Here is a 57,671-nt window from a genome sequence, read left to right as displayed (position 1 = left end):
CATGTGTTCCGGCGGCGGTTCGGGGACACCGGGCAGATGCGTGGGCTGTTCGACCACGTGCTGGAGCTGAGCGCTCCGCGCAACGTGACGCTTCAGATCGTGCCGTTGGAGGCGGGGTTGCATGCTTGTCTTGACGGTCCTCTTCAGCTGCTGGTGACTCCCAAGGGGCAGAGGCTCGCCTACTCCGAAGGGCAGAAGAACGGTCGCCTGATCACCGACTCGAAAGAGGTCGGTGCGCTCCAACAGCGCTATGACACACTGCGCTCGCAGGCCCTCAACGCCAAGGATTCTCGGGGTCTGTTGGAGCGACTCAGAGGAGAGCTATGAGCACGTCGGAACTGGCCTGGTTCAAGTCCAGCTACAGCGGCAGTGAAGGCGACAGCTGTGTCGAGGTCGCCGTCGACGGGCAAGCAGTGCACGTACGGGATTCCAAGGATGTCGCACGCCCCGACTTCGCGGTCGGTCGTGAGGTGTGGTCGCGGTTCGTAGGGGAGCTATGAGCGCGTCGGATCTGGCTTGGTTCAAGTCCAGCTACAGCGGCAGCCAGGGCGACGACTGCGTCGAGGTCGCCGTCGACGGGCGAGCCGTGCATGTACGCGACTCCAAGGACGTCATACGCCCCGACTTCGCGGTCGGCCGTGAGGTGTGGTCGCGGTTCGTGGGGTTCGTCGGGGTGGTCTGAGGGGCGTTCGAATCTGCGATCAGATCGGGCCGTTCTCTCACCCACGGTCCCGGTCGGGTGCAGCGGGGTCGGTGCGGTCTCGGCGGTGCGGTTGTGCCGTCGTGGGCCGCCCCGGGTCCTCGATTCCCTTACGGACGGTAAGGGGTGGGCGTTGGCTGAATTGGGGCGAACACCTTGTGTCGGTCTGCGCTGAACGGGTGATCGGTCTCTTCTCCTCGCAGCTCACTGGGCATCCTCGCGGCAGATGTCCGTAAACACGGCGCGTGACCTTCGTCGTGTGGTGAGGGGGAGTCATGGCGACCGCTGCTTCCGGTGATCCGATCCAGGCGGCTCAGACGGAGGTCGCGCCACCGTCACCCGCGACCCCGACTGGATGGACGTGTTCGCGGTCGGCAGGGACGGCGTGCCCCGGGTCGCCTGGTGGCACGGCGAGTGGAACGACTGGCAGCCGCTCGGCACGTACGCCTTCGCGCCCCGCACGCCCATCACCGCGCTCAGCCGTGACTCCGACTGGATGGACATCTTCGCCGTCGGCACGGACGGTGTCGTACGGGTGGCCTGGTGGCACGGGAACTGGAACGACTGGCAGCCGATCTACTCGCAGAAGTTCCAGCCGGGCACGGTCGTCGCCGCGCAGAGCCGCAACGACGACCAGATGGACCTGTTCGCCGTCGGGGCGGACGGCCGGGTGTACAGCAACTGGTGGCACGGTGAGTGGCACGAGTGGTTCCCCGTCGGCACCCACGTCTTCTGACGTCCCCCGTTATGTTTTCCGCGGTGACCAGCTTGTGGACGGGTGAGGCCCTTTCGCGCGGCGCAGGGTATACAGGATGTGTATGCAGGTCACACCCTTGCGGTGAAGTTAGGTAACCCTTACCGTACCTACTTGCATCATTCAGGGATCCGGCCGTCACCCCGGCCGGCCCGCGGCGAGCGCTTCACCGACGCAGCCTGGCCGTCCTACCCCAGTGCCTTCAGGGCCTGGAAGGTACCCGCAGCCGGAACCCGCTCATAGGACCCGCACTTGAATCAGCCCGCCTTCGGTCTGTACGACCCTGCCCGCGACCACAGTGACTGCGGCGTCGGCTTCATCACCCGGCTCGACGGGACGCCGAGCCACGACGTCATCCGTAAGGGTGATGAAGCGCTCCGTGCGATCCCGCACCGTGGCGGCGCGTCCGCCGAGGGCGTCGGCGACGGCGCGGGCGTGAGCGTCGACCTGTCGGCGGAGTTCTTCGGCGCGATCACCGGCGAGACCCTGCGCGCCGGGCACTTCGGCGTCGCCAACTGCTTCGTGCCGACCGACCAGGCCCGGCGCGACGCCGCCGTCGACCTCGTCGGCTGGTGCATCGCCGAGCAGGGCTTCGAGGTCGTGCTGGTCCGGGACGTTCCCGTCGATCACAGCGTCGCCAGGCCCGCCGCCGAGCAGTACCAACTCCCCGTCGTGCAGTGGGTGTTCCGGGCCCCGGACGAGTGGCAGCGCGCCGACGTCGACACCGCCGCCAACCGCGCCCTGCTCGCCGTCGAAGCCGTCGCCTACGCCGACGACCAGGACCGGTACGCCGGGCTGTACGCGCTGTCGCTCAGCGCGCGCACGCAGGTGCTCAAGGGGCGGCTCAACTCCGGCGAGGTCATCCCCTACTTCTGCGACCTCCTCGACCCTCGGCACTCCGTACGGTCGCTGTACTTCCACACCCGGTTCTCCACGAACACCGAGCCGCACCCGACCATGGCCCAGCCGTTCCGGCTCATGGCGCACAACGGCGAGCTGAACACGGACAGGAAGAACCGGCTCTCCGACGAGGCCCTCGCGCGGGCCCGGACGCGGAGCATCGTGCGCCCGCCGGGCCAGTCCGACTCCAGCCGGCTCGACCAGACCCTCCAGAGCCGGGTCTTCGACGACGGGCTCGATCTCGTCGAGGCCGTCGTGTCGCTCATGCCGCCCGCCTGGGAGAACGACCGCACCCTGCCCGACGGTGTGCGGGACATGCTGGAGTACTTCTCCCTGTACGAGGAGAAGAACGACGGTCCCGCCGCCCTCATCTTCAGCGACGGCGACGTCGTCGGTGCGCGACTGGACCGGCTCGGGCTCCGTCCCCTCCGTACCGTCGAGACCGCCGAGTACCTGATGGTGGCCTCGGAGGCCGGCCAGGTCGCGTTCCCCGACGACGAGGTCGTGCACCGGGGCCGTATCGAGGCCGGCGGCATGCTCGTCGTCGATCACCGGACCGGGCGCCGGATGCGTACCCGCGACGTGCTCGACTCGCTCGCCGCGCGCCGCCCGTACAGCGAGCTGCTCGACGCGGCCCGGGTGAACCTCGACGACCTGCCCGCCCCCGACTACTACCGGGGCACGACGACCCTCGGCTACGACGGCGACCTGAGCCTCGCGGGCCGGTACGTGGCGTACGCGCTGAACCAGGAGAGCTTCCGGTTCATGCTCGACCCGATGCTCAACACCGGGTCCGAGCGGATCTCCGCGATGGGCTACGGCAACGCGATCAACGCGCTCAGCGACACCGAGGGCGGCATGGCGAAGTACTTCTCGCAGCGCTTCGCCCAGGTCACGAATCCGCCGCTGGACAGCATCCGCGAGGCCGACGGCATGAGCATGCGGGTCGCGCTCGGCCCCAAGCCCGACGGCACCGGCAACACCAGCGAGCGTCAGCTCGTCGTCTCCTCGCCCGTGCTCGGGCACCTCGACATGGTCCGACTGCGCGACCAGCGGATCGTGCCGCTGGAGCGGTTCGCCATGCTCTACGAGCCGGTGACCGGGGACGAGACCGCCAACGCCGACGCCCTCCGGGACGCGCTCCAGCAGCTCTGCGACGACGTCGAGCGGTTCGCCTCGGAAGGCGGCGGCATCGCCGTCCTCACCGACCGGGCCGTCTCCTCCACGCGGGCGCCCCTGCCGGTGATCCTCGCCGTCGCGGCCGTCAACCAGCGGCTCATCGAGACCGGGCTGCGGCTGCGCGTCTCGATGGTGGCGGAGAGCGGCCAGCTGGCCTCCTCCCATCACGTCGCGACCGCGCTCGGCTTCGGCGCCTCCGCCGTGTACAGCCTCAGCGCACGGCTGCGCGCCGAGGAGAAGTTCCCCAGCGCGCCCGCCCCCGCCGGTGAGATCACCGAGACCGACCGGGCGCTCGCCAAGTTCCGCAAGGCCGCCGAGAAGTCCCTCGCCAAGACCATGGGCCGGGTCGGACTGTGCACCGCCGAGAGCTACATCGGCGGCGAGTTCTTCGAGCCGAACTACCTCGACACCCGCGACGACGTGTTCGCACGGACCTTCCCGCACATGGACGCCCCGGTCGGCGGCGTCGGCTTCGCCCGGATCGCCCAGGCCGCGACGGACTGGCACGAGCGGGCCCGTACGGTCGAGACCGAGGGACAGGTTCCGCTGCTCGGCCTGTTCAAGGAGCGGTCGGACGGCGCCGGGCACTCCTTCGGCGTCACGGCCGTGCGCGGCTTCGGCGACATGGTCGAGGAGCGCCCGGAGTTCGGCCGCGAGGGCGACCCCGAGGCCCTGCGCCTTCTCACACTCGGCCAGCTCGACGACGCGTTCGGCATCACCGACGCCGCGTACCGCAACACCGGGTACGACGCCCTCAGCGACGCCGAGATCGACGCGTTCCGGATCACGCCCGGGTACCGCGCCTTCCTGCGGACCACGCACGAGGAGCGGTCCCGCCGTCCGGCCGCGCTGCGTGACGTACTCGCGCTGCCCGCCGACCTCACCGGACTCCGTACGCCCGAGGACTTCGCGCGCGAGCTGGGCCGCTTCTCGGCGACCGGCAACGCGAGCGTCACGGTCCGAGGCGTGGTCGCGTCCATGACACCCCGGTCGACCATTCACCTGCGCCTCACCTCCCCGGGTCCCGAGGCCGCCGAGCGCCACGCCGCCCTCGCCGAAGGGCTCGGACACCTGGGCGAGGTCACCACCCTCGCCGTGGGCGCCGACGGCATCGAGGTCGCCGCCACCGGTACCGCAGCCCACCTGCTCACCCTTCTCGACGGCGCCCCCGACAGCGTCCCGCTCGACGAGGTCCAGCCCGCCCACGAGATCACCCGCTTCCTCGCCTCCGGCGCGATGAGCCACGGCGCGCTCGTGGCGACCGCGCACGAGGCCGTCGCACACGGCACCAACATGGTCGGCGCGATGTCGAACAGCGGCGAGGGCGGCGAGCACCACACCCGGTACGGCACCATCCGGGGCTCCCGGATCAAGCAGTTCGCGTCCGGCCGGTTCGGCATTTGGGCGGGCTATCTCGCCGACCCGATGCTCCAGGAGCTGGAGATCAAGATCGGGCAGGGCGCCAAGCCGGGCGAGGGCGGTCAGCTGCCCGCGCCGAAGGTCACCGTCGACATCGCGGCGGCCCGTGGCGGCACCCCGGGCATCGAGCTGATCTCACCGCCCCCGCACCACGACACGTACTCCATCGAGGACCTCGCCCAGCTCATCCACGACTGCAAGGCCGCCCGCGTCCGCGTCATCGTCAAGCTGGTGTCCTCCGAGGGCATCGGCACCATCGCGGTCGGTGTCGCCAAGGCCGGCGCGGACGTCATCAACGTCGCCGGGAACACCGGCGGCACGGGCGCGGCAGCCGTCACGAGCCTCAAGTACGCCGGGCGTTCGGCGGAGATCGGAGTCGCCGAGGTCCACCAGGCGCTTGTCGCGAACGGGCTCCGGCAGAAGGTCGTGCTGCGCTGCTCCGGCGCGCACCAGACCGGCGGAGACGTCGTCACCTCTGCGCTTCTCGGCGGTGACAGCTTCGAGTTCGGTACGACCGCGCTGATGATGCTCGGCTGTGTCATGGCGAAGAACTGCAACGTGAAGTGCCCGGCCGGGCTCACCACCAACTCCGAGGCGTTCGAGGGCGACCCGCGCGCACTCGCCCAGTACCTCCTCAACATCGCCCACGACGTCCGCCAGATCCTCGCCCGGCTGGGCCTGCGGTCACTGCGCGAGGCGCGCGGGCGTACGGATCTGCTGCAGCTCCTCGACCACCCGGCGAGCGTCGGCCGCCTCGACGTCCGCCGCCTTCTCGCGCGCGTGCCCGAGAAGGTCGTGGCCGATCCGGAGTACCTGGAGAAGGACTTCACCACCGACACCGCCCTGATCGAGCAGGTCCGGGCCGCGCTGCTCGACCGGCGCGAGCCGTCCCTGCTCGTCGAGGGCATCCACCTCGGCAACAGCGACAAGTCCGTCGGCGGACAGCTCTCCATCGACGTCGAGCGACTCCTCAATCACGAGAACGCCCCTGATGCACCCGCCGTGACCACCGACGACCGAGGCCGTCGCCGCCTCGTCGACGGCGCCGTCCGCATCCGTACCACCGGGTCGGCCGGACAGTCGTACGGCGTCTTCCTCAACGACGGCATCACTCTCGAACACACCGGTACCGCCAACGACGGTGTCGGCAAGAGCCAGAGCGGCGGTCGGATCGTCGTGCGCGCTCCGGGCGGCGGCAGCGCCGAGCCCGGTGGCAATGTGCTGATCGGGAACTTCGCGCTGTTCGGCGCGACCGGCGGCCGTACGTTCGTGCAGGGCGAGGCCGGTGACCGGTTCGCCGTGCGCAACTCCGGTGCGACGGCGGTCGTCGAGGGCGTCGGCGACTTCGGCTGCGAGTACATGACCGGCGGTACGGTCCTCAACCTCGGCGGCTTCGGCAAGGGCCTCGGCAACGGTATGAGCGGCGGGTTCCTCTACCAGTACGACCCCTCCGGCGACCTCCGCGACCGGGTGAGCGCCGACTCCCTCCTCGTGTTCCCGGTGACCGACACCGCGCGCGGCGCCTTCCACGAGGAGGCCGTACGGCTGCTGCTGGCCTGGCATGTCGAGGCCACCGGCTCCGAGCTGGCCGCCCGCCTGCTGCACGACTGGGACACCGAACGGCAGCACATGTACTGCGGGATGCCCCGCGCGCTGCTCCTCTACCAGGACTCCACCGAGATCCTCGCCGCCGTGACGCGTAACGAACTCCTGGACGAGCTGGCGAACTCCATCGCGACGGACAAGCTCCGCGCGTTCAAGGTCGACTACCGCGACCGCCGTACCGTCCTCGGCGGCCGGGCCCCGGCCTTCGGCGACCAGGGCAGCGACGACATGTTCTCGCTGCTGTCCTCGTACACCGTGCTCGGCGTCGCCCAGGACCTCGCGCTCCAGCGGGTGCCCGGCGCGAGCGGCCCGGACGACCCGAAGGTCACCGAGGCCGTCCGGAATCTCGTCCTCACCGAGGACTTCTTCGTCAAGCAGCGGGTCGTGAAGTACCTGCGCGGCACGCTGGACCGCTTCGACGACGGCGAACTCGCCACCCTCATCGCGATCAAGCGCCTCGACGACTACAAGCGCGCCCTCAAGCAGCGCAACAACCTCAGCGTGGACGCCCCCGGCACCTACGGCTGGATCGTCCACCAGACCACCAAGAACGCAGGCCGCGTCCGCGCCGCCCGGTTCGACGAGCTGCTGGCCACGGCCGCGCTCGACGACATCGCGAGCCGCCGTATCCCGCAGGCCCCGACCGAGACGGTGACCGCGTGACCCTCATGCCCCCGACCGGGTCCCTCATCCCGGTGGACGCACCGTTCTCCGCCGCCCAGGAGTCCTGGCTCGCCGGGTTCATCGCCGGCATAGCGGCGGCCGGACGCCGGGCCAGTGCGGCGGGTGACGGGCCCGCCGCGACGATCGACGTCCTGTTCGGCACCCAGACCGGCAACGCCGAGTTCGTGGCCGACGAACTCGCCGCCGGAACCCGGGCCCGTGGCCTGGGCGCGCGGACCGCCGCGCTCGACGCCGTCACGCCCGAGCAACTCGCCACGATGTCCCACGTACTTGTCGTCGTCTCCACGTACGGCGAGGGCGAACTCCCCGACAACGCCGGGCTGTTCTGGGAGGCGCTCCAGTCCGACACGGCACCGCGCCTCGAAGGCACGCGGTACGCGGTCCTCGGTCTCGGCGACCGTGGCTACGACGACTTCTGCCAGGCCGCGAAGCTCATCGACACCCGCCTGGAGCAGCTCGGCGCCGGCCGGCTGCACGAACGCGTGGACTGCGACGTCGACTTCGAGGAGCCGGCGGCGGCCTGGACGGGCGCGGTCCTCGACCGCCTGGTCGCGGAGACCGGCGCGAGCGGGACGAGCGGTACGACCGGCGCGAGTACGCCCGCGGCGACACCGGCCCGCGTCCGTTCCCCCTGGAACAAGCGCACCCCGTACCCGTCCCGGCTCACGGTGAACAGGCTGCTGTCCTCCCCGCGCAGCGCGAAGGAGATCCGCCACTACGAGTTCGACCTCGGCGACAGCGGCATCACGTACGAGGCGGGCGACGCGCTGGCCGTCGTACCGCTGAACGACGACGCCCTCGTGGGCACGCTGCTCGATCACCTCGGCGCGAGCGGAGACGCGGAGACCGCCCAACTCCTGCGTACCGAACGGGAGATCCGTACCCCGTCGAAGGAGCTGATCGCCGACCTCGTCGAGCGTGCGCCGTCGAGCGAGCTGGCCGCGGTCGTCGCGCACGGCGACCGGTCCGACCTCGACTCCTGGCTCTGGGGGAGGGATGTGCTCGACCTGCTCCAGGACGCCGGTTCCGCCGCCCCGGACCTCGCCGAACTCCTGCCGCTGCTACGGCCGTTGCAGGCCCGCCAGTACTCGATCGCGTCGAGCCCGCTCGCCCATGGGGACCGGATCCACCTCACGATCGCGTCCGTCCGGTACGGCACCGGGCAGCGGACGTACGAGGGCGTGGCATCGACGTACCTGGCGGACCGCATAGGCGAGGACACGTCCGTCGGCATCTACGTCCAGCCGAACGCCTCCTTCGGTGTCCCGGCCGACGACGACGCCCCGATGATCATGATCGGTCCTGGCACGGGCATCGCGCCGTTCCGCGGTTTCCTGCACGAGCGGGCCGCGCGGGGTGCCGCCGGGCGCAACTGGCTGTTCTTCGGCGACCAGCACCGCGACACCGACTTCGTGTACGAGGACGAGCTGACGGATCTGCGGCAGCGCGGCGTGCTCACCGAGCTGGATCTCGCGTTCTCGCGCGACCAGGCCGAGAAGATCTACGTACAGACACGGATGCGGGAGCGCTCGCGCGAGCTGTACGGCTGGCTGGAGGAGGGTGCGCACGTCTACGTCTGCGGCGACGCCTCCCGCATGGCGAAGGACGTCGAGACGGCCCTGCTGGGTGTCATCGGCGAGCAGCGCGGACGTGGTGACGACGACGCGGCGGAGTATCTCGCCGACCTGCGGCGGGCGAAGCGCTACGTCCGGGACGTGTACTGAACATGACCGACCAGCATGGCGGCCGGCTTTGCGCGTTCGAGGGGTGCTGCCCCCGGCGGAACAGCAGTGTGCGACTCATCGACGCGCGGATGCCGGAGCTGGCCCGGTGCCTGACCCTCTTCCAGTACGTCCAGGCGGTCACCGGAGGGCCGGTCGCGCGGATCGACCAGGCCGGGAGCTATGCCGTACCGAGTCTGCGCGGTGACGCGTTCGCCGTCCGGCCGGGGGCGATCGCGCTGCGTCTCGACGGTGACGGGGTCGCCTCGGCCGTGGTCGAACGGGACGAGAGCAGCGGGTCGGTGGCCGTCCATCTGATCGACGGGGCCGGGCGGACCGTGCATCAGGGGCGGCTGTTGTCGGAGGGGGACCGGCTGTTGGTCGGACTTGCCCCTACGGTCGAGGCCGGGGCGTCTGCGGTCGGGGCGTCCGCCGTTCCCGAGGTGCCGGCGTGGGAGAGCGGTGACCAGCTCGCGCAGTTCGACGCGGTTCTCGCGGACGGTGGGGTTGCCCGGCGTGCGGCGTTCGACCGGTATCGCGGTGAGCACCGGGCGATCGACGTCGGCGTCGTGCCGTCGGTGCTCGACCATGTGTGCTCGGTCGGGCTGCCGATCGGGGTCGCCGTGTTCGCCCCGGCGGTCATGCAGGCGTGCGCGGGGCGGGTTCATGTGACTGACCGGACCGTGGGTGGGCGGGTGTTCGCGGCGGTTGCGGAGAGTTCGGTGGAGATCGACCTCGCGGGTGTGCGGGAGTGTCACCTTGTGCGGGCCTCGGGGGCGCACGGCCCGACCTCGGCGTTGGAGTTGGACGACGAGGACGGGCGGTGCGTTGCTGTTGTTACGCAGTTCGGAGTGGTTGGGGTGGATGTGTACGGGGTGTGGGAGCAGCTTGCCGCGTCGTTGCCCGACGCGTAGTGCTGCGCTGGTTGGGCGGGTTGTCGGCTGCGGGCCCGGTGGGGGCTTGTCGCGCAGTTCCCCGCGCCCCTGTCGGGGGCGCTGGCGCGCCACCCGACCATCCCTACTTCAGTGACCCGTTACTTCCCTCGGCTCGTCATCTCACGTACCTCCAGGGAGAGTTGGCCGCGACCAGCCTCCTCCACTCCCTTGAGGGCTCAAGCACCAGGGTGGGCCTGCCTGGTGAACGTCTGCCGTCAGACGGCGGACCAGCCGTTGTCGACGGCCAGGATCACGCCGTTGATGTTGCTGGCCGCGTCCGAGGCGAGGAACACGATCGCGGCGGCCTGCTCCTCGGGCTCGGCCACCCGGCCGATGTTGCCCATGTACGGGAAGAGCACCGACGGTCCGTGCGCCTCCTGGTCGACCGCCGGGACCATGCCGGTCCGTGTGCCGCCCGGGGCGATGGCGTTGGCGCGGATGCCCTGGTTCCGGTACATCACGGCGAGGGACTTCGTGAGGCCCACGATGCCGTGCTTGGAGGCGGTGTACGCGGTTCCCGCGGCGCTGCCGCGCAGGCCCGCCTCGGAGGCGGTGCTCACGATGGCACCCTTGCCCGCCTCGAGCATGTGCGGCAGGACGGCCCGGGTGAGCAGGAACGGAGCGGTCAGGTTGATGCGGATGACGCGCTCCCACTCGGCGTCGCTGACGTCCGCCGCCGCCGACATGCTGTCCATGATCCCCGCGTTGTTCACCAGCGCGTCCACCCCGCCGAAGCGCTCCACCGTCGTGGCGACCACCTCGTCGACGACGGTCTGCTCGCTCAGGTCGCCGATCACGGCCACCGCCGTGCCGCCGGCCTCCTCGATCTCCTTGACGGTCGTGGCGGCGCCGTCGGCGTTGAGATCGGCGACCACGACGCGGGCGCCCTCCGCCGCGAAGGCCAGTGCGGTGGCCCGGCCGATGCCCGATCCTGCGCCGGTGACGATGACGCTGCGGCCGTTGAGTCCAGTGGTCATGACGTGCTCCAGAGGTGGTGCGTGAGGGTGCAACGGGGTGTTGCGGTGCCACCGTACGACTTAATGTCTCTGAAAGACATAAAGTCGAGGTGTCTTCTTGGGATCACTACAATGGGCCGGTCCTCAATGACGGGGCGGAAGTACGGGGCGGAAGTACGGGGTGGAAGCGAGGAGTCGCTGGTGCCGGACGGCAGGCAGGGCGAGGCTTCCGGTCGTGGGCGCGGGCGGACGGGTCGGCCTCGGCTGACCGAGCAGCGCAAGTCCGAGATCCGGCTGGAGATCGCCCTGGCCGCGGTGGAGCTGTTCGTCGCCCAGGGGGTGACCGCCACGACGGGGGAGCAGATCGGGCAGGCGGTGGGGGTCTCGTCGCGGACCGTGTGGCGTTACTTCCCGAGTAAGGAGAGCTGCGTCACTCCGTTGTTCGCGGCCGGTATCGACAGGATCGCCGGGTGTCTGCGGGAGTGGGGGCCTGGGCGGCCACTGGAGGAGGCGTTGGCGCCGGTGTTGGACATCGACACCTGGACGGGGCGGCCCGGGGTCGCGGAGTTGCGCAAGCTGCTACGGCTGACCCGTACCGAGCCGGGGCTGCGTGCCGTCTGGCTTCAGTCGCACGACGAGGCTGAGCCGGCCTTTGCCCGTGCGCTTGCTGCGCGTGCGGGTTTGCCTGCCGATGATGTGCGGCCGGTGATTCAGGCCGCGATGCTCAACTCTGCGTTGCGTGCGGCGGCTGAGCGGGATGCGTGGCGCACGGCTGACGCCGGGGCGGAGTCCGGGGCGGGGGAGGCGGGGGCTGAACTGGCGGCCGGCTTCCGCTTGGCGCTTGCTGTTGCGCAGGAGGGGTTGTCCTAGCTGCGCTCGACGGGCGGGGGCGTCGGCCGTCGGGGGTGGTTGGTTGTTTGGTGCGGGTTCGGTGGGGGCTGGTCGCGCCCACGCGGCGGAGCCGCATATGAACACAGCCTCGCGCCCCTTACGGGGCGCTGTGGCGCGCCCTGTGTACGAGATCAGCTGCCGCCTTCGGCCACTCCGTGTGGTCAAAGGTGAAGCCCGTGTCCAGTAGGCGGCCCGGAATCACCCGGCGGCTCTTCAGTAGGAGTTCTGTGTCCGAGCGGAGTGCGAACGCGCCCAGTTCTGCCATCCAGCGGGTGGCGGGCAGGCCTACTGGGACTCCCCAGGCCGCGCGCAGCGCCTTCATGAACTCGCGCTGTGGGACGGGATCGGGAGCGGCGAGGTTCACCGGGCCGGTCAGGTCTTCCCGGGTGGTCAGGAAGGTGATCGCGCGTACGAAGTCCTGGTCGTGGATCCAGGACACGTACTGCGCCCCGCCCGCGACCGGGCCGCCGAGGCCGAGCCGGGCCAGGCGGAGGAGGACGTCGAAGACGCCGCCGCGGTCCGGGCTCATCACCATGGCGGTTCGCAGGGCGACCTTGCGCGTGGTGGGCGTCGGTGCCTGCTCCTGGGCCCGCTCCCAGGCCTTGGCGATCTCGACGCTGTAGGCCCAGTAGTCCGGTACGCCGGGTTCGGCGCCGCCGATGACGCCGGTCGCCTCGTCGTTGGGGGCGTCGAAGCGGTGGGCGTAGATGGTCGCGGTGCTCATCTGGAGCCAGAGGCGGGGCGGCCGTGCGGCTCCCGCGATCGCTTCGCCCACGACCCTGGCCGAGTGCACCCGCGAGTCCATCATGGCCCGCAGATTGGCGGGGGTGTAGCGGCAGCTGACGCTGCGGCCCGCCAGGTTGATCACGATGTCGCTGCCGTCGACAGCCTTGGCCCAGTCGCCCAGGGTCTCGCCGTCCCAGGCGATCTCGCCCTCGCGCGTCGGCCGTCTGGTCAGGACGGTCACGTCGTGACCGGCGGCGGTGAGGGCGCGGTTCAGGACCTTACCCACCTGGCCGGTTCCTCCGGGAATGACGATCCTCATGGCTCCCCCTGGGACGTGAACGTGTGCGCTGAACGGCTGTGCTACGAGCCTGGCGTAGATATTTGAACACGTTCAAAAGCGGGCGTCCAGTCGGACCGGCTACTACTTCACCCACTACTTCACCCACCGCGCGATCCTCGTCGCGTCCCCCATGACGCGCTCCAACGGCCCGCGCCTGAAGAAGCGCGACCAGGCGACGGCGAAGACGGTCACGGCCACGACGAAGCCGAACAGCACGTGCAGCGGGGAGCCGGGGAGTTCGTCGATGCCGAGGGCCCAGATGCCGGCCACGTGGAGGACGTACGCCGTCAGGGACATCGTGCCGACCGCGACGACCGGTCCCGCGAGGCGCCGGAAGCGGGGGAGGGTGTCGACGGCGGCCACGCAGCCGACGAGTACGGCGATGGCGACCCCGGTGTTGCCCACGACGGACAGCGTCGTCTCGCTGTGCGGGGAGGCCACCCACAACCAGGCCGCCGAGTCCCCGGTCGGATAGCCGGCCGTGTCCGACCACCAGGCCGACATGACCGAACCGGAGCCGTCCTCGCCGCCGCCCGCCGCGAGGGCGGAGGAGACACCGGGTACGAAGTGCAGGGCCAGCCACGAGCCGCCGTAACCGAGCACGGCGAGCGCGACGCCGGTGGCGGCGAGGCGGATACGTACGGCCGTGGCGGCGAGGTCGAGACGGGCCACCGCCATGCCCGCGAAGAGGAACGGGACCCAGGTCAGGGCCGGGTAGCTCCCGGTGAACATCAGCTCGACGAAGCCGTCGGTGCCGCTGACCCGGGCCAGCGGATCGTTGTGCGTGAACGTCTCCGCCCAGGAGCCGTCGTCGATGGACCGCCGGACGACGTACAGGAGTTGGGGCAGGACGAGTGCCGTACCGGCGGCGATGGCGGCCAGGGCGCCGGCGCGCAGTCGGTGGAAGGGCAGGACCAGGACGAAGCAGAGGCCGTAGAAGGCGAGGATGACCTCGACGGGGGTGCCGGTGGAGGTCAGCCAGGTGCCGAGGGCGACCAGCAGCACCGCCCTGATCAGCACCTTGGCGACGGCCTGGCGTCCCTCGCGGCCGGTCTTCGGCACCCGGCGGCCCGTCATCAGGATGATCGAGAAGCCCGCCAGGAAGGCGAAGAGCGCGGAGGCGCGGCCGTGGAACAGCTCCATGACATGGCCGGTCACCCCGCCCGAGGAGGGGTCGGGGCCGACATGGGCGGCGTACATCCCGAAGACGGCGAGGCCGCGCGCGAGGTCCACGCCGACCAGTCGGCCTAGCTGTGCGGGACGTATACCGGCGGGGCTGACAGGAGCTGTGGGTTCGATCTGAGTACCGGCGGCGAAATTCGGCAAAGAGGCGTTTTGCGTCATGGTTCCAGGGTGGAAACCCGCTGGTCGGACCAGGTATCCGCCGAACGTCCGGCGAACCCCCGCCGAACGGCCGGGGGTACCCCGCCGAACGGTTGATCAGTAATTTACGTACCCACCACTGACGAACGAGTGCCGGATGGGAGGATGAGCGCCGTCATGACTGCCGGATGGGGTGCACGCACGCTGCGGGCCGCGGTGTTCGCGGCCGTCTGCGTGCTGCTCGCCGCCCTCGGCCACGTGCTGATGTCCGGCTCCTCCGTCTCCTGGCGGACGCTCGTCGCCGGGACCGTGGTCATGGGCGGCGCGGGCTGGTGCCTCGCCGGCCGCGAACGCGGACTCCCGCTGGTCGTGGGTGTGGTGGTCGTCGCCCAGGGCGCGCTCCACTCGGCGTTCTCGTTCACGCGGAGCACCGCCGGCACGTCGACGGACTCCATGGACATGACCCACATCGGCATGGATGCCGACATGGGCATGGACATGGACATGGACACGGGGATGGTCATGGGCCTGGGGCACATGGCCCACGGCGGCCACGGCACGGACGCCCTGTCGTCCTCGTACGGCATGCTCGCCGCCCACACGCTCGCCGCGCTGCTCTGCGGTCTGTGGCTGGCGTACGGCGAACGGGCCGCGTTCCGCATCCTGCGCGCGGTGGCCGGCCGCCTGGCCGCTCCGCTGCGACTGGCGCTCGCGCGCCCGGCGACTCCGGACCGCCCCCGCCTCCGCCCGCGCCGCGGCAGCTCGGACCGGACACCACGGCTCCTCCTGCTCGTCCACGCGATCACTTCTCGGGGCCCGCCGACGGGGCTCGCTGTCATCTGAGACAGCGAGGGTCTGCTGATCGGATCACGCCTGGCCGCCGGGTGTGGCACACGTTCCTTTGCCTTGTGGCCGCACGCATCACACATGGTGCCGCAGCCTGAAGCCGGCGTGATCCGAACGGCAGGCCCTGGTTTCCCGGGGCCGTTCCAGGAAGCTCCGACGCACTCGACGTCGGCCTCCGTGGGCGCCCGGGCCCCCGGTCGTACCCGCCCAGCGCGTACGACCGTCCTCCCTCACCCGGTAGCGGCGTGCCCGCACGTCTCGCGCCTCGCAGCGCCTTCGCGTGCGTCGCGTTTCGTGGGCTGTCGCCGGGCCGGATTCCGGATGATCCGAGAAGGACCCCAGGTGATCACTCCTGTACTGCCCGCCTCGACCCGCCCGACCTCCACGACTCGTCCGTTGGACGAGTCGATAACCGCCTGGGCGCTCGCCGCCCGTGGTGGCGACCCGGCCGCCGTCGAACGGTTCGTCGGCGCCCTGCACCGCGATGTGGTGCGGTACGTCGCCCATCTCTCCGCCGATCCGCAGGCCGCCGACGATCTCGCCCAGGACACGTTCCTGCGGGCGCTCGGCAGTCTGCACCGGTTCGAGGGGCGGTCCTCGGCCCGTGCCTGGCTGATGGCCATCGCGCGGCGCGCGGTGATCGACAGCTTCCGGCACGCAGCCGCCCGGCCCCGGCTGTGCGACACCGACGACTGGCGGCTGACCGCCGAACTGGCCCAGCCGCGCGGCCTGCCCGGCTTCGACGACGGGGTCGCGCTCCTCGACCTGCTGGCCGTGCTGCCCGACGAGCGGCGCGAGGCGTTCATCCTCACGCAGCTGATGGGGCTGCCCTACGCGGAGGCGGCCGAGGTCAGCGACTGCCCTGTGGGGACGGTGCGTTCGCGCGTGGCCCGCGCCCGCGCGACCCTCGTCGACCTGCTCACCGAGGCCGAGACGGAGGCCGAGACGGAGGCCGTGACGAAGACGGTGGCCGCGACGGAGTCAGGACTGGAGTCAGGATCGGAGTCGCGGCCGGAGCCGGCGGTCCTGGCGGCCTGACGACCGACCGGGCGGGCGGGCGGGCGGGACAGGGGAGTTCACGCCTTCTCCCCGCCCGCCACCTCCGGCAGCAGCCCGTACATCGCCTCGCGCTCCTCGGCGCCGATACGCGCCAGCCCCGAGTTGACCGTGTCGGCCAGGGTCGGCGAGGCCTCCGTGAACAGGCGGCGGCCCTTCTCGGTGAGGGCGACCTCGACGCCCCGCTTGTCGCTGCGGACCGAGCGCCGGGTGACGAGCCCCGCGTGCTGGAGGCAGGCGATCTGGTAGGTGAGCCGGGTCTTGGGTCGGCCGAGCAGCTCCGCGATCCGGGTCATCCGCAGCCCGCCGTCGGCCCGGCCCGCCAGCAGGCACAGCACCAGGAACTCGTCGTGGGAGACCCCGAGCGTGTCCTTGAGGACGGGGCCGAGCCGCTGCTCGATCGACCCGGTCGTGGCCAGCAGGATCATCCAGGCCCGTAGCTCGGCCGGGAGCAGGGCGCTCTCGCCCGCGGAGGGGCATGCGGGCAGGTCGGGGGCGCTGTCGGCAGGGTCGGCCATGGGTTCGATCCTACCGGTTGTCCAATTTTGCACGAAGGAGTCGCGGAGGGTTGTTCAGATTTGGATTACGGGCTAGCGTGAGCATCATCCAAATTTGGATGACCGGCGATGATCGGCGATGACCGGGGTCTTCGCCATCCCTTCGTCGTCCTCTTTTCGTCTCGTCGTCCTCTTTTTCGTCCCCCTTGCGTATGTGGAGACCCTCATGACCGTTGCCGTAGAAACCGGCCTGTGGCAGCTCGACCGGACCGCGACCACCGTCGCCGTCAGTCACAAGACGATGTGGGGCATGGTCACGGTGAAGGGCGCCTTCGCCGTCGTCGGCGGCCAGGGCGAGGTCCTGTCCGACGGCTCCGCCACCGGCACCGTGACCCTGGACGCCACCTCCCTGGACACCAAGCACACCAAGCGCGACAAGCACCTGCGCTCCGCCGACTTCTTCGACGTCGACAACCACCCCGAGATCACCTTCGGGGTGCGCGGCGCCGAACTCCGCGGCGGCGACACCGTCCACGTCGACGGTCAGCTGACCGTGCGCGGCATCAGCCGCCCGGTGACCCTCACGGCCCGCCTCACCAAGGCGAACGCCGACGCGGTCGCCCTGGACGCGGAGTTCACCGTGGACCGGAACGAGTTCGGCATGGGCTGGAACCAGATGGGCATGATCAAGGGCCTCACGACGGTCAACGCCACGCTCGCCTTCGTCCGTACGAAGACGGCCTGACCCGTCACGTTGACCCCCGTTGGCTACCGCTCGCCCGGCAGCCGGACGTCCATGCTCGACAAGGTGTCCGGCGACGCCGTGAAGACACGCAGCCGGATCCGCGTCCCCGGCCGCCGGGGCACGTGGAACACCGTCCCGGGCGGCCGGAGTCGGTAGACGGCGCTCGCGTGGGCGGGCAGCGTGGCAGGCCCCCGGGCCACCTTCCACCAGTGGCTCATGCCCTGACCGGTGGTCAGCGTGAAGTGGGGCGTGAGGGCGCTGTCGTCCGTGTTCGTGACCCGGACGTCCAGTTCCGACACGGCGGCCGGTCCGGCCGTACGCGTCCCCGTCACCCGCATCCGCAGCGGCGGCGACCCCGTCGCCGCCACGGCCGCACTCGCCAGCGCCGGTACGAGGAGCAGCGCCGCCGCCGCGACCAGCGCCGGACGCCTGCGCGGGCCCGACAGGATGCGCGGCCGGGGCTGCCACGCGCCGGCGAAGGACGCGGCGGGCGTGGTGATCGCGGCCGCCAGCCACAGCGGAGTCATCAGCAGGTAGTAGCCGTCCTGCGAACGCGTCGCCAGGAAGAAGGCACACCAGGGCAGCACCGTCGTCGCCGGACCCAACCGCCGCACGAACAGGACGAGCAGTGCCAGCAGCGCCCCCGTCAGCAGCACGCTCGCGTGCGAGTACCAGGCCAGCCGGTCGCTGCCGTCGGTGTAGTAGAGCGCGAGGCCCACCAGCCCCTGCCCGTGGATAGTCGCGTCCTGCGTCAGCGGCAGCGCGACCCCGGCCGCCCAGGCGCCCGGCTCGCTCACGACGAAGTACGTGTTGATCAGCAGCCATACGGTGACTGCCATGCCCGCGACCCGCAGCACCACCCCGGCGGCGGCCCTGCCACCCAGTTCGCCCCGGCGCACGGCGTAGATCCCGGCCAGCAGGAACGGCACGAGGAACCACGGCAGTTGCTGCGCCGCGCAGGCCGCGCCCAGACAGGCGGCCCGCGCGATCCCGCCCCACCCGAGCCGCCCGCCCGCCCCGATCCGCGGCCAGTGCACCACCACCGGGATCAGCAGCGCGAGCCCGATGATCGCCGGGTAACCGAGCCGCGCGTAACTCGGCAGGAAGCCGAGGCCCAGACACGCCATGGTCGCCGCCGACCGCCACGGCACCGGCAGCAGCCGCCACAGGGTGACCGCGCCGACGAGCAGCGCCCCGGTCGTCACCGCGGTCGCGGCCAGCGCGCCGTGCCCGAGCCACAGAAGGGGCGCCGTCAGCAGCAGGGCGAGGGGCGGGTAACCGTACGTGAGGTCGTAGCCGCCGTTCATCGTCGGGGTCAGGGCGACGTCGGGGTTGTGCTGGAAGAGCCACGGCCAGGGCTGCCCGTACACCGGATGCCCGGCGACCAGTTCCCGGGCGGCCTGCGCGGTGAGGACGCCCTCGTCGCCGCCGGCGTGGTTCAGGGCGAACGTGCACAGGGTCAGCGTGATGGCGGTGACCAGGACGCAGAGATCGAGCCGGGCGAGCGAACGGGTCCGGCGTACGGTCAGCGCCAGCACCCCGCTGACCAGGATCGACAGATAGCAGAGCGAGATGACGGCGGCGACGACCAGCCGGTGACTGGCGGCCTGCGTCCACACCGCGCGCGTACCGATGAACAGGCTGACGGTCGCGAGCAGGGTCAGAACGCGATGCCACTGCGCGGGGGCATCGGCCTCCGGGACGGCCACCCAGGTCGGGCGGGGGATGGTCTTCGCCCTGGTGTCAGGCGCTGTTTCTGCCAAGTGCACGACAGTGGAACGTAATCGTGCCTGGTGTGCCGCGTGCGGGTGGAGGTGAAGGGTCCAGTGTGAGGCCGGTAAGAATGTCCGCTAGTGGCCGTTTATGGGCATTCGCTAGTAGCTGTATATGGGCATTCAGTAGACATCCCGTACGTAACGCTTCGCCGCCGCGAGCTGCTTCACGTACACGCCCGCCTCTTCCTCGCTCAGTCCGCCGTGTGCCACCGCGATGTCCCGCAGCGCCCGGTCCACGTCCTTGGCCATGCGGGAGGCGTCGCCGCAGACGTAGAAGTGGGCGCCCTCCTGGAGCCAGTGCCACAGCTCGGGCCCGTGCTCGCGCATCCGGTCCTGGACGTACACCTTGTTGCGCTGGTCGCGGGAGAACGCGGTGTCCAGGCGGCTGAGGGTGCCCTCGGCCACCAGTTCGGCCAGCTCGTCCTCGTAGTAGAAGTCGGTGGCGCGGTGCTGCTCGCCGAAGAACAGCCAGTTCTGCGCCGTGTGCCCGAGCGCCCTCCGCTCCTCCAGGAACCCCACGAACGGCGCGACCCCGGTCCCCGGCCCGACCATCACCATCGGCGTCGAGGCGTCCGCCGGGGGCCGGAAGTGCGGCGAGCGCTGCACGAAGACGGGCACCGCCGTGTCCGGCCCGGCGTCGGCCAGGAAGGGCGAGCAGACTCCGCCGCGCGGCACGCCACGCAGGTTCTCGTACCGCACCACGGACACCGTCAGCGAGACTCGCGCCGGGTCGACGAGCGGGCTCGACGAGATGGAGTACAGCCGGGGCTGAAGCCTCCGCAGCACCCCCACCCACTCCTGCGCGGACGCCCGCACCCCGTACTCGGCGACCACGTCGACGGCCTGCCGACCCCAGGACCAGCGGGCCAGCCCGTCCTTGTTGTCGGACCGCATCAGCTTCTTCAACTCCCGGTTGTCCCGGGCCCGTTCAGAGATGAAGCGGAGCAGGTCGGACGTGATCCGGGTGATGTCGAGCTGCCCGTGCAGCGCCTCGGAGAGCGAGAACTCACCAACTCCGTTCACGATCACGCCGGTTGACGCGTCCAGTCCGGTCACGGCCAGCCATTCCGCCACCAGGGAGGCGGAGTTGACGGGCCGAACGCCGAGCGCGTCGCCCGCCTCGTACGCCAGTCCCGTACCGCTCGTGTCGAAGGTGAACCGGCGCACCTCCTTGGTTGCGCCGGGAAGGCTGAGCAGCCGGTTGCCGACGAGCCGGGCGGGGGAGGGGGCGGGCTTGGCGGACCGGACGACGGGAGCGGGAGCGGGAGCGGGAGCAGCAGGAGCAGCGGGAGCAGCGGGAGCGGAAACCGTCTTTTCGCTGTCCGTCTCCAGCCCGTCGAGCACCTGGTCGAGCCACGCGTCCGCCGACGGCTCGAAGTCGGGCTCGCAGTCGGTGCGCGGCGCGATCCGTACCGCCCCCAACTCGTCGAGTCGCGCGTCCAGTCGGCGCCCGTGCCCGCAGAAGTCGTCGTACGAGGAGTCGCCCAGCGCGAGGACGGCGTACCGCACGCCGTCCAGCCGTGGCGCCTGCTCCCCGGAGAGCGTGTCCCAGAGGCCGGAGCCGTTGTCGGGGGCGTCGCCGTCGCCGAACGTGCTGGTGATGAAGAGGAGATCGGCACCGCGCGCGAGGGCGGCCACATCGGCCTCGTCCATGCCGACGAGCCTCGCCCGGTGCCCGCCGGCGTTCAGCCGTTCAGCAGCCGCGCCCGCCAGCTCCTCGGCGTTGCCGGTCTGGGAGGCCCACAGCACGACGACCTCCCGCCCGGCCAACTCGACCTCGACACCGACCTGTTGCTGCGGCGGTGCGTCCAGGGCCCGGGAGTACATGCCGGCGAGCATCCCGTTCACCCAGTCGGCGTGCTCGGCGCTGAAGGGAGCGGAGGCGGGCAGCACCGGAGTCCCCGCGGCGCCGGTGGGCAACCCGGCGAGGAAGCCCGAGAGGTACTGGCGTTCCTGGGAGCTGAGGACGGGCGGGGGAGCGGGCGTGAACGCCAACTCCGGTACCGGCACCGGGATTTGTGTGCGCACGGGCTCGGGGACCTCGGGGTGCTGCACCTCGGCCTCGGGCTTGTGCACCTTGACCAGGGACACCGCGCAGACCTTGAACTCCGGCTGCAGGGACAGCGGATCGACCGCGTCGCTCGTCACCGCGTTGATGCTGAGGTACTCACCGAAGAGGTCGTTCCAGTGGAAGGGCGCGAAGACGCACCCCGGACGCACCCGGTCCGTGACGACCGCCGGCAGCACGGCCCGCCCGCGCCGCGAGGCGACCTCGACCGGGTCGCCGTCCACGACGCCCAACTCCCGGGCGTCCTCCGGGTGTACCTCCACGAACGGCCCGGAGTTCAGCTTGTTGAGCTTGGCGACCTTGCCCGTCTTCGTGAGGGTGTGCCACTGGTGCTGCACGCGCCCGGTGTTGAGGACGAACGGGAAGTCGTCGTCGGGCAGTTCGGCGGCGGGCAGATGCGGCCGGGCGAAGAAGACGCCACGCCCACTGGCCGTGGGGAACCGCAGTCCCTCGTCCCCCTGGTAGCGAATGGGGTTGCGCGCGGGCCCGTCCACGGAGGCGGCCGGCCACTGCACGGGAGTCTCCCGCAGCCGCTCGTACGTCACGCCCCGAAGGTCCCACCCGGTCTTCGGGTTCCAGGCCCGCTTCAGCTCCTCGAAGACGTCCGCCGCGCTCTCGTACGCGAACCCCTCGAACCCCATCGCACGGGCGACGGCCGCGATGATCCGCCAGTCGGCCATGGCGTCGCCGGGCGGGTCCACGGCGGCCTGGGCGAGGGTGAGGCTGCGCTCACTGTTGACGAGGACGCCCTCCGCCTCGGTCCACATCGCACCGGGCAGGACGACATCGGCGTACGCGTTGGTCTCGGTCTCGGCGAAGACGTCCTGGGTGACGACGAACTCGGCGGCCTCCAGGCCCTCGATGACCGTACGGCGATTGGCGACCGAGGCGACCGGGTTGGTGCAGATGATCCAGCAGGCCTTGATGTGGCCCTCGGCCATCCGCCGGAACATCTCGACCGTGCCGTGCCCGGCGCCGTCCTTGCGGAGTGTGCCGGCCGGCAGCTCCCACAGGTCCTCGACGAACGCCCGCTCCTCGTCCACCAGCACCGACCGCTGCCCGGGCAGCCCCGGCCCCATGTACCCCATCTCCCGGCCGCCCATGGCGTTCGGCTGCCCGGTGAGGGAGAAGGGCCCGCTGCCGGGCCGGCAGATCGCACCCGTCGCGAGATGCAGATTGACCAGGGCGTTCGTGTTCCAGGTGCCGTGCGTGGACTGGTTGAGCCCCATGGTCCAGCAGCTCATCCAGTCATCGGCCGCCCCGATGATCCGCGCGGCTTCCCGGATGTCGTCCTCGGGAATCCCGGTGATCGCGGAGACGGCGTCCGGCGGATAGTCGTCGAGGAAGCCGGGCATCTCCTCCCAGCCCTCGGTGTGGGCGGCGATGAACTCCGGGTCGGTGTGCCCGTCGGCGTGCAGGAGATGAAGCAGACCGTTGAGAAAGGCGAGATCAGTCCCAGGCTTGATCTGCAGGAAGAGATCGGCCTTGGCGGCGGTGGCGGTACGCCGCGGATCGACCACGATCAGCTTGGCCCCCGCCTTGACCCGCTCCATCATCCGCAGATACAGGATCGGATGGCAGTCGGCCATGTTCGACCCGATGACGAGGAAGGCGTCGGCGTGGTCGAAGTCGTCGTACGAGCCGGGCGGCCCGTCGGCGCCCAGCGACAGCTTGTATCCGGTACCGGCACTCGCCATGCACAGCCGCGAGTTGGACTCGATCTGATTGGTCCCGACGAACCCCTTGGCCAGCTTGTTCGCCAGATACTGGGCCTCAAGGCCCATCTGCCCGGAGACATAGAAGGCGACGGCGTCCGGCCCGTGCTCGTCGACGATCGCGCGCAGCCGCCGCGCGGTCTCCGCGATCGCGTCCGCGACGGGCGCGGGCACCAGCTCCTCGCCCCGGTCGTCCGAGCCGTCCCGGACCAGCGCGGTGGTCAGCCGGCCCGGCGCGCTCAGCATGTCGGCGGTGGTCGCGCCCTTCGTGCACAGCCGCCCGGCGTTCGCGGGGTGCGCCTTGTCCCCGGACGCCTTGAAGACCGTACGCCGTCCGTCGGGCCCGAGCCCGACGTCCAGCACGATTCCGCAGCCCACACCGCAGTACGAGCACACGGTCCGCACCTGCGTGGTCGTGGGGGTAGTGGTCACGTGCTGCCTTTCTCTGCCCTGCCCTGCCCTGCTCCGTACCGGGCCTGCTGCCGACGAGCGTACGAATTGCCCGTTACGTCGATGTCACATGACCTGATCATGAGCGGTTACACCCGCTGCACAGCCAGAGTGTCAGTGCTGTGAGGTACGTATAGGTGTTCGGATATATCTCACATAGGGGGTCGCTGAGCGTGTCGTATTGGGCCGATCGGGTGACCATGCGTAAGAATTGGCTGATGCAGACAGCCAGTGCGAGCCAGGGCGGAGTGGGTCGATGAACAGCCACGATGTCACCGACGAACAGTGGGAGGGGCTCGCCCAGGTCGTACCGCTGAGAGGCCGGGACGCCTGGCCGTCCGCGGTGGGCCACCGGTCGATACCCGAGGCGGAGACCGAGGCCAGGCGGCGTTTCGTCGTCCTGCGCGTCAATGTCTTCGCGGACGCGCGGGACGTCGCGGAAACCCTGATGGCGGGCATTCCGGTGCTCCTCGACCTGACCGGCGCCGAGACGGACACCGCCAAGCGCGTCCTCGATTTCAGCACGGGCGTCGTCTTCGGTCTGGCGAGCGGGATGCACCGGGTCGACCGGAACGTGTTCCTTCTCACCCCGCCAGGTACGGAGGTCGGGGGCCTCATGGGCGGAGCGGGGGTCCCCGGACACTGAGAGCGACCCGGCCGCAAAAACCGGTGATCCCCCGTTCGTAGGAAGGTGCGGCGGACGGAACGGTTCGCCGCGCGGGCGGAGCCCTACGGTCCGGTTATGACCCTGTCAATGGATCTACCGCCCGCCGCAGCGCAGAAGCAGACAGCGCCGCGTCCCGAGCGGCCGAGCGTCACCGAACTGCGGCTCTCCGCGTACGCGGGGCACCGCCGGGTGAGCCTGCCGCTCGGGCGGCTCACCCTTCTCGCCGGGCCGAGCGGCAGTGGCAAGACGACAGCCCTCAGGGCGTACGAGTCACTGGCCCGCCTCGGCTCCGGCGCCGCCGTCGGCGAGGCCTTCCCGAACCCGGCCGCCTGCGTACCGGAACGCGCCCGCCCCGACGCCCAGCGCAGGCGCGGCTTCCGCATCGGCTGTACGGCGGACGGTCCCGAGGGTCCGGTACAACTCGACGTCGCCGTGCAGGCCGAGCCCGAACTGCGCATCGTGGGCGAGCGGTTGAGCGCGGGTGGAGTGGTCCTGCTGGAGACGGCACTGCGCGATCCCGGCCGCCGCTTCGTCCAGGCCGCCTGGCACACCGCCGGTTCGGAATCGGTCACGCGCGTCTCGATGCCGGACGACCGGCTCGGTACGGCCCTGTTGCCGTTGAAGGTGGCCGGCCGGACCGACGGAGAGCGCAGGGTCATCGCCGCCGCCGAGCAGATGGTGGTCGCACTGCGGTCGGTCTTCGCCTGCGACCCACGCCCAGACCGGATGCGCGCGGCGGTCCCGGTGAGCAGCGGACGCCTGCTGCCGGGTTGCGACAACCTGGCCGAGGTCCTCTGGCGCACCGGTACCGAATGCGCCATCCGCCATGGGCTGTTGACCGCCGCCGTCCGCGAGGGCTGCGCGGGCCCGGTCACGGACGTACGCGCCGACCGGGTCGCCGACGGCCGCGTCAGAGCCGTACTCGACCGGGGCGACGGCGTGCTCACCCACTTCGGCAGGCTGGGCGACGGCGAGTTGAGATACGCGGGCCTGGCACTGGTCCTGCTGACCGGCCCCGGCGTCCTGACGGTCGACCGCCCCGGCGAGGTGCCCGACGCCCTCCAGACACTCACGGTCCTGGCCGACGGTTTCGACCGCGCCCTGGACGTACGTCAGCGCGAGCAACTCCTGGGCCTGGCGGTACGGATGTGCGACCGCGGGCACATCCGCCTGCTCGGGGCGGTGAGCGACGCGTCGTGGGCGCGGGGAGTGGCAGGGGCGACGGTGGTACACCTGAAGCCGTGACTGATCAGGAACACCCCGAACAGCGGCAGGATCTGGACGTGGCGCAACTCCAGCGCAGGCTGGCCGAGTTCGCGGCGGCACGGAACTGGCAGCCGTTCCACACCCCCAAGAACCTCGCCGCCGCGCTCAGTGTGGAGGCGTCCGAACTGGTCGAGATCTTCCAGTGGTTGACGCCCGAGGAGTCGGCGCGGGTGATGGACGACGCGGACACCGCCCACCGCGTGACGGACGAGGTCGCGGACGTACTCGCCTATCTGCTCCAGCTGTGCGAGGTGCTCGGGATCGACGCGCTCGCGGCCCTCGACGCGAAGATCGACCGCAACGAACGGAGGTTCCCGCCGAAATAGTTACTCTCCGGAGTCAAAATGCGGTTCGTTCCCCATTTGTTGTCCGCAGATTTCCGTCTTCCTCTGGCTTTTCGTCCCACAGCACTTCACTCTGGGTAGTGGACGGTGGAATTTGGGCGGACGTGCGAGAGCGCGTCGGGACAGACGGGGGCAGCGCATGGACGCGGTGCGGCTCATCCTGACGAGCAGACGTGCCCTCGCGGGCAGCGACGGTGTGCCGGAGACCCTGAGGGAGGTGTGGCAGGCACAGGCCCTCGCGCAGGCGATAGGCAGCCGCCTCGCAGTCACCGGGCCACCCGAACTGCGGGGCGAGGCACTGGGGTTGACCGAACTGGCGGGCCGGGGCTGCGGAGTGCTCGACGAACCGCGCCTCGCCGTCGGCGCGTTACGCGCGGCCCAGCTGACCGAGCTGGGCGACGCCCGCCAGGCCCTCCTCTGGCTGGGCAATCTCCTCGGCGAGGCGGGCATCGCCCTGGTCGGCATCGCGAGCGCGGCACGCGACGAGACGACGTACTGGCAGTGCATGGAGTCGATCGACGCGGCGGACGAATCCCGCGACCGGGTCCTGGAGATGCTCCGAAAGCTGGCGGCGCGGGAGGCGGCGGGGGGAGCGGAGCGGGTCGCCGGGTAGGCGGGCGTTCGTTTGTCCGGCGCGGGCCGGTGGGGGCTGGTCGCGCGGTTCCCCGCGCCCCTGTCGGTGCGCGTTCCGCGCCCGAATCCCAGCAGGGGCCACGACCCGGCCGGCAAGGCCGAAGGGGTTGCCCGGCAGGAGGAAGCTTGCCGCAGGTTCGCAGCCGACCTCGGTTGGTCCGTTGTGGCGTTCAAGCGACGACGACCGCACAGCCGTCGGCAGAGGCGGCCAGCGCGCTCTGCGACCCGCGTACGCGGAATTGCTCGACATACTGTCTGTTCGCGAGGCCGATGCCGTGCTTGTCTGGCACACGGACCGTCTGAAGCGGCCCGCTCGGGACCTTGAGACAGAGCCCGACCCGAAGCGCAACACCGGGCTGGGCTCCATGCTGTTGGGGTTACGGCTCCCGCCTCTTGACCGCCCTCCACAGGGCGCGCGCCTCGGGGCACACGCCTTCCCTGCACTCCGGGCAGGACTGCCCGTGATCCAGCATCCGTCGGTACGTCGCCACGTCGTACGACTCCTCATGGATCCGGATGAACTCCGCATCCCCTGCGACGGCTTGAATGTCGCCCGCGCCCCCGGATTCCTCCTCCCACCGCTGCTCGCTCACGACAGTGCCTCCATGTGGTCGCACAGCGCGTTGACCGAGCGGGAGATTCGCCGGGCGTGCGCGAGCCCCGGAGGAAGGCTGAGCCGCTGCCGGGCCTCACGGGCGCACACCAGTGCGCACGGCCTCGGTACGTCGTCCTCCGACAGCTTGCGGGCGACAGACTCCACCTCGGGGACCAGAAGCTTCAGATGCCCTCGCAGAGTCAGCGTCAGCGTTGCCAGCTCGACATCGGACGGGGGCACTTGAGCCTCCGGACCCATCAGGCGAAGGGCGCTGGAGCGCATGGACTCGATGTCCAGAGGGAGATCCCCTGCCGTGTCACTCGTGGGGGTTGTAGCTTGCGACATGTTGACCTGCTTCCTCAGGTTGGCCAAGCCCCGGGGCCCTGCCAGGCTGCCGGGGTTCTTGCGTGTCAACCCTTCTGAGCTTCCTCATCCGCCACAATTGGGCGGCCCTATATGGAGGCCCTATATCGTTGATTCCATGGGGGATTCCGGACCGGACCTGTGGGCACATCCGCAGCTCATCGCCGCTGTCACCGCCGAGGACTGGGGTGCCGTCTTCCGCACGTACCGGAAGCTCACAGGCCTCAGCCAGACCAAGCTGGGTGAGCGCGTCGGCCTGGTCCAGCCGGACGTCTCCGCCATCGAGCGGGGCCACTGGCGGGTGACCTCGGTGGAGGTACAGCAGCGCATCCGCTCCGGTCTGGACGTCCCGGCGGACCTCAGCCGGGCGGGGGCCCTGGCCCCGGCTCAGCAGGTCGCCCGGCTGGTGCTCCCGGGCCCCGGGCCTGATGACGACCTGCTGACCCGGATCACGAGCGTGGTCGACAACGGACACAGGGTCGACGCCCCCACATTGGACTGGCTTGACCGGCTGCTGGCCGAGCACCGCCGGGCCGAGGACCAGATCGGTTCCCGCCCCCTGGTGGACGTGATGCGTCAGCAGCTCCGCACTGTCGTGGACCTCTATGCCGGCGCCCGTGGCCCGTTGGCCGACCGCGTGGTCCGTCTCGCGTCCGAGCACGCTCAGTTCCTCGCGTGGATGGCGCAGGACCAGTGGCAGACGGCCGCCGCGCTGGCCTGGTACGACCGGAGTCACGAATGGGCGCTGGAGGCCGGAGACCCCAACATGGCCGCCACCACGCTGTCGATGAAGGCCCACATGGCGTGGTCCGGCGGACGCGGAGACCGGGCTGTCCGGCTCGCTGAAGCAGCGCGTTGGTCGGCGTCGGGGACGTCGCTCGGGGTGCAGGGCATGGCGGCGCAGATGGCTGCCCGGGGCCACGCGCTCAACGGTGACGGTGACGACGCCACCCGGTTCCTGGACGAGGCACAGGACCTCATCGGCCGGGCAGCCGAGCGCCCCGAGGACGAACCGGTCTGGATGTACTTCTACGGCGAGACATGGTTCACGCTCCAGCGGGGCATGTCCGCGCTGCACCTGCGGGACTGGCGCGCGGCCGTGGACCACCTCACGGTGGGGCTGGCCGCCCTGCCGGACGAGTACCGCCGTGACAAGACCTGGTACCGCACCTGCCTGGCCCACGCCTGCGCCGGAGCCGGGGAGGCCGCACAGGCGCTCACTGTGGCGCTGGAGGCCGTGCCCGATGCCTCCGCCGTCGGCCGCCCGCACTCTTGGAACGAGCTGCACACCACAGCCGCTCTCCTGCTGCGCCGGGGCGCTGCCGAGGGGCGCCAACTCGTCACCGCGCTGCGCGAGTTCGACTGAGCGCCAGCCCCTTGCCGGCTGATCAAGCAGATCGAGCAATTCCCAGGTCGCGGACAGAGCGGAGTCCACGGGGACCCATGGGGACGGGAGCCGGGCGGCCTGCCCTGGCTGAGCAGTTCGAGGACGTGCCGAGACCCGGAGCGTCCTCGCTGGGACGCCCCGCGCTGACGCCAGCTGATGGCGCAGACGGGGCCGCTCCATATGACGCTGCGCATGAGCTGATCAAAGCCTTGTTCCGTCATATTTCGCTCGGCATCAGACTTCAGCTCCGCAAGGATCTCTGTATGAGACTGAACCCGGGGATCACCCTGGACTACGCGGACGACGTGCTCCGCCGTGCGGAGACGACGTGGGGCAATGCGCGAGGCGCACAAGACATGTACCGCGCCTACACCGATGCAGTCCATGACATCTATCCCACGCTCAAGCAGGCGTTCGCCGTGCCGGATCTCGCTGCCGGTTTCCACTCCACGGCCTACTGGAACCTCCTCGCTGTCGCCGGAGCCAACGCAGAAATCGGCGTGACCTCAGACGGGCGGTGGTCACCAACGAAGAAGCTCGTAGCCCGGCCCGGTCTGCCCGTCGTCTACGACACCAACATGCTCAACCGCTGGCAGCAGCCCGGAGACATCCTGTGGCGCGACATTTGGACAAGCAGAAATACGGCCAGGGAGACCTTGCGCGGAAGGCAGCCACGGCCATCCGCTACCTGGAGCGTGTACTCAAGGACAGCCGGCCTGGGGAGCCCGTGCGCCTGCGTGAGGGCGTCACGCTGGAGGTGTGGGTCGACACCGACGATCGTGGTGGGGACGTGGACTTGTCGATTCTGCGCAGCGCGGCCGACCTGGACAACCTTCACCAGGACACCGGTGCTCGGGTGCTGACCGATGACATCGGGATGCGTCTGCGCGCTCATCAGCTGGGCCTGAAGGTGGTGCGCTTGCCGGAGAAGCACCGCAAGAAGGGCACGGCGCTCGATGAGGTTCCGCCGCAGCAGGACGGGCGGGCCCTGGGCTGACACAGGTCCCGGCCACCGGGGACAGCCTGTCCTGTACCGGGGTACGAGGGGGACAAGATCAGGAATCGCTGCCCCCGCCGGTGTCCCCTGTACCGGCCGTGCCCGGGACACCATGGGAGCGGACCTGGCCGTCTGTGAGTCGCTGGCGAGCCGGAGCGACCGCCAGCGATTCCCTGACGGCCCGACGGGTCGCTTCGCCGCCTGCCGCATGAGTAAGTGGCTACTCTGACCTGGGCTGATTCTCCTTGAATGTGGGCGAAAAGCCCGCTTCAACTTGAAGGTCAGACAGATCCGCGTTCAGTGCGGCCATCAGCTCCTCCATCTGCTGCAGCAGCCCCTTCGGCTGTGTGGGCCCCGCCTGCTGCGGCACGACTTCTTCGGACAATGACGGCCTCCTCGGCCCCTGGCCCCCGAGGGAGCCGACGCGGGTGCGCCCCGGAAACGGGCGAGCCGACAATCGAACTGGCTGCCCGGCGGATACCGGTGCGGGCGCCGGTCGGGCCGGCTCCGCCCGAGCCAACGATCATCGCCGGGGCGGGTCACTGGCGCGGAGCCGCACCTCACGCGCGGTTGACGGTTTTTCACCCGCCCGGGGAGGTGTGGGACAGGGGAGACCGGTGGGGTTGACCGGTGTTCGAGCGTGCAGGATGGAAGCATGGATCTACGCATCTTCACCGAACCCCAGCAAGGCGCGACCTACGACACTCTGCTCACCGTGGCGAAGGCTACGGAGGACCTCGGTTTCGACGCCTTTTTCCGCTCCGACCACTACCTCCACATGGGCGACGTGGACGGCCTCCCCGGCCCCACCGACGCCTGGATCACCCTCGCCGGACTCGCCCGCGAGACCAAGCGCATCCGCCTCGGCACCCTGATGACGGCAGCCACCTTCCGCCTCCCCGGCGTCCTCGCGATCCAGGTCGCGCAGGTCGACCAGATGTCCGGCGGCCGGGTCGAACTCGGCCTGGGCGCGGGCTGGTTCGAGCAGGAGCACAAGGCGTACGGCATCCCCTTCCCGCAGCAGAAGTTCGCCCGCCTCGAAGAGCAGCTGGCGATCGTCACCGGCCTGTGGGGCACCAAAACCGGCGAAACGTTCAGCCATCACGGCACGCACTACGACCTCACCGACTCGCCCGCCCTGCCCAAGCCCGCGCAGGACAAGATCCCCGTACTCATCGGCGGCCACGGCGCGACCCGTACCCCGAGGCTGACCGCGCAGTACGCCGACGAGTTCAACATGCCGTTCGCCTCCATCGAGGACAGTGAGCGCCAGTTCGGCCGGGTGCGCGCGGCGGCCGAGCAGGCGGGCCGCAAGGCCGACGAGCTGACGTACTCGAACGCGCTCGTCGTCTGTGTCGGCAAGGACGACCGGGAACTGGCCCGTCGCGCCGCCGCGATCGGCCGCGAGGTTGACGAACTGAAGGAAAACGGCCTGGCGGGCTCCCCGGCCGAGGTCGTGGACCGGATCGGCCGGTTCGCGGAGATCGGCTCCCAGCGCATCTACCTCCAGATCCTCGACCTCGACGACATGGACCACCTGGAGCTGATCTCCTCGCGGGTGCAGTCGCAGCTGTCGTAGCAGTGCGGTAGGGGGAGGGTCGGGTGACTCGGCCCTTCCCGGCCCCACAGGGCTCCCCGTCCGGGGTGGAAAATGCCTGAGTGCGCCCTGCGTGTTCGCTGTACTTTGTGTGAACGCGCTTGGGCAGGTCAGACGCCATCACCGCAGGCAGAGACCACTGCGACCGTCGGACCACGACCGCCGAAGCGCGCTCATCCACTGCCGTGGCGGCCCCGAGCCGTACGGCGGTACAGACGCCGTTTCGAGGTACAACCACCGTGTTCCTGACGATCAGCACCACCGGCACCCCCGAACGCCCCGCGACCGACCTCGGGTACCTGCTGCACAAGCATCCCGACAACGCGCAGACGTTCTCCACCTCCTACGGCACCGCGCACGTCTTCTACCCCGAGGCGTCCGCCGAGCGCTGCACGGCCGCGCTGCTGCTGGAGGTCGACGCGGTGGCGCTGGTCCGGCGCGGCAAGGGCAAGGGACGCGGCGGCGCGCCCGACGCGGCACTCGCGCAGTACGTCAACGACCGCCCGTACGCTGCCTCCTCGCTGCTCGCGGTCGCGCTCAGCGCCGTGTTCAGCAGCGCGATGAAGGGCCAGTGCCGGGCGAAGCCCGAACTCCCGGATCAGGCACGTCCGTTGCGCATCGAGGTGCCCGCGGTCCCGGCCCGGGGCGGCGCCGACCTCGTGCGTGGTCTCTTCGAGCCGCTCGGCTGGACGATGACGGTCGAACCGGTCGCGCTGGACCCGGAGTTCCCGGAGTGGGGCGACTCGCGGTACGTGCGTCTCGTCCTTGAATCGGAGACGCTGACCCTCGCCGAGGCGCTGCGCCACCTGTACGTCCTGCTGCCGGTCCTCGACGACGCCAAGCACTACTGGGTCGCGCCCGACGAGGTCGACAAGCTGCTGCGGGCGGGTGAGGGCTGGCTGCCCGAGCACCCGGAGCAGAAGCTGATCACCAGCCGCTATCTGTCCCGCCGTTGGTCGCTCACGCGGCAGGCGATGGAGCGGCTGGAACTGGTCCGGCTCGCCGAGACCGACGACAGCGAGGTCGAGGAGATCGACAACGCGGTCGAGGAGGAGACGGAGGTGGAGGAGAGGCCCACCCCGCTCGCCGTACAGCGCCGGGAGGCGATCACCGCGGCGCTGAAGACGTCCGGGGCCGCCCGAGTCCTCGATCTCGGGTGCGGACAGGGCCAGTTGGTGCAGGCGCTGCTCAAGGACACCGCGTTCACCGAGATCGTCGGTGTCGATGTGTCGATGCGCGCGCTCACCATCGCCTCCCGGCGGCTGAAGCTGGACCGGATGGGCGAACGGCAGGCGGCGCGCGTCCAGTTGCTCCAGGGTTCGCTCGCCTACACCGACAAGCGGCTCAAGGGGTACGACGCCGCCGTACTGTGCGAGGTCGTCGAACACCTCGACCTGCCTCGCCTGCCCGCCCTGGAGTACGCGGTGTTCGGCGCGGCCCGCCCCCGTACGGTCCTCGTGACGACGCCGAACGTCGAGTACAACGTCCGCTGGGAGACCCTCCCGGCCGGCCACAGCCGCCACAGCGACCACCGCTTCGAGTGGACGCGGGAGGAGTTCCGGGCGTGGGCGGCCACGGTGGCCGAACGGCACGGCTACGACACGGAGTTCGTGCCTGTCGGCCCGGACGACCCGGAGGTCGGCCCACCGACACAGATGGCCGTGTTCACGATGAAGACCGAGACCGAGACCGCCAACAAGGAGAAGGAGGCGAACGCAGCATGAGCAGTGTCGAGAACACTGAGAACACTGAGAACACCGAGAACACCGAGAGCATCGAGAGTGTCGAGAGTGTCGAGAACAAGGGGCGTGTGCTGCCCGTCACCGACCTCTCCCTCGTCGTGCTGATCGGGGCGTCCGGCTCGGGCAAGTCCACTTTCGCCCGGCGGCACTTCAAGCCGACCGAGGTCATCTCCTCGGACTTCTGCCGAGGCCTGGTCGCCGACGACGAGAACGACCAGAGCGCCAGCGGGGACGCCTTCGACGTCCTGCACTACATCGCGGGCAAGCGACTCGCGGCGGGCCGCCGTACGGTCGTCGACGCGACCAACGTCCAGGAGGGCAGCCGAAAGCAGCTCATCGAGCTGGCACGGCAGTACGACGTCCTGCCCATCGCCATCGTCCTCGACGTGCCCGACGACGTCTGCGCCGAACGCAACGCCTCCCGCACCGACCGGGCCGACATGCCCCGCCGGGTCATCCACCGGCACATCCGCGAACTCCGCCGCTCCCTGCGCCACTTGGAGCGCGAGGGATTCCGCAAGGTGCACATCCTGCGTGGAGTGGAGGAGATCGAGAGCGCCGAGATCCGCACGGAGAAGCGCTACAACGACCTGACCCACCTCACCGGCCCCTTCGACATCATCGGCGACATCCACGGCTGCGCTGCCGAACTCAACTCCCTGCTCGACAAGTTGGGCTACGAGGACGGCGTGCACCCGGCCGGCCGTACGGCCGTCTTCGTGGGCGACCTCGTCGACCGAGGCCCGGACAGCCCGGGAGTGCTGCGGCGCGTGATGTCCATGGTCGGCTCGGGCAACGCGCTGTGCGTACCCGGCAACCACGAGAACAAGTACGGCCGCTTCCTCAAGGGCCGCAAGGTCCAGCACACCCACGGCCTCGCCGAGACCATCGGGCAGATGGAGGGAGAGAGCGACGAATTCCGGTCCCGGGTACGGGAGTTCATCGACGGCCTGGTCAGCCACTACGTCCTCGACGGTGGCCGGCTGGTGGTCTGCCACGCCGGTCTGCCCGAGAAGTACCACGGCCGTACGTCGGGCCGGGTGCGCTCGCACGCGCTGTACGGCGAAACGACCGGCGAGACCGACGAGTTCGGCCTGCCGGTGCGCTACCCGTGGGCGGAGGATTACCGTGGCCGGGCCGCGGTCGTGTACGGCCACACACCTGTCCCAGAGGCGAGCTGGCTGAACAACACCATCTGCCTCGACACGGGTGTCGTCTTCGGCGGCAAGCTGACCGCGCTGCGCTGGCCGGAGCGCGAACTGGTCGACGTACCGGCGGAGCAGATCTGGTACGAGCCGGTCAGGCCGCTGCGTCCGGAGGCACCGGGCGGGCACGACGGCCGGCCGCTGGACCTGGCGGACGTCCACGGCCGCCGGGTGGTCGAGACACGCCACGCGGGCCGGATCACGGTCCGTGAGGAGAACGCGGCGGCGGCCCTGGAGGTCATGAGCCGTTTCGCGGTGGACCCGCGGCTGCTGCCGTACCTGCCGCCGACGATGGCTCCGACGACGACCTCCCAGGTGGAGAGCTACTTGGAGCACCCGGCGGAGGCGTTCGAGCAGTACCGGGCGGACGGGGTCGAGCGGGTCGTGTGCGAGGAGAAGCACATGGGGTCGCGTGCGGTGGTGCTGGTGTGCCGTGACGGGGAGGTGGCTCGGAAGCGGTTCGGTGTGGACGCCGCCGAGGGTCCTACGGGGGCGCTGTACACGCGTACCGGGCGGCCGTTCGTCGACGATCCGGCGGTGACCGAGGAGATCCTCCGCCGGGTGCGGGTGGCGGCCGACGCGGCGGGTCTGTGGGAGGAGCTGGGCACCGACTGGCTGCTGCTGGACGCCGAGTTGATGCCGTGGTCGCTGAAGGCGGGTGGGCTGCTGCGGTCGCAGTACGCGGCGGTGGGCGCCGCGTCGGGGGCGGTGTTCCCGGGTGCGCTGGCGGCCCTGGAGGGTGCGGCTGCGCGAGGCGTCGACGTGGGCGACCTGCTGACCCGCCAGCGTGAACGGGCGTCGGACGCCTCGGCGTTCACGGCGGCCTACCGGCGCTACTGCTGGCCGACGGAGGGGCTCGACGGGGTCCGGCTGGCCCCCTTCCAGGTCCTCGCGACCGAGGGCCGCAGCCTGGCCGGGCTGCCGCACGACGAGCAACTCGCCCTGCTGGACCGGCTGGTGGAGCACGACGGTACGGGGCTGCTGCAGACGACGCGTCGGCTGTACGTAGACACGGGGGACGCGGAGTCGGTTCGGGCCGGCGTGGACTGGTGGCTGGAGATGACCGGGCGGGGTGGTGAGGGCATGGTCGTGAAGCCGCTGGGTGGTGTTGTGCGCGACGGCAAGGGGCGGCTTGTGCAGCCTGGCATCAAGTGCCGGGGGCGGGAGTACCTGCGGATCATCTACGGGCCGGAGTACACGCGGCCCGAGAACCTGGCGCGTCTTCGGGGGCGGTTCCTGAACCACAAGCGGTCGCTTGCGATCAGGGAGTACGCGCTGGGGTTGGAGGCGTTGGATCGGCTGGCGGAGGGGGAGCCGTTGTGGCGGGTGCATGAGGCGGTGTTCGGGGTGCTGGCACTGGAGTCGGAGCCGGTGGATCCGCGGCTGTAGGCGTTTTTCGCCCCCGCCGCCCCTACCCGTTCCCATCCCTGGGGGCTGCGCCCCCAAGACCCCCTTTGTCCTCAAACGCCGGACGGGCTGGGTATTCAGCCCCTCCGGCGTTTGAGGAGCGGGGGTTCGGGGGCGGAGTCCCCGATGGGGGTCCCCCCTCTGGGGGAGGGACGGGTAGGGGCGGCGGGGGCGAGGAAAATGTCAGCCCACCAACCGCAACCTCTCCCCACCCACCCCCACCCGAACCGTCTGCCCCCACGTCAACTCCACCGCGTCGCTCTCGATCCCGTCCCCGAAAGCGATCAGCCGTTCGGACTCGACCGTGAGGGTGAGCCGGCCCTCGGCCCCCAGCTCGCCCGCGACCAACGACGTCCCGGTCGCCGGAGACGGCCACGCCTCCCGTACGAACCACACCAGCCGGTCCTCCGTCGGGCCCGGCAGGCGCGGACCGGCACCCGCACCGCCCCGTTCCTGCCACACCGACCGCAACCACCCACTCGCCCCGGTCCCCGTCCCCACCAGCACCCCGGACGAGGCCTGGGCCTCGACGACACCCCTGTCGTCGTCGAGGCTCAGGCGGTAGCGGGCGGTCTGGTGACCGGCGGCGCCGAGGTAGATCTCGTTGAGGGCCAGCAGTCGTTGGGTGTCGTCGGCGACCGCCTCGACCATGGTCAGTTCGGAGCCGCCTGTTGCCGTCGCGAGTACCGACGCGAGGAGCGTCCGGGCGTCCGCCGGGCGGTGGCGTACCAGGACGCCCGGATTGCGGCCGGGGTCCGTGTCGATGCCCACCACCGGCTGCCCGGCCAGGTACTTGGCGACGTTCGCCACCAGCCCGTCCTGCCCGACCACGACGACCACGTCCTCGGGTGCGAAGAGGAAGCGGTCCAAGTCGGCCCGTTCCAGCTGTGTTTGACGCCATGTCAGAGGGATCGCCGCAGTCACCTCCGCCATGGACCGGCGAGTGCGGTGGTGACGCTCGGCCACCTCCTCGATGTCCCGTCCCCGGGAACGGAGAAAGAAGGCGGCCTGGCCGTGCGTGCCGTGTCGGGCCACCAACTCCTCGTACTCCGTGGTGCGGTGGACCAGGACGGCCCGCGGAACCAGGCTCACTGCTGCGCTCCTCCCAGCCTGGCCAGCAGGCCGGTCAGGACGTCCGGTGACACCGTCACACTGTCGATGCGGGGCAGGTTCTCCGCGAGCCGCGTGCCCGTCAGGGCGTGCAGCAGCGCCACGTCCGCGTCGGCGTGGGCACGCAGCCACGCCGCCTGGGCCTCGGCTCGCGCTTCGCCCACGCCCCGCACGCTCGCGGCCTCCGCCTCCGCCAGCCGTACCACTCGTGCCGCTTCCGCGTCCGCCCGTACCGCGTCGGCCGCCGCGTACTCCTCGGCCTCCCGGCGGGCGTTCGTACCCCGCTGGTCGACCAACTGCTCCTCCCTCCTGGCGAGTTCGATCTGGCTGGCCAGTTCGTTCTCGGCGATGGTCCGCTCGCGTTCCACGGCCACCGCTCGGCGTTCGTACGTCGCCCGGTCGGCCTCCTGCTGGATCTGCTCGCGGGCCGGGGTGCGGAGCGCCCGCTCCACCTCGGGTTCCGGCCGCAGCGCCACCACCCGTACGGCCACCACCTCGATGCCCGTGGCCGGGAGGCGCGGCTCGGCGCCCAGCCCCGCCGCGACCCGTTCCCGCACCGACGCCACCCCGTCGACCAGCGCGGCCGCCAACGGCGTACGGGCCAGGACGTCCAGGGCGTGCTGCTGGGCCGTCTCCGTCAGCAGTGTGGCCAGCTGCTCCAGGGGCGCGCCCCGCCAGATGCCCGTGTCCGGGTCGACGGAGAAGTCGAGGCGGGTGGCGGCGAGGGCGGGGTCGCTGACGCGGTAGGTGACGGTCGCCTGGACCGCCACGTCCTGGAAGTCGGACGTACGGGCATGGAAGGTCATCGCCAACTCCCGGTCGTCGACCGGGACTTCGGACAGCGTGGCGGTCAGCGCGCGGAACCAGAAGCTGAGCCCGGGACCGTCGTGCGCCAGTCGGCCGGAGCGTTGGTGGCGGATGTGGGCCGTGGGCGTGCCTCGCAGATGGCGCCAGCCGAGGCGCCGGGTGATGTCGGCCATGTGCCTGTCGTCCATCCCCTCGTCCGGTGCGGAGGGCGCGCCGTCCGTGTGCCGGCGACGCGCCCTCCGCACCACTTGTCGTCAAGTAGACGATATTCGGTCCATCTGCTTATCGTCAAGGGGACGAGATGGGGCGGGGTGAGGTGGGGTGGGAGGAGTGGCGGGGGGAGTGGTGTGGCGAGGGTTACCCCTGTATCCGCCGGATATCCGCCGACCAGTGGGTGAACGCGATGCGGAGTGGTCAGGATGGGGGTATGGGATTCCATGTCGACTCCGAGGCCGGGCGGCTGCGCCGCGTCATCCTGCACCGGCCGGACCTAGAGCTCAAAAGGCTCACCCCCAGTAATAAGGACGCCCTTCTCTTCGACGACCTGCTGTGGGTGCGCCGTGCGCGCGCCGAGCATGACGGTTTCGCCGACGTCCTGCGCGACCGGGGCGTCGCCGTCCATCTCTTCGGCGACCTGCTCACCGAAGCCCTGGCGATCCCGGTGGCCCGGACACTCGTACTGGACCGCGTCTTCGACGAGAAGGAGTACGGCCCGCTCGCCACCGACCATCTCCGGGCCGCCTTCGAGAACCTGCCCGCCGCCGAGCTGGCCGAGCTGCTCATCGGCGGCATCACCAAGCGCGAGTTCCTCGCCGCGCACGCGGAGCCGACCTCGGTCCGCTTCCATGTCATGGAGCTGGACGACTTCCTCCTCGGCCCCCTCCCCAACCACCTCTTCACCCGTGACACCTCGGCCTGGATCTACGACGGCGTCTCCATCAACGCGATGCGCTGGCCGGCCCGCCAGCGGGAGACCGTGCACTTCGAGGCGATCTACCGGCACCATCCCCTCTTCCGTGGCGAAACCTTCCGCCTCTGGTCGGAGGGGCAGGCGGACTACCCCTCCACCATCGAGGGCGGGGACGTCCTCGTCATCGGCAACGGCGCCGTACTCATCGGGATGAGCGAGCGCACCACGCCCCAGGCGGTCGAGATGCTCGCGCACAAGCTCTTCGCCGCCGGGTCCGCCGAGACGATCGTGGCGCTCGACATGCCCAAGCGGCGCGCGTTCATGCACCTCGACACCGTGATGACGATGGTCGACGGAGACACCTTCACCCAGTACGCCGGGCTCGGCATGCTCCGCTCGTACACCATCGAACCGGGCGTCGGGGACAAGGAGTTGAAGGTCACCGACCATCCGCCGGAGCACATGCACCGGGCGATCGCCGCAGCACTCGGCCTCAGCGAGATCCGTGTCCTGACCGCGACCCAGGACGTGCACGCGGCCGAGCGCGAGCAGTGGGACGACGGCTGCAACGTCCTCGCTGTCGAGCCGGGAGTCGTGGTCGCGTACGAGCGCAACGCGACCACGAACACGCATCTGCGGAAGCAGGGCATCGAGGTGATAGAGATCCCGGGCAGTGAGCTGGGGCGGGGGAGGGGTGGGCCGCGGTGTATGAGCTGCCCGGTGCAGCGGGATGCCGTGACCTAGGAGAATCTGGCCGTATATAAATGTAAGGAGTCGTATAGACTTCCATTCGTCTATGTCATGTACGTACTGCCGGATCACTTGGAGCGCCCCCATGGCGACTGTCCCGACCGCCCTCGCCGGGCGCCACTTCCTCAAGGAGCTGGACTTCACCGAGGAGGAGTTCCGTGGGCTGCTCGATCTCGCCGCGGAGCTGAAGGCGGCGAAGAAGGCCGGGACCGAGACGCGGTATCTGGCAGGCAAGAACATCGCGCTGATCTTCGAGAAGACTTCGACGCGTACGCGCTGTGCGTTCGAGGTCGCGGCGGCGGATCAGGGTGCCTCGACGACGTACCTCGACCCGTCGGGCTCGCAGATTGGGCACAAGGAGTCGGTGAAGGACACGGCTCGGGTGCTCGGGCGGATGTACGACGGGATCGAGTTCCGGGGTGACAGTCAGGCGGCGGTGGAGGAGCTGGCGGCGTACGCGGGCGTGCCGGTGTTCAACGGGCTGACCGACGACTGGCATCCCACCCAGATGCTGGCCGACGTACTGACGATGATCGAACACGGCGGCGGCAGGTCGTTGAAGGAGATCGCCTTCGCCTACCTCGGCGACGCCCGCTTCAACATGGGGAACTCGTATCTGATCACCGGTGCGCTGCTCGGCATGGACGTACGGATCGTCGCGCCGCGGGCGTACTGGCCCGCCGAGGATGTCGTCGCCGACGCGCGGAAGCTGGCGGAGGCGAGTGGGGCGCGGGTGACGCTGACGGAGTCGGTGCCGGAGGGCGTGCTCGGTGTCGACTTCGTCGCCACCGATGTGTGGGTGTCGATGGGGGAGTCGAAGGGTGTGTGGGCGGAGCGGATCGCTGCGCTGGCTTCGTATGCCGTGACGATGGATGTGCTGCGGGCGACGGGGAACGCGGACGTGAAGTTCCTGCACTGTCTGCCGGCGTTTCATGATCTCGGTACGAAGGTCGGGCGCGAGATATACGAGACGTACGGTCTGGAGTCGCTGGAGGTCACGGACGAGGTGTTCGAGTCGGCGCATTCCGTCGTCTTCGACGAGGCGGAGAACCGGCTGCACACGATCAAGGCGGTGCTGGTCGCGACGCTGGCGTGAAGTTTCCTCGCCCCCGCCGCCCCTACCCGTCCCATCCTCGGGGGCTCCGCCCCCGAACCCCCGTATCGCGCTAAAACGCGCTCGTCCTCAAACGCCGGACGGGCTGAAATGCCTGGGCCTGGGCTGAAAGATCAAGCCCCGGCCGGCACCATCCAGCCCGTCCGGCGTTTGAGGACGAGGCCGTTCAGGCCGACAGCGGGGGTCTGGGGGCGGAGCCCCCAGGAACGGGATGGGACGGGTAGGGGCGGCGGGGGCGAAGAAAACCCTACGAACGACGCCACTGCGCCGGTACCACCGGCACCCTGAACCACACCGCCTTGCCCGATTCCGTGGCCCGGTGGCCGCAGGACGAGCTCAGTGTGCGGATCAGCAGCAACCCCCGACCATGTTCCTGCCAGGGATCCGGCTCCTCGGACACCGGCCGCGTCAGATTCCCCGGCGGCGCCGGATCGGGATCGTGCACCTCGACCTGGCAGCTGTTCGGCATCAGCTCCACCACCAGCTCTATCGGCGCGTCCCCCGCCGTGTGCTCCACGGCGTTGGCCACCAGCTCCGCGGTGAGCAGCTCCGCCGTGTCGCAGTCCGCCGCCGCGTGTTCCAGCTCGGCCAGGGCCGTACGGACCAGCGCACGGGCGACGGGCACCGCCGCGGCGGTGTGCGGCAGGGCGATACGCCAGGAGGCGGGGGCGGAGGGCTCTTGCAAGGCGGTTCCGTTCATGGAGCAGGCTGTCCTGCTTTCAACAATAGGAATGGTACGGCGAGGTCCGGCAGAGGCATTTGTCGGGCGCCGCACGGGACCTTGGGCCCCGCTCACCGTCGGCTTACCCAGACCAACGGCCCGTCTCCCACAACCACTCCCACTGTTACCGCGCTATTGACACCTCGTGACGCGCCCGGATCACCGAAACAGACCGCGCGCCCCACCACCCCTATCGCGCACTCATGACGACAGTCATGGATGAGTGATAACTTCGAATGGTGAGTCCTTTCACCGGCTCGACCCCCCGCACCTCCACCTGGCACCACATCCGCCTCGACCTCGCCCCCACCGGCGTGGCCACCGTCACCCTCGCCCGCCCCGAGAAACTCAACGCCCTCACCTTCGGCGCCTACGCCGACCTGCGCGATCTGCTCGCCGAGCTGTCCCGGGATCGGTCCGTACGGGCGCTGGTGCTGGCCGGGGAGGGCCGCGGCTTCTGCTCGGGCGGCGACGTCGACGAGATCATCGGCGCGACCCTGTCCATGGACACCGCCCAGCTGCTCGACTTCAACCGGATGACCGGGCAGGTCGTACGGGCCGTACGGGAGTGCCCGTTCCCGGTGATCGCGGCGGTGCACGGCGTGGCGGCGGGCGCCGGAGCGGTCCTCGCCCTGGCCGCCGACTTCCGCGTCGCCGACCCCAGTGCCCGCTTCGCCTTCCTCTTCACCCGGGTCGGCCTCTCCGGCGGCGACATGGGCGCCGCCTACCTGCTGCCCCGGGTCGTCGGACTCGGCCACGCGACCCGCCTCCTGATGCTCGGCGAACCCGTACGCGCCCCCGAGGCCGAACGCATCGGCCTCATCAGCGAACTCACCGACGAGGGCCGAGCCGACGAGGCCGCCAAAACCCTGGCCCACCGCCTCGCCGAGGGCCCGGCCCTCGCATACGCCCAGACCAAAGCCCTCCTCACCGCCGAACTCGACATGCCCTTGGCGGCATCGGTGGAGCTTGACGCCGCCACTCAGGCCCTCCTCATGACCGGCGAGGACTACAAGGAATTCCACCAGGCGTTCACGCAGAAGCGCCCCCCGAAGTGGCGCGGCAAATGAATCCGACTTCAGGGGCAGCCCACCTAGGGGCGCGGGGAACTGCGCGACCAGCCACAGCGCACCCGCAGCCGCCGACAAGGACCAGCCACCCCAAACGCATCGCGATCATCGGCGGCGGCCCAGGCGGCCTCTACGCCGCCGCCCTCCTCAAACGCCTCGACCCCACCCGCAAAATCACCCTCTGGGAACGCAACGCCCCCGACGACACCTTCGGCTTCGGCGTCGTCCTCTCCGACGAAACCCTCGGCGGCATAGAACACGCCGACCCCGCCGTCTACGAAGCCCTGCAACAGCACTTCACCCGCTGGGACGACATAGACATCGTCCACCGCACCACCCGCCACACCTCCGGAGGACACGGCTTCGCCGCCCTAGGCAGACAACAGCTCCTGGAAATCCTGCACGCCCGCTGCCGCGAACTCGGCGTCGAGCTGCGCTTCCGTACGGAGGCGCCGTACCCGGCGTGGCTGGCGGAGACGTACGACCTGGTCATCGCCGCCGACGGAGTCCACAGCACCACACGCGAGGCCTACGCCCAGGAGTTCCGGCCCCGGCTGACCACCCACCGCTGCCGCTACCTCTGGCTCGCTGCCGACTTCGCCTTCGACGCCTTCCGCTTCGAGATCGCGGAGACGGAGCACGGCGTGATGCAGCTCCACGGATACCCGTACGCCCCCGACGCCTCGACCGTGATCGTCGAGATGCGGGAAGAGGTATGGCGGGCAGCAGGCTTCAACGAAAACGAAAACGAAAACGAACCGAACGAATCGAACACAGGCCCCTCCGTCGACCGCTGCGCGAAAATCTTCGCCGACGCCCTCGGCGGACGCCCCCTGCGCGCCAACAAGTCCACCTGGACCACCTTCCGTACGGTCGTCAACGACCGCTGGTCCCACGGCAACGTCGTCCTCCTCGGGGACGCCGCCCACACCGCCCACTTCTCCATCGGCTCCGGCACCAAGCTCGCCGTCGAGGACGCCCTCGCGCTCGCCGCCTGTCTGGAGGAGCGGCCGACGCTCGCCGAGGCGCTGGCGGCGTACGAGGAGGAGCGGCGGCCTGTTGTCGAATCCACGCAACGGGCGGCCCGCGCCAGTCTGGAGTGGTTCGAGAACCTGCCCCTCTATCTCGACCAGCCGCCCCGCCAGTTCGCGTTCAACCTCCTCACCCGTAGCCGCCGCGTCACCCACGACAACCTGCGGCTGCGCGATCCGCACTTCACCGCCGCCGTGGAGCGGGAGTTCGGCTGCCCGCCCGCCACCCCACCCATGTTCACGCCCTTCCGGCTGCGCGGACTGACCCTCCGCAACCGTGTCGTCGTGTCCCCCATGGACATGTACTCGGCCACCGACGGCGTCCCCGGCGACTTCCACCTCGTCCACCTGGGAGCCCGCGCGCTCGGCGGCGCCGGACTGGTGATGACCGAGATGGTGTGCGTGAGTGCCGAAGGGCGCATCACCCCGGGCTGCGCCGGCCTTTACACCGACCAACAGGCGGAAGCCTGGCGGCGAATAGCCACATTCATCCACTCCCAGGCCCCCGGCACCGCACTCGGCATCCAGCTCGGCCACTCCGGCCGCAAGGGCTCTACGAAGCTGATGTGGGAGGGCATGGACGAGCCGCTGGCGGGCGACGGCAACTGGCCGCTCGTCGCGGCCTCCCCGATCCCGTACCGACCCGGCAGCCAGACCCCGCACGAACTCACCCGCACCCAACTCGCCGCCATCCGCGAGCAGTTCACCGCAGCCGCCCGCCGAGCCGCCGACGCGGACTTCGATCTCCTCGAACTCCACTGCGCGCACGGCTACTTGCTCTCCGGCTTCCTCTCCCCGCTCACCAACCACCGCACGGACGTGTACGGCGGGCCGCTCGCCGCCCGTCTCCGCTTCCCCCTCGAAGTCTTCGACGCCGTACGGGAGGTGTGGCCGGACGAGCGGCCCATGACCGTTCGTATCTCGGCCACCGACTGGGCCGACGGGGGTACCACGGCTGAGGACGCCGTCACGATCGCGCGGGCCTTCGTCGACCACGGCGCCGACGCGATCGACGTGTCGACCGGGCAGGTCGTGGCCGACGAGCGTCCGGAGTACGGCCGTTCCTACCAGACCCCGTTCGCCGACCGCATCCGCCACGAGACCGGCGCCCCGGTGATCGCCGTCGGCGCGATCTCCTCCTGGGACGACGTCAACTCCCTGATCCTGGCGGGCCGTACGGACCTGTGCGCCCTTGCCCGCCCCCATCTCTACGACCCGAACTGGACCCTGCACGCGGCGGCCGAGCAGGGGTACGAGGGTCCGGGCGTCGTCTGGCCGGCGCCGTACCGCGCGGGCAGCCGACGCCCCCGCACCGGACGCACGGACGCCCCCAAACCCCGGCTCACACTAGGGAGTTGACCTCTGCCCCACACCCACAGTTACCTCGGCCATCCCTGCCGTCAGCGTCGTGCCGTCCGCCGGATCGACCAGCAGGAACGCACCCGTGTGGCGGGACACCGCGTAGTCGTCGAGGGCGAGTGGCTCGGCGGTGCGCAGGGTGATGCGGCCCAGGTCGTTCGCCGCCAACTCGGTCGCCCCGCCGAGGTCCTTGACCACGGCCTTGACCGTACGGGTCGTGTGCTTCAGCAGGACCCGGTCGCCGACGCGCAGTCGGCGGTCGGTGAGATGGCAGACGGACGCGCGGACGTCCTGCGTGAGCGCGGGCGCGTCCGCACCGGCGGTGAGCATGTCCCCGCGCGAGACGTCCCGTTGGTCGGCCAGGCGGATGCTGATCGACTGGGGTGCGTGTGCGGTAGGGGCCGCCGTACCCAGCACATTGATGCCGGTGATTTCGGAGGTCTCCCCGGACGGGTGGACGGTCACCCGGTCGCCGACCCGTAGCGAGCCGGACACCAACTGCCCGGCGTAGTGGCGGACTTCGTCGTGCCGGATCACGTACTGGACGGGGAAGCGGGCCGGGGCGTCAGCGGGGTCGCCGCCCACCGGGGCGTTCTCCAGGTGGTCGAGGAGCGCCGGGCCGCCGTACCAGTCCATGTGGGTGGAGGGGTCCACGACGTTGTCGCCGGCGAGTGCCGAGACGGGGATCGGGGTGAAGCCGCCCACCCCCAACTCACCTCCCAACTCATCCGCGTACGCGGCGAATTCGGTGACGATCCTGTCGAACCGCTCCTCCTCGTACCCCACCAGGTCCATCTTGTTGACGGCCAGCACGATGTGCGGGACCCGCAGCAGGGCCGCCACGGCCGCGTGCCGCCGGGTCTGCTCGACCACGCCGTTGCGGGCGTCGACGAGGATGATCGCCAGGTCGGCCGTGGAGGCACCCGTCACCATGTTGCGGGTGTACTGCACATGCCCAGGAGTGTCGGCGAGGATGAAGCGGCGCTTCGGCGTGGCGAAGTAGCGGTAGGCCACGTCGATGGTGATGCCCTGTTCGCGCTCGGCGCGCAGGCCGTCCGTCAGCAGGGCGAGGTCAGGGGCCTCCTGCCCCCGTGAAGCCGAGACGCGCTCCACTGCCTCCAACTGGTCGGCCAGCACCGACTTGGAGTCGTGCAGCAGCCGGCCCACGAGGGTGGACTTGCCGTCGTCCACGGAACCGGCGGTCGCGAACCGCAGAGTGTCGATCGTGACAGCCGTATCGATGGTGTCGATGGTGCTGCTCATGGCTAGAAGTACCCCTCGCGCTTGCGGTCTTCCATCGCGGCCTCGGACATCTTGTCGTCGGCGCGGGTGGCTCCCCGCTCGGTGAGCCGGGACGCGGCGATCTCCGCGATCACGTCGTCGAGCGTGCCCGCGTCGGAGTCGACGGCACCCGTGCAGGACATGTCCCCGACGGTCCGGTACCGCACCCGGCGCTTCTCGACGGTCTCGTCGGCCTTCGGGCCGCCCCACTCGCCTGCCGTCAGCCACATTCCGCCCCGCCGGAACACCTCGCGGTAGTGCGCGAAGTAGATCTCGGGCAGCTCGATGCCCTCGCGGGCGATGTACTGCCAGACGTCCAGCTCGGTCCAGTTGCTCAAGGGAAACACGCGGACGTGCTCGCCTGGCGCGTGCCGCCCGTTGTACAGGTTCCACAACTCCGGGCGCTGGCGACGCGGGTCCCACTGCGAGAACTCGTCCCGCAGCGAGAAGACGCGCTCCTTCGCCCGGGCCTTCTCCTCGTCCCGGCGCCCGCCACCGAAGACCGCGTCGAACCGCTCGCTCTGGATCTTCTCCGTCAACGGCACGGTCTGGAGCGGATTTCGCGTCCCGTCCGGCCGCTCCCGCAGCACACCCCGGTCGATGTAGTCCTGCACGGAGGCCACATGCAGCCGCAGCCCGTGAGCCGCCACCACCCGGTCGCGATACGCCAGCACCTCGGCGAAGTTGTGCCCGGTGTCCACATGCAGCAGCGGGAACGGGACCGGGGCCGGCGTGAACGCCTTGAGCGCCAGATGCAGCATGACGATCGAGTCCTTGCCGCCGGAGAACAGGATCACCGGCCGCTCGAACTCACCCGCCACCTCACGGAAGATGTGCACGGCCTCGGACTCCAGAGCGTCCAGGTGGGAGAGCGTGTACGCACTCACACGAGCCCCCGCTCCGCCAGCACCGCGTACACCGCGTCCGCCGACTCCTCCGGGGTCTGGTCCTGCGTCCGCAGGATCAGTGCCGGGTCCTCCGGGGGCTCGTACGGGTCGTCGACGCCGGTCAGGCCGGTCAGCCGGCCCGCCGCCTGGCGGGCGTACAGGCCCTTCACGTCCCGCTCGCTGCACACCTCGACCGGGGTCGCGACATGGACCTCGATGTACGGGGTCCCGCTCGCGTCGTGCCGTTTGTGCACGGCCTCGCGGCTGTCGGCGTACGGCGCGATCACCGGGACGACCGACAGGACGCCGTTGCGGGCGAGCACCTCGGAGACGAGGCCGATGCGCTGGACGTTGGTGTTGCGGTCCTCGCGGGAGAAGCCGAGGCCGGCGGAGAGGAAGCGGCGGATCTCGTCGCCGTCGAGGACCTCCACCCGGTGTCCCTCGCTGCGCAGCCGGTCGCCGAGCAACTGGGCGATCGTCGTCTTACCCGCGCTCGGCAGCCCGGTGAGCCAGACGGTGGCTCCCTGAGCTCTGGTCGGCCCCGTGGGCCTGGCCGTGGTGGTCATTCGCAACAGTCCTCGTCTCTCTCCCCGCGTGCGGCTCCCCGGACGTTAGGTAAGAAACTTGAGAAGAGGCGAAGAGGAACCTGAGGGTTCCGTTAGTGACGCCTGATGTGGCTGAGGTCACATGCGGGTGCACGTGTCACCGGCGTCCCGTCGGCGTACGACCCGCGTCACAGGCCCACGAACCCGGCCCCCGCGTCCCGCAGCCGGGCGTGCAGTCCCTGGAAGACGGCCGCCGAGCGGACGCCCGGCCAGTCCGCCGGGAGGAGGTGGGCGGGCAGGCCGGGGTCGGCGTACGGCAGATGGCGCCAGGAGTCCAGGGCCAGCAGATAGTCGCGGTAGGCCTCCTCGGGCGGGGTGTCCTCGCGCTTCTCCCAGCCGAGCAGCACCGGCGCGTGCCGGTCGAGGAACGCCTCGTGCTCCTTGGCGATCGCGGCCAGGTCCCACCAGCGGGACACCGCCTCGACCGTCGCCGCGAAGCCCAGGTGCTCACCGCGGAAGAAGTCGACGTAGGGGTCGAGGCGCAGCCGCTCCAGGGTGTGCCGGGTCTCCTCGTAGAGGCGCGCCGGGGCGATCCACACGCCCGGGGTCGCCGTGCCGAAGCCGAGTCCGGCCAGGCGGGAACGGAGGACATGGCGCTTCTGGCGCTCCGACTCGGGGACGGAGAACACCGCGAGCACCCAGCCCTCGTCGTGCGGCGGGGGAGCGGCGCCGTACACGCGCCGGTCGCCGTCGTCGAGCAACTGGCGGGCGTCGGGGGAGAGTTCGTACCCGGCCGCGCCCTGTGCCGTACGGGCCGGCAGGAGCAGGCCGCGCCGCTTCAGCCGGGACACGGAGGACCGGACGGAGGGCGCGTCGACGCCGACCGCGGCGAGGAGCCGGATCAGCTCGGCGACGGGTACCGGGCCGGGCATGAAACGGCCGTACGCGCCGTAGAGCGTGACGATGAGGGACCGAGGGGCGTGCTGTTCGGACACGTTGATCATTTTAGGCCGCCGGGATCACTGGTTGTCGCCATTTCCGCTGGTCAACTACCTCCGGTGGTTGATTTCTGGTCAAGATCACTTCATGTGGAGGGCTGTGTCGGGTCGGTGCGCAGCCGGAAGCGCTGGAGCTTGCCGGTCGCCGTCCGGGGCAGGGCGTCCAGGAAGACGATCTCGCGCGGACACTTGTACGGGGCCAGCTCCTCCCTGACGTACGCGCGCAGCGCCTCCGCGTCCCGCCGCGCGCCCTCCCTGAGCACCGCGTACGCCACCACGACCTGCCCGCGCGCCTCGTCGGCCCGGCCCACCACCGCCGTCTCCATGACGTCCGGATGGCGCAGCAGCGCCTCCTCGACCTCCGGGCCCGCGATGTTGTACCCGGCCGAGATGATCATGTCGTCCGCCCGTGCCACGTACCGGAAGTACCCGTCGCCCTCCCGCACATACGTGTCCCCGGTGATGTTCCACCCGTCCCGCACATATGTGCCCTGGCGCGGATCGGCGAGGTAGCGGCAGCCGACCGGGCCGCGCACCGCGAGCAGTCCGGGCGTCCCGTCGGGCACCGGCTCGCCGTTCTCGTCCTGCACGCGCGCGTGCCACCCCGGTACCGGCACCCCGGTCGTACCGGGCCTGATGTCCTGGTCGGCCGCCGAGATGAAGATGTGCAGCAGCTCGGTCGCGCCGATGCCGTTGATCAGCCGCAGCCCAGTGCGCTCGTACCAGGCCTGCCAGGTGGCGGCGGGGAGGTTCTCGCCCGCCGACACGCACCGGCGCAGCGAGCCGGTGTCGTGCGCGTCCAGCCCGTCGAGCATCGCCCGGTAGGCCGTCGGCGCGGTGAACAGCACCGAGACCCGGTGTTCGGCTATGGCCGGCAACAGCTGTTTGGGGCCCGCCTGTTCGAGTAGGAGCGCACTCGCCCCGGCCCGCATCGGGAAGACCACCAGACCGCCGAGCCCGAAGGTGAAACCGAGCGGGGGACTGCCCGCGAAGACGTCGTCCGCGTGCGGTTTCAGTACGTGCCGCGAGAACGTGTCGGCGATGGCGAGCACATCCCGGTGGAAGTGCATGCACCCTTTCGGGCGACCGGTGGTACCGGACGTGAACGCGATCAGCGCCACGTCGTCGGCCGCGGTGTCCACGGCCGGGTACGGGGTGCCGGGCACCGGACGGTTCAGCAGGTCGTCGAGGCCGTCACCGCCGTACGGCACGATCCGCAGCCCCGGTATCTCCGCCTTGGCGAGGTCGTCGAGGGCCCGGATGTCGCACAGGGCGTGCCCTATCCGGGCCATCTCGCACATCGTGCTCAGCTCCTGCGGACGCTGCTGGGCCAGCACGGTGACCGCGACCGCCCCCGCCTTCAGCACCGCCAGCCAGCAGGCCGCGAGCCAGGGTGTGGTGGGGCCGCGCAGGAGGACCCGGTTGCCCGGCACGACCCCGAGGTCCCGGGTGAGGACGTGCGCGACCCGGTCGACCCGGGTGCGCAGCTCGCCGTACGTCCACACCTCACCGGCGGCCGTACGGAACACCGGGCGCCCGGGGTCGGAACCGTCGCCGGCCAGCAGCTCGGCCGCGCAGTTCAGCCGGTCGGGGTAACGCACCTCGGGCAGGTCGAAGCGGAGGCCGGGCCACTGGTCCGGGGGCGGGAGGCTGTCGCGCGCGAACGTGTCCACGTGGGCCGAGGGAACCCGCCGCGCGGGATCGGCGCGGCCCTCGGGAGCCCTGCCGTACCCGGGATGCCTGGGACGCATGGGGTGCATGGGATCCATGGCGGTTCGCCCCTTTGCCGTCGTGGGCGTAGGCGTAGTGGTGGGCCGAGACCTGTCCTGCACAAGGAGCGTATCGTGTTGGTGACGGCAGTCAACGGTGCGCGATACCGTCGGGGAGGGGCCGTGGACGACGGCCTCGGAGGGAGGACCGGCGATGCCCGCATTCTCGCTCGAACCGGCACAGGCCGCCTGGTGTGCCGAGCTGCGCGCGCTGGCCGCCGACCGGCTGCGCCCGCTCGCCGAGAAGGGCGAACCGGGCCGCGTCAACCGTCCCCTCGTCGCCGAACTCGGCCAACTCGGGCTGCTCTCCCGCCTGTTCACCTCCGGAGCGCTCGACCTGTGCCTGATGCGGGAGTCCCTCGCGCACGCCTGCACCGAGGCGGAGACCGCCCTCGCCCTCCAGGGCCTCGGCGCCCATCCGGTCCACGCCCACGGCGCCCCGGCCCAGCGGGCCCGCTGGCTGCCCCGGGTGAGCGAGGGCAGCGCGGTGGCCGCCTTCGCGCTGAGCGAGCCCGGCGCGGGCTCCGACGCGGCGGCCCTGTCCCTCACGGCCGCCCCCGACGGCCCCTCCGGCTGGCGCCTCACCGGCGAGAAGTGCTGGATCTCCAACGCCCCCGAGGCCGACTTCTACACCGTCTTCGCCCGTACGACAGCGGGCGCCGGGGCCCGTGGAGTCACGGCCTTCCTGCTCCCCGCCGACCGGCCCGGCCTCACCGGCAGCGCCCTCGACATGCTCTCCCCGCACCCCATCGGAGCCCTCGCCCTCGACGCCGTACCGGTGACCGTGGACGACGTCATCGGCGAACCCGACCGCGGCTTCCGGGTCGCCATGGGCACACTCAATCTGTTCCGGCCGAGCGTCGGCGCCTTCGCGGTCGGCATGGCCCAGGCGGCGCTGGACGCGACCCTCGCCCACACGGCCCAACGGGACGCGTTCGGCGGCAAGTTGAAGGACCTCCAGGCTGTCTCCCACCAGATCGCCGAGATGGCCCTGCGCACGGAGGCGGCCCGGCTGATGGTCTACGCGGCAGCGGCGGCGTACGACGAAGGCGCCCAAGGGGTCCCCGGGCGCGCCGCGATGGCGAAGCTGCTGGCCACCGAGACCGCGCAGTACGTCGTCGACGCGGCCGTCCAGCTGCACGGCGCGCGGGCGCTGCGGCGCGGCCATCTCCTCGAACACCTCTACCGGGAGGTACGGGCGCCGCGTATCTACGAGGGGGCGAGCGAGGTCCAACGGACGGTCATCGCCAAGGAGTTGTACAAGGAGTCCCAGGGGACGGGGGAGGCCCTGTGAGTGCCGAGCGCGTCAATCCGGCCGGGCTCTCGCCGCCCGCCGGCTTCTCGCACGCCGTCGTCGCCACCGGCTCCCGGCTGGTGTTCCTCGCGGGGCAGACCGCGCTCGACGCCGACGGGAAGGTCGTAGGGGACACGCTGGTCGAGCAGTTCGAGCGGGCCCTCGGGAATCTGCTCGCCGCACTGCACGCGGCCGGCGGTACGCCCGCCGACCTCGCCAGGGTCACCGTGTACGCCACGGACGTCGCCGACTATCGCGCCCAGGCCCCTCAACTCGGCCGTGTCTGGAGGAGGTTGGCGGGGCGCGACTATCCGGCGATGGCGGTCGTCGGGATCGTACGGCTGTGGGACGAAGAGGCCCTGGTGGAGCTGGACGGCTTCGCGGTGCTGCCGTAGAGAGTGGTCAGAGGTTGTTCAGGCCGCGGTCGTCAGGCGGTGCGGGGAGACCACGCTGCCGTCGGGCAGCAGCTCGCCGGTGTCGTCGAAGACGATCGCGCCGTTGCACAGGAGGTTCCAGCCCTGCTCGGGGTGGAAGGCGACGATGTGCGCGGCGTCCCGGTCGGGGCGGTCGGCCGAGGGGCACGCGGGCTGGTGTGAACACATGGTGTGCCTCCGGATCGGATAGCTGGTGCTCGGGTGCGGTGCGTCCGTGAGTCCTTGCGTCTTTGCGGCCTTGCTTCCTTGCCGGTTCTGACGATGCCCGTGCCGGGGGCCCGGCGCCAAGTCGAGGCGAGGAAGCGTGACAGCACGCGGACGTGCTGTGACACCACTCTGACAATTCCGCCGTTCCGAGAAGATCCGAAAAGCGGGGCAGTCGGCGTGCACGACTCGCCGACGAAGGGGTGATGATCACGCGCGCGGGCGCGGGGGGCCAGTACCTGTGGAGTCCCCCCAAGGAGGTTTCCCCATGTCTGTTTCCTTCCGGTCCCTCTCCCGTGCCGCCGCCGTCGCGGCCGGTGCCGCGCTGCTGACCGTGTCCCAGGCCGCGACCCCCGCAGCCGCCGACGAGGGCTTCGACCAGGTCACGGTCGAGTCCGGCAGCATCACGCCCGACGGCGAACTCACGCTCGCCGGCAGCTACCGCTGCCTCAGCACCGGCGGTTCCGTCCGCGTCGCCGCCTCGATCGAGCGCGGCGAGAACGTCTGGCACGGCCTGGACAGCATCCCCGCGAGCTGCGACGGCTCCTGGCACCAGTGGTCGAACACCAAGGCCACCGAGCCGGGCGCGTACGAGCCCGGCCCGGTGCGGGTCAAGACCAGCCTGGTGGAGTTCCGCCGCTCGGGCTTCATCCCGCTGCCGACGGTCCACTCGGAGCGGATCCAGGAGGTCGTCCTCACGCAGGCGTGAGCCGCCTGCCGCAGCGGGCGTTGACGGGGCTTGACCGGGGCTACGCGCCGGTCAGGACCCGCATCCATTCCTCGACCTCGTCGGACGTACGGGGCAGCCCGGCCGACAGGTTCTCGTGGCCGTCCGCCGTCACCAGGATGTCGTCCTCGATCCGGACCCCGATGCCCCGGTACTCCGCAGGCACGGTCAGGTCGTCCGGCTGGAAGTACAGGCCCGGCTCGACCGTGAGGATCATGCCCGGTTCGAGGATGCCGTCGACATACAGCTCGGTCCGTGACTTGGCGCAGTCGTGCACGTCCAGGCCGAGCATGTGACCGGTGCCGGCCATGGTGAAGCGGCGCTGGAGGGCCAGCTCGTACACGTCGTCCGGGTCGCCCTCCAACAGGCCCCACTCGACAAGCTTCTCGGCCAGGTAGCGCTGGGCGGCGACATGGAAGTCCCGGTACGCGGCACCGGGCTTGACCGTCCGGATGCCTGCCTCCTGAGCCTCGTACACCGCGTCGTAGATCTTGCGCTGGAGCGGGGTGAAGGTGCCGCTGATGGGGAGGGTGCGGGTGACGTCGGCGGTGTAGAGGGAGTTCGTCTCCACGCCCGCGTCGAGCAACAGCAGCTCGCCCGGGCGGACTTCGCCGTCGTTGCGCTGCCAGTGCATGATCGTGGCGTGCTCGCCGGCCGCGCAGATCGAGCCGTAGCCGATGTCGTTGCCCTCAAGTCGGGCGCGGCGGAAGAAGGTTCCCTCGATCCAGCGCTCCGAGGTGGCGATCGCGGTCGCCAACTCCCGTACGACATCCACGAATCCGCGTACGGTCGAGTCGACCGCCTTGCGCATCTCGCCGATCTCCCAGTCGTCCTTCACCAGACGCAGCTCGGACAGCACCGTCTTCAGCTCGGTGTCCCGGTCCTCGTCCGTCGTCACGGCGGCCTCGAGTTCGGCGTCGTAGCCGCGCACGATCCGGGTGGGGACGGCGGGGGCCGCGCGCAGCTCGGCGGAGGCCTCGCGGACGTCACGGCAGGGCAGGCCGAGGACCTGTTCGGCCTCGGCGAGGGAGTGGCGGCGGCCGACCCACAGCTCGCCCTTGGCCGCGCCCTGCCAGAACTCGCCGCTGTCCCGGTCGGAGCGGGGGAGGAGATAGGCGACGGCGTCGTGACCGTCGGCGTCCGCGCGGGGTTCGAGGACGAGGAGCGCGTCCACCGTCTGGTCGCCCGTGAGATGGACGTACTCGGTGGACGGGCGGAACGGGTAGTGCGTGTCGTTGGCGCGGACCTTGAGGTTGCCGGCCGGGACGATCAGACGCTCGCCGGGGAAGCGGGCGGAGAGGGCGGCGCGGCGCTCGGCGGCGTACGGGGCCTGCTCGATGGGGCGCAGGTCCTTCAGCTCGGTGTCGGCCCATCCCGTCGTCATCAGCTCGGCCAGCTGCGGGGAGACGGACGGGTACAGGCGGTTCTTGCGGTCCTTGGTCTCAGCGGTCTCTTCGGGTTCAGCGGTTTCGGTCGAATCCGTGGACACCTGTGGGCACCTTCTTCGCCTTGAGGTCAGCAGCAGTCGGTCGGTGAGTCGAGCCTAGGCGCCCTTGGCGAGAATAGGAACATGTGACATTGTACTGATGTGAGTAAGCGACTGACCTGCGATGTTGTGGTCATCGGCGCCGGAATGGTGGGTGCCGCATGTGCCCTTTACCTCGCCCGGGCCGGCCTCGCGACCCTCGTCCTCGACCGGGGGCCGGTGGCCGGTGGCACCACCGGCGCCGGTGAGGGCAACCTGCTCGTCTCCGACAAGGAACCGGGGCCCGAGCTGGACCTCGCGCTGCTCTCCGCCCGCCTCTGGCACGACCTCGCGGCCGAACCGGGTCTGGGCGGCGCCGTCGAGTTCGAGGCGAAGGGCGGGATCGTCGTCGCCTCCGACGCGGCAGGCATGGCCGCGCTGGCCGGGTTCGCCGCCGGACAGCGGGCGGCGGGCATCGAGGCCGAGACGGTCGACGCTGGTCAACTCGCCGACCTGGAACCGCACTTGGCCCCCGACCTCGCGGGCGGTGTGCTGTACCCGCAGGACTGCCAGGTGATGCCCTCCCTCGCCGCCGCCCAGGTCGTCCGGGCGGCCCGGCGGGCCGGAGCCGAACTGCGCACCGGTACGGCCGTCACCGACATCCTGTGCGCACCGGACGGCTCCGTACGCGGCGTCCGGACTGCGGAGCACGGCGACATCCACGCCCCGGCCGTCGTCAACGCGGCCGGCACCTGGGGCGGCGAGGTCGCCGCGCTGGCCGGGGTGCACCTGCCCGTGCTGCCCCGGCGCGGCTTCGTCCTGGTCACCGAACCGCTGCCGCCCGGCACCGTACGGCACAAGGTGTACGCCGCCGACTATGTCGCCGACGTGGCCAGCGGCGACGCAGGGCTCCAGTCCTCGGCGGTCGTCGAGAGCACGGCCGCGGGGCCGGTGCTGATCGGGGCCAGCCGTGAACGGGTCGGCTTCGACCGGACGTTCTCGCTCCCGGTCGTGCGTCGACTGGCCGCGCAGGCCCTGGCGCTCTTCCCGGTGCTCGGGAGTGTGCACGCGATGCGCGCTTACCTGGGTTTCCGGCCGTACATGCCGGACCATCTGCCGGCCATCGGGGCCGATCCCCGGGCGCCGGGGCTCTATCACGCGTGCGGTCACGAGGGGGCGGGGATCGGGCTGGCGGTCGGTACGGGGCAGTTGATCGCGCAGTCGTTGGCGGGCAAGCGGCCCGATCTGGACCTCGCGCCGTTCCGTCCGGACCGCTTCGAGGAGGGCAATCAGTGAGACAGAGGACTCCGCTGGAGCTGGCCAGGGCCCACCCCGGGCCGCCCTTCACCGTCACTGTCGACGGACACGAGACCGCTGCGCTGCCCGGTCAGACTGTCGCCGCCGTCCTCTGGTCGGTGGGGGTCACCTCCTGGCGGAGCACCCGGGGGAGTGGTGCGCCGCGCGGGATCTTCTGTGGGATCGGGGTCTGCTTCGACTGCCTTGTCACCGTCAATGACCGGCCTAACCAGCGGGCTTGCCTGGTACCGGCTGCGTCCGGCGACGTGATCCGTACGCAGGAAGGGGTTGGTCATGACGAACTCGGGTGAGCGTTCGGTGGGTTATCTGGTTCGTCGGCTGCGGGCCGGTGGGGGCTGGTCGCGCAGTTCCCCGCGCCCCTATCGGGGCGCTGGCGCGCACCCGACTTCATCCGTGGCGATTGTCGGTGCCGGTCCGGCGGGCCTCGCTGCCGCGCTGACCGCCGCCGACCTGGGCGTACGGGTGGTGCTGCTCGACTCGGGTGCCCAGGCCGGTGGGCAGTTCTACCGGCAGCCCGCTGCGGCGTTGAAGGCGCGTCGGCCGCAGGCCCTGCATCACGCCTGGGGTACCTGGGAGAAGCTGCGGGATCGGCTGGCGGCGCATGTCGCGGCGGGTCGGATCACCCACCTGGCGGATCGTCATGTGTGGTTCGTAGAGGGGGAGTTCGGCGGAAGTGGTCGTTTTGGCGTGCATGCTCTTCTCGGTCCCGCGCAGGCCGAGTCGGAGACCGTCACCGCCGATGCCGTCCTCCTCGCCACCGGTGGCTACGAGAAGGTGTTGCCCTTCCCTGGCTGGACTCTCCCCGGTGTGGTCACCGCCGGTGGCGCCCAGGCCATGCTCAAGGGCGGGCTCGTTCTGCCGGGCCGTACGGCGGTCGTCGCCGGTACCGGGCCGCTGCTGATGCCGGTCGCGGCCGGGCTCGCCGCAGCGGGCGCCGAAGTCGCCGCGTACGTCGAGTCCACGCACCCCGCCGACTTCGTACGGCACACCGCGACACTCGCCGCCAACCCGGCGAAGATCGCCGAGGCCGTTCAGTACGCGGCCCAACTCCTGTGCCACAAGGTCCCGGTGACGGTACGTCACACCGTCGTCGCGGCCCATGGCACCGACCGCGTCGAAGCCGTCACCGTCGCCGCCCTGGACCCGGACGGTCGGGTACGGCCCGGCACCGAGCGGCGGATCGCCTGCGACACCCTGGCCGTCGGCCACGGCATGCTCGCGCACACCGACCTCGCCGAGACCCTCGGGTGCGCGATCGACGCCACCGGCGACCCCTTCGTCGTCACCGACGCCGAGCAGCGCACCGACGTCGACGGTGTCTGGGCGGCGGGCGAGGCCACCGGCATCGGGGGAGCGGTGCTGGCGCTCGCCGAGGGGGAGATCGCCGGGTGCTCGATCGCCGCGCGGCTGGGGGGAGTTGAGCCTCGTCCTGCCGACTGGGCGGCTGCCGCGCGGACCCGTACCCGGCTGCGGAAGTTCTTCGCTGCCGTTGATACCGCGTACGCGCCGCCTGCGCGCTGGGTGGAGCAGGTTGCCGATGACACCGTCGTCTGTCGGTGCGAGGAGGTGACGGCCTCCGAAGTCCGGGAGGCCGTCGAGGAGTTGGGGGCGACTGATTTGCGTACCGTGAAGCTGCTCACTCGTGCGGGTATGGGGTGGTGTCAGGGGCGGGTCTGTGCGACCGGGGTCGCTGGGGTTGCCGGGTGTTCGGTGGGGGTGGCCAAGCGGCCGTTTGCTGGACCTGTGCCGTTGGGGGTGTTGGCGGAGGAGCCTCGGTGCTGATGGTTGTGATTTGGCTGCGGGGCCGTTGTGGCTGGTCGCGCCCACGCGGCGGAGCCGCAGATTAGAAACAGTCCCGCGCCCCTATGGGGCGCGCTTCTCCTCTGTATCTCGAAAACTGGAGGTTCTTATGGGCACCACCGCCCCCGTCCCCGTCTGGCGTGGCGTTCTCGTTGCCACCGCGCTGCCGCTCAACGACGATCTGAGCGTCAACTACGCCGCCTACGCGGACCATTGCCGTTGGCTCGTCGAGAACGGGTGTGACGGTGTCGTGCCCAATGGCTCCCTCGGTGAGTATCAGGTGCTCACCGCCGAGGAGCGGACGAAAGTCGTCGAGACCGCCGTTGCCGCTATCGGCGGGGACCGGGTCATGCCCGGTGTCGCCGCCTACGGTTCCGCCGAGTCCGCTCGCTGGGCCGCGCAGGCCAAGGACGCCGGCTGTGCCGCCGTCATGCTGCTGCCGCCCAACGCCTACCGGGCCGACGAGCGTTCGGTGCTCGCGCACTACGCGGCCGTCGCCGAGGTCGGGATCGACATCGTGGCGTACAACAACCCCATCGACACCAAGGTCGACCTCACCCCCGAGTTGTTGGCCAAGCTGCACGCGGCCG

At 70.6% G+C, this 57,671-nt stretch carries 50 protein-coding genes (2 of these 50 running past the window's edge); 31 read left to right on the top strand and 19 right to left on the bottom strand.

Features of this window, described 5'->3' with window-relative positions; translation table 11 throughout:
• The 7 genes from LUX31_RS09445 to LUX31_RS09415 form a co-directional block, all read left to right on the top strand.
• Positions 1–327, top strand: partial view of a helix-turn-helix domain-containing protein gene (locus tag LUX31_RS09445; protein WP_235474338.1) — the 3' end only. It extends 543 nt beyond the left edge of the window; the window shows 327 of its 870 coding nt (coding positions 544–870); the start codon falls outside the window, past its left edge; the stop codon is at positions 325–327.
• A complete protein-coding gene (locus LUX31_RS09440; RefSeq protein ID WP_235474337.1) occupies positions 324–500 on the top strand; it encodes a DUF397 domain-containing protein in 177 nt (58 codons plus the stop codon). The genes LUX31_RS09445 and LUX31_RS09440 overlap by 4 nt, the downstream gene beginning before the upstream one ends.
• The gene (locus LUX31_RS09435) at positions 497–682 is read left to right on the top strand and encodes a DUF397 domain-containing protein (protein ID WP_235474336.1); all 186 of its coding nucleotides are present in this window, start codon (positions 497–499) and stop codon (positions 680–682) included. The genes LUX31_RS09440 and LUX31_RS09435 overlap by 4 nt, the downstream gene beginning before the upstream one ends.
• A 373-nt stretch (positions 683–1,055) precedes the next feature.
• Positions 1,056–1,436, top strand: coding sequence for a hypothetical protein (locus LUX31_RS09430; RefSeq protein ID WP_235474335.1), 381 nt, complete (start codon positions 1,056–1,058; stop codon positions 1,434–1,436).
• Between the two features lie 270 nt (positions 1,437–1,706).
• Positions 1,707–7,220, top strand: a complete 5,514-nt coding sequence (locus LUX31_RS09425; protein WP_235474334.1) for a glutamate synthase-related protein — start codon at positions 1,707–1,709, stop codon at positions 7,218–7,220.
• A 5-nt stretch (positions 7,221–7,225) separates the two neighbouring features.
• The gene (locus LUX31_RS09420) at positions 7,226–8,965 is read left to right on the top strand and encodes a sulfite reductase subunit alpha (protein WP_235479853.1); all 1,740 of its coding nucleotides are present in this window, start codon (positions 7,226–7,228) and stop codon (positions 8,963–8,965) included.
• A gap of 68 nt (positions 8,966–9,033) precedes the next feature.
• A complete protein-coding gene (locus tag LUX31_RS09415; protein WP_235474333.1) occupies positions 9,034–9,876 on the top strand; it encodes a hypothetical protein in 843 nt (280 codons plus the stop codon).
• A gap of 236 nt (positions 9,877–10,112) precedes the next feature.
• On the opposite strand, the gene LUX31_RS09410 is transcribed toward LUX31_RS09415, so the two are convergent.
• Positions 10,113–10,874 (bottom strand): SDR family NAD(P)-dependent oxidoreductase, encoded by a 762-nt coding sequence (locus LUX31_RS09410; protein WP_235474332.1) that lies wholly within the window; start codon positions 10,872–10,874, stop codon positions 10,113–10,115.
• A gap of 126 nt (positions 10,875–11,000) precedes the next feature.
• On the opposite strand from LUX31_RS09410, the gene LUX31_RS09405 reads away from it, so the two are divergent.
• Positions 11,001–11,723, top strand: a complete 723-nt coding sequence (locus LUX31_RS09405) for a TetR/AcrR family transcriptional regulator (RefSeq protein ID WP_235474331.1) — start codon at positions 11,001–11,003, stop codon at positions 11,721–11,723.
• Positions 11,724–11,841: 118 nt separating this feature from the next.
• Here LUX31_RS09405 and LUX31_RS09400 read toward each other — a convergent pair whose 3' ends face one another.
• Positions 11,842–12,789, bottom strand: coding sequence for a TIGR01777 family oxidoreductase (locus tag LUX31_RS09400; protein WP_235474330.1), 948 nt, complete (start codon positions 12,787–12,789; stop codon positions 11,842–11,844).
• A gap of 114 nt (positions 12,790–12,903) precedes the next feature.
• Positions 12,904–14,154: a heparan-alpha-glucosaminide N-acetyltransferase domain-containing protein gene (locus LUX31_RS09395; RefSeq protein WP_235474329.1), complete on the bottom strand. Its 1,251-nt coding sequence runs from the start codon at positions 14,152–14,154 to the stop codon at positions 12,904–12,906.
• A gap of 156 nt (positions 14,155–14,310) precedes the next feature.
• Between LUX31_RS09395 and LUX31_RS09390 the strand changes: the two genes are divergently transcribed.
• Together LUX31_RS09390 and LUX31_RS09385 are read left to right on the top strand one after the other, a co-directional pair.
• The gene (locus tag LUX31_RS09390; protein ID WP_235474328.1) at positions 14,311–14,976 is read left to right on the top strand and encodes a hypothetical protein; all 666 of its coding nucleotides are present in this window, start codon (positions 14,311–14,313) and stop codon (positions 14,974–14,976) included.
• 345 nt (positions 14,977–15,321) lie between these two features.
• Entirely contained in the window at positions 15,322–16,017 is a 696-nt protein-coding gene (locus LUX31_RS09385; RefSeq protein ID WP_235474327.1) for a sigma-70 family RNA polymerase sigma factor, read from the top strand.
• Positions 16,018–16,055: 38 nt separating this feature from the next.
• Here LUX31_RS09385 and LUX31_RS09380 read toward each other — a convergent pair whose 3' ends face one another.
• Positions 16,056–16,553 carry a MarR family winged helix-turn-helix transcriptional regulator gene (locus LUX31_RS09380; protein WP_235474326.1) on the bottom strand — a complete coding sequence of 166 codons (498 nt, stop codon included), beginning with the start codon at positions 16,551–16,553 and terminating at the stop codon, positions 16,056–16,058.
• Between the two features lie 205 nt (positions 16,554–16,758).
• On the opposite strand from LUX31_RS09380, the gene LUX31_RS09375 reads away from it, so the two are divergent.
• Positions 16,759–17,277: a YceI family protein gene (locus LUX31_RS09375; RefSeq protein ID WP_235474325.1), complete on the top strand. Its 519-nt coding sequence runs from the start codon at positions 16,759–16,761 to the stop codon at positions 17,275–17,277.
• 23 nt (positions 17,278–17,300) lie between these two features.
• Here the strand turns inward: LUX31_RS09375 and LUX31_RS09370 are convergent, their stop codons facing one another.
• Both LUX31_RS09370 and LUX31_RS09365 read right to left on the bottom strand, forming a co-directional pair.
• Positions 17,301–19,046 carry a hypothetical protein gene (locus LUX31_RS09370; RefSeq protein ID WP_443045940.1) on the bottom strand — a complete coding sequence of 582 codons (1,746 nt, stop codon included), beginning with the start codon at positions 19,044–19,046 and terminating at the stop codon, positions 17,301–17,303.
• 126 nt (positions 19,047–19,172) lie between these two features.
• Positions 19,173–23,267: a bifunctional nitrate reductase/sulfite reductase flavoprotein subunit alpha gene (locus tag LUX31_RS09365; RefSeq protein WP_235474324.1), complete on the bottom strand. Its 4,095-nt coding sequence runs from the start codon at positions 23,265–23,267 to the stop codon at positions 19,173–19,175.
• Between the two features lie 274 nt (positions 23,268–23,541).
• Between LUX31_RS09365 and LUX31_RS09360 the strand changes: the two genes are divergently transcribed.
• The 4 genes from LUX31_RS09360 (at position 23,542) to LUX31_RS09345 (ending at position 26,175) form a co-directional block, all read left to right on the top strand.
• The gene (locus LUX31_RS09360; protein WP_235474323.1) at positions 23,542–23,931 is read left to right on the top strand and encodes a cell division protein SepF; all 390 of its coding nucleotides are present in this window, start codon (positions 23,542–23,544) and stop codon (positions 23,929–23,931) included.
• Positions 23,932–24,027: 96 nt separating this feature from the next.
• Complete coding sequence (locus LUX31_RS09355; RefSeq protein WP_235474322.1) at positions 24,028–25,197, top strand: ATP-binding protein; 1,170 nt, start codon at positions 24,028–24,030, stop codon at positions 25,195–25,197.
• Positions 25,194–25,544 (top strand): nucleotide pyrophosphohydrolase, encoded by a 351-nt coding sequence (locus LUX31_RS09350; protein WP_235474321.1) that lies wholly within the window; start codon positions 25,194–25,196, stop codon positions 25,542–25,544. The genes LUX31_RS09355 and LUX31_RS09350 overlap by 4 nt, the downstream gene beginning before the upstream one ends.
• A 157-nt stretch (positions 25,545–25,701) precedes the next feature.
• Positions 25,702–26,175, top strand: coding sequence for a DUF6099 family protein (locus LUX31_RS09345; protein ID WP_235474320.1), 474 nt, complete (start codon positions 25,702–25,704; stop codon positions 26,173–26,175).
• 397 nt (positions 26,176–26,572) lie between these two features.
• On the opposite strand, the gene LUX31_RS09340 is transcribed toward LUX31_RS09345, so the two are convergent.
• A complete protein-coding gene (locus LUX31_RS09340) occupies positions 26,573–26,788 on the bottom strand; it encodes a hypothetical protein (protein WP_235474319.1) in 216 nt (71 codons plus the stop codon).
• Positions 26,785–27,135 carry a DUF6415 family natural product biosynthesis protein gene (locus tag LUX31_RS09335; RefSeq protein ID WP_235474318.1) on the bottom strand — a complete coding sequence of 117 codons (351 nt, stop codon included), beginning with the start codon at positions 27,133–27,135 and terminating at the stop codon, positions 26,785–26,787. Before LUX31_RS09335 ends, LUX31_RS09340 begins: the two co-directional genes overlap by 4 nt.
• Before the next feature lie 136 nt (positions 27,136–27,271).
• Between LUX31_RS09335 and LUX31_RS09330 the strand changes: the two genes are divergently transcribed.
• Positions 27,272–28,519, top strand: a complete 1,248-nt coding sequence (locus LUX31_RS09330; RefSeq protein ID WP_235474317.1) for an XRE family transcriptional regulator — start codon at positions 27,272–27,274, stop codon at positions 28,517–28,519.
• A 634-nt stretch (positions 28,520–29,153) separates the two neighbouring features.
• On the top strand, positions 29,154–29,537 hold the full coding sequence (locus tag LUX31_RS09325; RefSeq protein ID WP_235474316.1) for a PIN domain-containing protein: 384 nt from the start codon (positions 29,154–29,156) through the stop codon (positions 29,535–29,537).
• A gap of 220 nt (positions 29,538–29,757) precedes the next feature.
• Here LUX31_RS09325 and LUX31_RS09320 read toward each other — a convergent pair whose 3' ends face one another.
• Positions 29,758–29,922 (bottom strand): hypothetical protein, encoded by a 165-nt coding sequence (locus tag LUX31_RS09320; protein ID WP_235474315.1) that lies wholly within the window; start codon positions 29,920–29,922, stop codon positions 29,758–29,760.
• Between the two features lie 270 nt (positions 29,923–30,192).
• Between LUX31_RS09320 and LUX31_RS09315 the strand changes: the two genes are divergently transcribed.
• The 3 genes from LUX31_RS09315 (at position 30,193) to LUX31_RS09305 (ending at position 35,470) form a co-directional block, all read left to right on the top strand.
• Positions 30,193–31,116 (top strand): LLM class F420-dependent oxidoreductase, encoded by a 924-nt coding sequence (locus LUX31_RS09315; protein WP_235474314.1) that lies wholly within the window; start codon positions 30,193–30,195, stop codon positions 31,114–31,116.
• A 257-nt stretch (positions 31,117–31,373) separates the two neighbouring features.
• Positions 31,374–32,858 (top strand): 3' terminal RNA ribose 2'-O-methyltransferase Hen1, encoded by a 1,485-nt coding sequence (locus LUX31_RS09310; RefSeq protein ID WP_235474313.1) that lies wholly within the window; start codon positions 31,374–31,376, stop codon positions 32,856–32,858.
• Positions 32,855–35,470 (top strand): polynucleotide kinase-phosphatase, encoded by a 2,616-nt coding sequence (locus tag LUX31_RS09305; protein WP_235474312.1) that lies wholly within the window; start codon positions 32,855–32,857, stop codon positions 35,468–35,470. Before LUX31_RS09310 ends, LUX31_RS09305 begins: the two co-directional genes overlap by 4 nt.
• A 201-nt stretch (positions 35,471–35,671) precedes the next feature.
• Here LUX31_RS09305 and LUX31_RS09300 read toward each other — a convergent pair whose 3' ends face one another.
• Complete coding sequence (locus LUX31_RS09300) at positions 35,672–36,580, bottom strand: hypothetical protein (protein WP_235474311.1); 909 nt, start codon at positions 36,578–36,580, stop codon at positions 35,672–35,674.
• On the bottom strand, positions 36,577–37,578 hold the full coding sequence (locus LUX31_RS09295) for an SPFH domain-containing protein (RefSeq protein ID WP_235479851.1): 1,002 nt from the start codon (positions 37,576–37,578) through the stop codon (positions 36,577–36,579). Before LUX31_RS09295 ends, LUX31_RS09300 begins: the two co-directional genes overlap by 4 nt.
• Positions 37,579–37,832: 254 nt before the next feature.
• On the opposite strand from LUX31_RS09295, the gene LUX31_RS09290 reads away from it, so the two are divergent.
• Both LUX31_RS09290 and argF read left to right on the top strand, forming a co-directional pair.
• Positions 37,833–39,059: an arginine deiminase gene (locus LUX31_RS09290; RefSeq protein WP_235474310.1), complete on the top strand. Its 1,227-nt coding sequence runs from the start codon at positions 37,833–37,835 to the stop codon at positions 39,057–39,059.
• 91 nt (positions 39,060–39,150) lie between these two features.
• A complete protein-coding gene (gene argF, locus LUX31_RS09285; RefSeq protein WP_235474309.1) occupies positions 39,151–40,161 on the top strand; it encodes an ornithine carbamoyltransferase in 1,011 nt (336 codons plus the stop codon).
• A 265-nt stretch (positions 40,162–40,426) separates the two neighbouring features.
• Here argF and LUX31_RS09280 read toward each other — a convergent pair whose 3' ends face one another.
• A complete protein-coding gene (locus LUX31_RS09280) occupies positions 40,427–40,879 on the bottom strand; it encodes an ATP-binding protein (RefSeq protein WP_235474308.1) in 453 nt (150 codons plus the stop codon).
• 260 nt (positions 40,880–41,139) lie between these two features.
• Here LUX31_RS09280 and LUX31_RS09275 point away from each other — a divergent pair, with 260 nt between their 5' ends.
• Positions 41,140–41,970: an enoyl-CoA hydratase family protein gene (locus LUX31_RS09275; RefSeq protein WP_235474307.1), complete on the top strand. Its 831-nt coding sequence runs from the start codon at positions 41,140–41,142 to the stop codon at positions 41,968–41,970.
• A complete protein-coding gene (locus LUX31_RS09270; protein WP_235474306.1) occupies positions 41,967–44,360 on the top strand; it encodes a bifunctional salicylyl-CoA 5-hydroxylase/oxidoreductase in 2,394 nt (797 codons plus the stop codon). Before LUX31_RS09275 ends, LUX31_RS09270 begins: the two co-directional genes overlap by 4 nt.
• Here the strand turns inward: LUX31_RS09270 and LUX31_RS09265 are convergent.
• The 5 genes from LUX31_RS09265 to LUX31_RS09245 form a co-directional block, all read right to left on the bottom strand.
• Entirely contained in the window at positions 44,349–45,623 is a 1,275-nt protein-coding gene (locus tag LUX31_RS09265; protein WP_235474305.1) for a sulfate adenylyltransferase subunit 1, read from the bottom strand. The genes LUX31_RS09270 and LUX31_RS09265 overlap by 12 nt on opposite strands.
• Positions 45,624–45,625: 2 nt before the next feature.
• Entirely contained in the window at positions 45,626–46,528 is a 903-nt protein-coding gene (gene cysD, locus LUX31_RS09260; protein WP_235474304.1) for a sulfate adenylyltransferase subunit CysD, read from the bottom strand.
• Complete coding sequence (cysC, locus tag LUX31_RS09255; protein ID WP_235474303.1) at positions 46,525–47,094, bottom strand: adenylyl-sulfate kinase; 570 nt, start codon at positions 47,092–47,094, stop codon at positions 46,525–46,527. The genes cysD and cysC overlap by 4 nt, the downstream gene beginning before the upstream one ends.
• Before the next feature lie 167 nt (positions 47,095–47,261).
• Positions 47,262–48,077 carry a PaaX family transcriptional regulator gene (locus tag LUX31_RS09250; protein ID WP_235474302.1) on the bottom strand — a complete coding sequence of 272 codons (816 nt, stop codon included), beginning with the start codon at positions 48,075–48,077 and terminating at the stop codon, positions 47,262–47,264.
• Positions 48,078–48,157: 80 nt separating this feature from the next.
• Positions 48,158–49,840, bottom strand: a complete 1,683-nt coding sequence (locus tag LUX31_RS09245; RefSeq protein ID WP_235474301.1) for an AMP-binding protein — start codon at positions 49,838–49,840, stop codon at positions 48,158–48,160.
• Between the two features lie 154 nt (positions 49,841–49,994).
• Between LUX31_RS09245 and LUX31_RS09240 the strand changes: the two genes are divergently transcribed.
• Complete coding sequence (locus LUX31_RS09240; protein ID WP_235474300.1) at positions 49,995–51,134, top strand: acyl-CoA dehydrogenase family protein; 1,140 nt, start codon at positions 49,995–49,997, stop codon at positions 51,132–51,134.
• A complete protein-coding gene (locus tag LUX31_RS09235) occupies positions 51,131–51,529 on the top strand; it encodes a RidA family protein (protein WP_235474299.1) in 399 nt (132 codons plus the stop codon). Before LUX31_RS09240 ends, LUX31_RS09235 begins: the two co-directional genes overlap by 4 nt.
• An 18-nt stretch (positions 51,530–51,547) precedes the next feature.
• On the opposite strand, the gene LUX31_RS09230 is transcribed toward LUX31_RS09235, so the two are convergent.
• Positions 51,548–51,736, bottom strand: coding sequence for a DUF5999 family protein (locus LUX31_RS09230; RefSeq protein WP_105968663.1), 189 nt, complete (start codon positions 51,734–51,736; stop codon positions 51,548–51,550).
• Positions 51,737–52,040: 304 nt separating this feature from the next.
• On the opposite strand from LUX31_RS09230, the gene LUX31_RS09225 reads away from it, so the two are divergent.
• Complete coding sequence (locus LUX31_RS09225) at positions 52,041–52,481, top strand: DUF6299 family protein (RefSeq protein ID WP_235474298.1); 441 nt, start codon at positions 52,041–52,043, stop codon at positions 52,479–52,481.
• A gap of 40 nt (positions 52,482–52,521) precedes the next feature.
• On the opposite strand, the gene LUX31_RS09220 is transcribed toward LUX31_RS09225, so the two are convergent.
• Complete coding sequence (locus LUX31_RS09220; RefSeq protein WP_235479850.1) at positions 52,522–53,883, bottom strand: aminopeptidase P family protein; 1,362 nt, start codon at positions 53,881–53,883, stop codon at positions 52,522–52,524.
• Positions 53,884–54,087: 204 nt separating this feature from the next.
• Here LUX31_RS09220 and LUX31_RS09215 point away from each other — a divergent pair, with 204 nt between their 5' ends.
• From LUX31_RS09215 to LUX31_RS09200, 4 genes are all read left to right on the top strand, one after another.
• Positions 54,088–55,260, top strand: coding sequence for an NAD(P)/FAD-dependent oxidoreductase (locus LUX31_RS09215; RefSeq protein ID WP_235474297.1), 1,173 nt, complete (start codon positions 54,088–54,090; stop codon positions 55,258–55,260).
• Positions 55,257–55,571 carry a (2Fe-2S)-binding protein gene (locus tag LUX31_RS09210; RefSeq protein ID WP_235474296.1) on the top strand — a complete coding sequence of 105 codons (315 nt, stop codon included), beginning with the start codon at positions 55,257–55,259 and terminating at the stop codon, positions 55,569–55,571. The genes LUX31_RS09215 and LUX31_RS09210 overlap by 4 nt, the downstream gene beginning before the upstream one ends.
• Before the next feature lie 103 nt (positions 55,572–55,674).
• A complete protein-coding gene (locus LUX31_RS09205; protein ID WP_235474295.1) occupies positions 55,675–57,063 on the top strand; it encodes an FAD-dependent oxidoreductase in 1,389 nt (462 codons plus the stop codon).
• Between the two features lie 127 nt (positions 57,064–57,190).
• Positions 57,191–57,671, top strand: the 5' portion of a protein-coding gene (locus LUX31_RS09200) for a dihydrodipicolinate synthase family protein (protein WP_235474294.1). 419 nt of this gene lie beyond the right edge of the window; the window shows 481 of its 900 coding nt (coding positions 1–481); it begins with the start codon at positions 57,191–57,193; its stop codon lies off the right edge, out of view.

This window comes from Streptomyces sp. GQFP (assembly GCF_021545335.1).
Lineage (GTDB): Bacteria > Actinomycetota > Actinomycetes > Streptomycetales > Streptomycetaceae > Streptomyces.
Note: the sequence above shows the minus strand (reverse complement) of the source record. Positions and strands in the feature narration are given on the sequence as shown.

Coding starts and splice junctions, on each gene's coding strand:
- LUX31_RS09440 (WP_235474337.1), top strand. CDS start 324: ATGAGCACGTCGGAACTGGCCTGGTTCAAGTCCAGCTACAGCGGCAGT.
- LUX31_RS09435 (WP_235474336.1), top strand. CDS start 497: ATGAGCGCGTCGGATCTGGCTTGGTTCAAGTCCAGCTACAGCGGCAGC.
- LUX31_RS09430 (WP_235474335.1), top strand. CDS start 1,056: ATGGACGTGTTCGCGGTCGGCAGGGACGGCGTGCCCCGGGTCGCCTGG.
- LUX31_RS09420 (WP_235479853.1), top strand. CDS start 7,226: ATGCCCCCGACCGGGTCCCTCATCCCGGTGGACGCACCGTTCTCCGCC.
- LUX31_RS09410 (WP_235474332.1), bottom strand. CDS start 10,874: ATGACCACTGGACTCAACGGCCGCAGCGTCATCGTCACCGGCGCAGGA.
- LUX31_RS09405 (WP_235474331.1), top strand. CDS start 11,001: ATGACGGGGCGGAAGTACGGGGCGGAAGTACGGGGTGGAAGCGAGGAG.
- LUX31_RS09400 (WP_235474330.1), bottom strand. CDS start 12,789: ATGAGGATCGTCATTCCCGGAGGAACCGGCCAGGTGGGTAAGGTCCTG.
- LUX31_RS09395 (WP_235474329.1), bottom strand. CDS start 14,154: ATGACGCAAAACGCCTCTTTGCCGAATTTCGCCGCCGGTACTCAGATC.
- LUX31_RS09390 (WP_235474328.1), top strand. CDS start 14,311: ATGACTGCCGGATGGGGTGCACGCACGCTGCGGGCCGCGGTGTTCGCG.
- LUX31_RS09380 (WP_235474326.1), bottom strand. CDS start 16,553: ATGGCCGACCCTGCCGACAGCGCCCCCGACCTGCCCGCATGCCCCTCC.
- LUX31_RS09375 (WP_235474325.1), top strand. CDS start 16,759: ATGACCGTTGCCGTAGAAACCGGCCTGTGGCAGCTCGACCGGACCGCG.
- LUX31_RS09360 (WP_235474323.1), top strand. CDS start 23,542: ATGAACAGCCACGATGTCACCGACGAACAGTGGGAGGGGCTCGCCCAG.
- LUX31_RS09355 (WP_235474322.1), top strand. CDS start 24,028: ATGACCCTGTCAATGGATCTACCGCCCGCCGCAGCGCAGAAGCAGACA.
- LUX31_RS09345 (WP_235474320.1), top strand. CDS start 25,702: ATGGACGCGGTGCGGCTCATCCTGACGAGCAGACGTGCCCTCGCGGGC.
- LUX31_RS09335 (WP_235474318.1), bottom strand. CDS start 27,135: ATGTCGCAAGCTACAACCCCCACGAGTGACACGGCAGGGGATCTCCCT.
- LUX31_RS09330 (WP_235474317.1), top strand. CDS start 27,272: ATGGGGGATTCCGGACCGGACCTGTGGGCACATCCGCAGCTCATCGCC.
- LUX31_RS09315 (WP_235474314.1), top strand. CDS start 30,193: ATGGATCTACGCATCTTCACCGAACCCCAGCAAGGCGCGACCTACGAC.
- LUX31_RS09305 (WP_235474312.1), top strand. CDS start 32,855: ATGAGCAGTGTCGAGAACACTGAGAACACTGAGAACACCGAGAACACC.
- LUX31_RS09295 (WP_235479851.1), bottom strand. CDS start 37,578: ATGGCCGACATCACCCGGCGCCTCGGCTGGCGCCATCTGCGAGGCACG.
- LUX31_RS09290 (WP_235474310.1), top strand. CDS start 37,833: ATGGGATTCCATGTCGACTCCGAGGCCGGGCGGCTGCGCCGCGTCATC.
- argF (WP_235474309.1), top strand. CDS start 39,151: ATGGCGACTGTCCCGACCGCCCTCGCCGGGCGCCACTTCCTCAAGGAG.
- LUX31_RS09280 (WP_235474308.1), bottom strand. CDS start 40,879: ATGAACGGAACCGCCTTGCAAGAGCCCTCCGCCCCCGCCTCCTGGCGT.
- LUX31_RS09270 (WP_235474306.1), top strand. CDS start 41,967: ATGAATCCGACTTCAGGGGCAGCCCACCTAGGGGCGCGGGGAACTGCG.
- LUX31_RS09265 (WP_235474305.1), bottom strand. CDS start 45,623: ATGAGCAGCACCATCGACACCATCGATACGGCTGTCACGATCGACACT.
- cysC (WP_235474303.1), bottom strand. CDS start 47,094: ATGACCACCACGGCCAGGCCCACGGGGCCGACCAGAGCTCAGGGAGCC.
- LUX31_RS09250 (WP_235474302.1), bottom strand. CDS start 48,077: ATGATCAACGTGTCCGAACAGCACGCCCCTCGGTCCCTCATCGTCACG.
- LUX31_RS09245 (WP_235474301.1), bottom strand. CDS start 49,840: ATGGATCCCATGCACCCCATGCGTCCCAGGCATCCCGGGTACGGCAGG.
- LUX31_RS09240 (WP_235474300.1), top strand. CDS start 49,995: ATGCCCGCATTCTCGCTCGAACCGGCACAGGCCGCCTGGTGTGCCGAG.
- LUX31_RS09230 (WP_105968663.1), bottom strand. CDS start 51,736: ATGTGTTCACACCAGCCCGCGTGCCCCTCGGCCGACCGCCCCGACCGG.
- LUX31_RS09225 (WP_235474298.1), top strand. CDS start 52,041: ATGTCTGTTTCCTTCCGGTCCCTCTCCCGTGCCGCCGCCGTCGCGGCC.
- LUX31_RS09220 (WP_235479850.1), bottom strand. CDS start 53,883: ATGACGACGGGATGGGCCGACACCGAGCTGAAGGACCTGCGCCCCATC.